This is a genomic window from Microtetraspora sp. NBRC 16547, assembly GCF_030268965.1.
GTDB lineage: Bacteria > Actinomycetota > Actinomycetes > Streptosporangiales > Streptosporangiaceae > Microtetraspora.
The window spans coordinates 1-54,727 of record NZ_BSSE01000033.1 but is presented as its reverse complement, the minus strand read 5'-3'; the positions used below and the strand labels follow the sequence as shown (position 1 = coordinate 54,727).

At 68.4% G+C, this 54,727-nt stretch carries 58 protein-coding genes, 2 tRNA genes and 4 pseudogenes (1 of these 64 cut by a window edge); 34 read left to right on the top strand and 30 right to left on the bottom strand.

Annotated features, from left to right (window positions below):
• Window positions 1-251 carry the 3' portion of a hypothetical protein gene (locus tag QSK17_RS31165; RefSeq protein WP_285709200.1) on the top strand. 133 nt of this gene lie to the left of the window's left edge, so the window shows 251 of its 384 coding nt (coding positions 134-384); its start codon lies beyond the left edge, outside the window; its stop codon occupies window positions 249-251.
• A gap of 2 nt (window positions 252-253) precedes the next feature.
• Window positions 254-865 carry a hypothetical protein gene (locus tag QSK17_RS31160; RefSeq protein ID WP_285709198.1) on the top strand — a complete coding sequence of 204 codons (612 nt, stop codon included), beginning with the start codon at window positions 254-256 and terminating at the stop codon, window positions 863-865.
• A 240-nt stretch (window positions 866-1,105) separates the two neighbouring features.
• Here the strand turns inward: QSK17_RS31160 and QSK17_RS31155 are convergent.
• Window positions 1,106-1,178: transfer RNA gene (locus tag QSK17_RS31155), tRNA-Arg, on the bottom strand.
• A 189-nt stretch (window positions 1,179-1,367) separates the two neighbouring features.
• Between QSK17_RS31155 and QSK17_RS31150 the strand changes: the two genes are divergently transcribed.
• The 4 genes from QSK17_RS31150 (at window position 1,368) to QSK17_RS31135 (ending at window position 4,726) form a co-directional block, all read left to right on the top strand.
• On the top strand, window positions 1,368-1,781 hold the full coding sequence (locus QSK17_RS31150) for a hypothetical protein (RefSeq protein WP_285709196.1): 414 nt from the start codon (window positions 1,368-1,370) through the stop codon (window positions 1,779-1,781).
• Window positions 1,782-1,870: 89 nt separating this feature from the next.
• Window positions 1,871-2,968: a D-alanyl-D-alanine carboxypeptidase family protein gene (locus tag QSK17_RS31145; protein ID WP_285709195.1), complete on the top strand. Its 1,098-nt coding sequence runs from the start codon at window positions 1,871-1,873 to the stop codon at window positions 2,966-2,968.
• 406 nt (window positions 2,969-3,374) lie between these two features.
• A complete protein-coding gene (locus QSK17_RS31140; protein WP_285709193.1) occupies window positions 3,375-3,911 on the top strand; it encodes a DUF2243 domain-containing protein in 537 nt (178 codons plus the stop codon).
• Complete coding sequence (locus QSK17_RS31135) at window positions 3,908-4,726, top strand: cytochrome c oxidase assembly protein (protein WP_285709191.1); 819 nt, start codon at window positions 3,908-3,910, stop codon at window positions 4,724-4,726. The genes QSK17_RS31140 and QSK17_RS31135 overlap by 4 nt, the downstream gene beginning before the upstream one ends.
• A 74-nt stretch (window positions 4,727-4,800) precedes the next feature.
• On the opposite strand, the gene QSK17_RS31130 is transcribed toward QSK17_RS31135, so the two are convergent.
• The 5 genes from QSK17_RS31130 to QSK17_RS31110 all read right to left on the bottom strand — a co-directional run bounded on the left by QSK17_RS31130 (window position 4,801) and on the right by QSK17_RS31110 (window position 9,161).
• The gene (locus QSK17_RS31130; RefSeq protein ID WP_285709189.1) at window positions 4,801-5,391 is read right to left on the bottom strand and encodes an SAF domain-containing protein; all 591 of its coding nucleotides are present in this window, start codon (window positions 5,389-5,391) and stop codon (window positions 4,801-4,803) included.
• 4 nt (window positions 5,392-5,395) lie between these two features.
• A complete protein-coding gene (locus QSK17_RS31125; RefSeq protein ID WP_285709186.1) occupies window positions 5,396-6,202 on the bottom strand; it encodes an S-methyl-5'-thioadenosine phosphorylase in 807 nt (268 codons plus the stop codon).
• A gap of 195 nt (window positions 6,203-6,397) precedes the next feature.
• On the bottom strand, window positions 6,398-6,712 hold the full coding sequence (locus tag QSK17_RS31120; RefSeq protein ID WP_285709184.1) for an FmdB family zinc ribbon protein: 315 nt from the start codon (window positions 6,710-6,712) through the stop codon (window positions 6,398-6,400).
• A 334-nt stretch (window positions 6,713-7,046) separates the two neighbouring features.
• A complete protein-coding gene (locus QSK17_RS31115) occupies window positions 7,047-8,555 on the bottom strand; it encodes a potassium/proton antiporter (protein ID WP_285709182.1) in 1,509 nt (502 codons plus the stop codon).
• Window positions 8,556-8,585: 30 nt separating this feature from the next.
• Window positions 8,586-9,161 (bottom strand): 5-formyltetrahydrofolate cyclo-ligase, encoded by a 576-nt coding sequence (locus QSK17_RS31110; RefSeq protein ID WP_285709180.1) that lies wholly within the window; start codon window positions 9,159-9,161, stop codon window positions 8,586-8,588.
• A 24-nt stretch (window positions 9,162-9,185) separates the two neighbouring features.
• Between QSK17_RS31110 and galU the strand changes: the two genes are divergently transcribed.
• From galU to QSK17_RS31070, 8 genes are all read left to right on the top strand, one after another.
• A complete protein-coding gene (gene galU, locus QSK17_RS31105) occupies window positions 9,186-10,091 on the top strand; it encodes a UTP--glucose-1-phosphate uridylyltransferase GalU (protein WP_285709178.1) in 906 nt (301 codons plus the stop codon).
• Between the two features lie 4 nt (window positions 10,092-10,095).
• The gene (gene glp / locus QSK17_RS31100) at window positions 10,096-11,280 is read left to right on the top strand and encodes a molybdotransferase-like divisome protein Glp (RefSeq protein ID WP_285709176.1); all 1,185 of its coding nucleotides are present in this window, start codon (window positions 10,096-10,098) and stop codon (window positions 11,278-11,280) included.
• 125 nt (window positions 11,281-11,405) lie between these two features.
• Window positions 11,406-11,876: a cyclic pyranopterin monophosphate synthase MoaC gene (gene moaC / locus QSK17_RS31095; protein WP_285709175.1), complete on the top strand. Its 471-nt coding sequence runs from the start codon at window positions 11,406-11,408 to the stop codon at window positions 11,874-11,876.
• Window positions 11,873-12,349 carry a MogA/MoaB family molybdenum cofactor biosynthesis protein gene (locus tag QSK17_RS31090; RefSeq protein WP_285709173.1) on the top strand — a complete coding sequence of 159 codons (477 nt, stop codon included), beginning with the start codon at window positions 11,873-11,875 and terminating at the stop codon, window positions 12,347-12,349. The genes moaC and QSK17_RS31090 overlap by 4 nt, the downstream gene beginning before the upstream one ends.
• Window positions 12,350-12,402: 53 nt before the next feature.
• Window positions 12,403-13,050 carry a GNAT family N-acetyltransferase gene (locus tag QSK17_RS31085; protein ID WP_285709170.1) on the top strand — a complete coding sequence of 216 codons (648 nt, stop codon included), beginning with the start codon at window positions 12,403-12,405 and terminating at the stop codon, window positions 13,048-13,050.
• Window positions 13,051-13,226: 176 nt separating this feature from the next.
• The gene (gene sepX, locus QSK17_RS31080; protein ID WP_285709169.1) at window positions 13,227-14,051 is read left to right on the top strand and encodes a divisome protein SepX/GlpR; all 825 of its coding nucleotides are present in this window, start codon (window positions 13,227-13,229) and stop codon (window positions 14,049-14,051) included.
• 49 nt (window positions 14,052-14,100) lie between these two features.
• A tRNA-Ala gene (locus QSK17_RS31075) sits at window positions 14,101-14,177 on the top strand.
• 233 nt (window positions 14,178-14,410) lie between these two features.
• Entirely contained in the window at window positions 14,411-14,947 is a 537-nt protein-coding gene (locus tag QSK17_RS31070) for an MFS transporter (RefSeq protein ID WP_285709167.1), read from the top strand.
• 245 nt (window positions 14,948-15,192) lie between these two features.
• Here QSK17_RS31070 and QSK17_RS31065 read toward each other — a convergent pair.
• The 9 genes and pseudogenes from QSK17_RS31065 to QSK17_RS31030 all read right to left on the bottom strand — a co-directional run bounded on the left by QSK17_RS31065 (window position 15,193) and on the right by QSK17_RS31030 (window position 25,009).
• Window positions 15,193-16,271, bottom strand: a pseudogene (locus QSK17_RS31065) (asparagine synthetase B family protein).
• 158 nt (window positions 16,272-16,429) lie between these two features.
• A pseudogene (locus QSK17_RS36490) lies at window positions 16,430-16,564 on the bottom strand (hypothetical protein); the annotation flags it as partial.
• 37 nt (window positions 16,565-16,601) lie between these two features.
• A complete protein-coding gene (locus tag QSK17_RS31060; protein WP_285709165.1) occupies window positions 16,602-16,931 on the bottom strand; it encodes a class II glutamine amidotransferase domain-containing protein in 330 nt (109 codons plus the stop codon).
• Window positions 16,932-17,645: 714 nt separating this feature from the next.
• Window positions 17,646-19,127, bottom strand: coding sequence for an energy-coupling factor ABC transporter ATP-binding protein (locus QSK17_RS31055; protein WP_285709164.1), 1,482 nt, complete (start codon window positions 19,125-19,127; stop codon window positions 17,646-17,648).
• Window positions 19,124-19,846, bottom strand: coding sequence for an energy-coupling factor transporter transmembrane component T (locus QSK17_RS31050; protein WP_285709162.1), 723 nt, complete (start codon window positions 19,844-19,846; stop codon window positions 19,124-19,126). The genes QSK17_RS31055 and QSK17_RS31050 overlap by 4 nt, the downstream gene beginning before the upstream one ends.
• A gap of 44 nt (window positions 19,847-19,890) precedes the next feature.
• Window positions 19,891-20,505 (bottom strand): MptD family putative ECF transporter S component, encoded by a 615-nt coding sequence (locus QSK17_RS31045; protein WP_285709160.1) that lies wholly within the window; start codon window positions 20,503-20,505, stop codon window positions 19,891-19,893.
• Window positions 20,502-21,452 (bottom strand): thioesterase II family protein, encoded by a 951-nt coding sequence (locus QSK17_RS31040; protein WP_285709157.1) that lies wholly within the window; start codon window positions 21,450-21,452, stop codon window positions 20,502-20,504. The genes QSK17_RS31045 and QSK17_RS31040 overlap by 4 nt, the downstream gene beginning before the upstream one ends.
• A gap of 6 nt (window positions 21,453-21,458) precedes the next feature.
• Window positions 21,459-23,174, bottom strand: coding sequence for an ABC transporter ATP-binding protein (locus QSK17_RS31035; protein WP_285709155.1), 1,716 nt, complete (start codon window positions 23,172-23,174; stop codon window positions 21,459-21,461).
• Complete coding sequence (locus QSK17_RS31030) at window positions 23,171-25,009, bottom strand: ABC transporter ATP-binding protein (protein ID WP_285709151.1); 1,839 nt, start codon at window positions 25,007-25,009, stop codon at window positions 23,171-23,173. The genes QSK17_RS31035 and QSK17_RS31030 overlap by 4 nt, the downstream gene beginning before the upstream one ends.
• A gap of 212 nt (window positions 25,010-25,221) precedes the next feature.
• Here QSK17_RS31030 and QSK17_RS31025 point away from each other — a divergent pair, with 212 nt between their 5' ends.
• The gene (locus QSK17_RS31025) at window positions 25,222-26,367 is read left to right on the top strand and encodes a sensor histidine kinase (protein ID WP_285709148.1); all 1,146 of its coding nucleotides are present in this window, start codon (window positions 25,222-25,224) and stop codon (window positions 26,365-26,367) included.
• Window positions 26,364-27,083, top strand: a complete 720-nt coding sequence (locus QSK17_RS31020; RefSeq protein WP_285709146.1) for a response regulator — start codon at window positions 26,364-26,366, stop codon at window positions 27,081-27,083. The genes QSK17_RS31025 and QSK17_RS31020 overlap by 4 nt, the downstream gene beginning before the upstream one ends.
• A 60-nt stretch (window positions 27,084-27,143) precedes the next feature.
• Here the strand turns inward: QSK17_RS31020 and QSK17_RS31015 are convergent.
• Window positions 27,144-27,377 (bottom strand): annotated as a pseudogene (locus tag QSK17_RS31015) (tyrosine-type recombinase/integrase); the annotation flags it as partial.
• A gap of 321 nt (window positions 27,378-27,698) precedes the next feature.
• On the opposite strand from QSK17_RS31015, the gene QSK17_RS31010 reads away from it, so the two are divergent.
• Window positions 27,699-28,238, top strand: coding sequence for a DUF1062 domain-containing protein (locus tag QSK17_RS31010; protein WP_285709143.1), 540 nt, complete (start codon window positions 27,699-27,701; stop codon window positions 28,236-28,238).
• A gap of 438 nt (window positions 28,239-28,676) precedes the next feature.
• Here the strand turns inward: QSK17_RS31010 and QSK17_RS31005 are convergent, their stop codons facing one another.
• The 3 genes from QSK17_RS31005 to QSK17_RS30995 all read right to left on the bottom strand — a co-directional run bounded on the left by QSK17_RS31005 (window position 28,677) and on the right by QSK17_RS30995 (window position 31,508).
• The gene (locus QSK17_RS31005; RefSeq protein ID WP_285709141.1) at window positions 28,677-29,945 is read right to left on the bottom strand and encodes an FAD-dependent monooxygenase; all 1,269 of its coding nucleotides are present in this window, start codon (window positions 29,943-29,945) and stop codon (window positions 28,677-28,679) included.
• A 597-nt stretch (window positions 29,946-30,542) separates the two neighbouring features.
• Complete coding sequence (locus QSK17_RS31000) at window positions 30,543-30,944, bottom strand: DUF7144 family membrane protein (RefSeq protein ID WP_285709139.1); 402 nt, start codon at window positions 30,942-30,944, stop codon at window positions 30,543-30,545.
• 117 nt (window positions 30,945-31,061) lie between these two features.
• On the bottom strand, window positions 31,062-31,508 hold the full coding sequence (locus tag QSK17_RS30995; protein ID WP_285709136.1) for a DUF6789 family protein: 447 nt from the start codon (window positions 31,506-31,508) through the stop codon (window positions 31,062-31,064).
• Window positions 31,509-31,622: 114 nt separating this feature from the next.
• Between QSK17_RS30995 and QSK17_RS30990 the strand changes: the two genes are divergently transcribed.
• The 3 genes and pseudogenes from QSK17_RS30990 to QSK17_RS30980 all read left to right on the top strand — a co-directional run bounded on the left by QSK17_RS30990 (window position 31,623) and on the right by QSK17_RS30980 (window position 34,210).
• Window positions 31,623-32,672, top strand: coding sequence for an NAD-dependent epimerase/dehydratase family protein (locus QSK17_RS30990; protein ID WP_285709133.1), 1,050 nt, complete (start codon window positions 31,623-31,625; stop codon window positions 32,670-32,672).
• 62 nt (window positions 32,673-32,734) lie between these two features.
• Window positions 32,735-33,163, top strand: a complete 429-nt coding sequence (locus QSK17_RS30985; RefSeq protein ID WP_285709130.1) for an MmcQ/YjbR family DNA-binding protein — start codon at window positions 32,735-32,737, stop codon at window positions 33,161-33,163.
• 176 nt (window positions 33,164-33,339) lie between these two features.
• Window positions 33,340-34,210, top strand: a pseudogene (locus QSK17_RS30980) (aldo/keto reductase).
• A gap of 60 nt (window positions 34,211-34,270) precedes the next feature.
• Here QSK17_RS30980 and QSK17_RS30975 read toward each other — a convergent pair.
• Complete coding sequence (locus QSK17_RS30975) at window positions 34,271-34,954, bottom strand: DsbA family protein (protein WP_285709128.1); 684 nt, start codon at window positions 34,952-34,954, stop codon at window positions 34,271-34,273.
• 134 nt (window positions 34,955-35,088) lie between these two features.
• On the opposite strand from QSK17_RS30975, the gene QSK17_RS36315 reads away from it, so the two are divergent.
• Together QSK17_RS36315 and QSK17_RS30965 are read left to right on the top strand one after the other, a co-directional pair.
• Window positions 35,089-35,283 (top strand): MFS transporter, encoded by a 195-nt coding sequence (locus QSK17_RS36315; RefSeq protein ID WP_352231873.1) that lies wholly within the window; start codon window positions 35,089-35,091, stop codon window positions 35,281-35,283.
• A gap of 283 nt (window positions 35,284-35,566) precedes the next feature.
• Complete coding sequence (locus QSK17_RS30965; protein WP_285709126.1) at window positions 35,567-35,800, top strand: cell division protein SepF; 234 nt, start codon at window positions 35,567-35,569, stop codon at window positions 35,798-35,800.
• Window positions 35,801-35,925: 125 nt separating this feature from the next.
• On the opposite strand, the gene QSK17_RS30960 is transcribed toward QSK17_RS30965, so the two are convergent.
• Window positions 35,926-36,480, bottom strand: coding sequence for a GNAT family N-acetyltransferase (locus QSK17_RS30960; RefSeq protein WP_285709125.1), 555 nt, complete (start codon window positions 36,478-36,480; stop codon window positions 35,926-35,928).
• Between the two features lie 154 nt (window positions 36,481-36,634).
• On the opposite strand from QSK17_RS30960, the gene QSK17_RS30955 reads away from it, so the two are divergent.
• From QSK17_RS30955 to QSK17_RS30940, 4 genes are all read left to right on the top strand, one after another.
• Window positions 36,635-36,937, top strand: coding sequence for a hypothetical protein (locus QSK17_RS30955; RefSeq protein WP_285709123.1), 303 nt, complete (start codon window positions 36,635-36,637; stop codon window positions 36,935-36,937).
• Window positions 36,938-36,942: 5 nt separating this feature from the next.
• Window positions 36,943-38,115 carry a C40 family peptidase gene (locus QSK17_RS30950; RefSeq protein WP_502889329.1) on the top strand — a complete coding sequence of 391 codons (1,173 nt, stop codon included), beginning with the start codon at window positions 36,943-36,945 and terminating at the stop codon, window positions 38,113-38,115.
• A 76-nt stretch (window positions 38,116-38,191) separates the two neighbouring features.
• Window positions 38,192-39,211, top strand: a complete 1,020-nt coding sequence (locus QSK17_RS30945; protein ID WP_285709119.1) for a DNA polymerase IV — start codon at window positions 38,192-38,194, stop codon at window positions 39,209-39,211.
• 128 nt (window positions 39,212-39,339) lie between these two features.
• Entirely contained in the window at window positions 39,340-41,628 is a 2,289-nt protein-coding gene (locus tag QSK17_RS30940; RefSeq protein ID WP_285709117.1) for a glycoside hydrolase family 6 protein, read from the top strand.
• Window positions 41,629-41,814: 186 nt separating this feature from the next.
• Here the strand turns inward: QSK17_RS30940 and QSK17_RS30935 are convergent, their stop codons facing one another.
• Window positions 41,815-43,872 (bottom strand): sensor histidine kinase, encoded by a 2,058-nt coding sequence (locus QSK17_RS30935; RefSeq protein WP_285709115.1) that lies wholly within the window; start codon window positions 43,870-43,872, stop codon window positions 41,815-41,817.
• Between the two features lie 22 nt (window positions 43,873-43,894).
• Entirely contained in the window at window positions 43,895-44,563 is a 669-nt protein-coding gene (locus QSK17_RS30930; RefSeq protein WP_285709113.1) for a response regulator transcription factor, read from the bottom strand.
• A gap of 177 nt (window positions 44,564-44,740) precedes the next feature.
• Here QSK17_RS30930 and QSK17_RS30925 point away from each other — a divergent pair, with 177 nt between their 5' ends.
• Together QSK17_RS30925 and QSK17_RS30920 are read left to right on the top strand one after the other, a co-directional pair.
• Window positions 44,741-45,115, top strand: a complete 375-nt coding sequence (locus QSK17_RS30925) for a hypothetical protein (RefSeq protein ID WP_285709112.1) — start codon at window positions 44,741-44,743, stop codon at window positions 45,113-45,115.
• Complete coding sequence (locus tag QSK17_RS30920) at window positions 45,112-45,843, top strand: hypothetical protein (protein ID WP_285709110.1); 732 nt, start codon at window positions 45,112-45,114, stop codon at window positions 45,841-45,843. Before QSK17_RS30925 ends, QSK17_RS30920 begins: the two co-directional genes overlap by 4 nt.
• Window positions 45,844-46,116: 273 nt before the next feature.
• Here QSK17_RS30920 and QSK17_RS30915 read toward each other — a convergent pair whose 3' ends face one another.
• The 3 genes from QSK17_RS30915 to QSK17_RS30905 all read right to left on the bottom strand — a co-directional run bounded on the left by QSK17_RS30915 (window position 46,117) and on the right by QSK17_RS30905 (window position 48,051).
• A complete protein-coding gene (locus tag QSK17_RS30915) occupies window positions 46,117-46,629 on the bottom strand; it encodes a hypothetical protein (RefSeq protein ID WP_285709108.1) in 513 nt (170 codons plus the stop codon).
• Window positions 46,630-46,744: 115 nt separating this feature from the next.
• Window positions 46,745-47,404, bottom strand: a complete 660-nt coding sequence (locus QSK17_RS30910) for an alpha/beta hydrolase (protein ID WP_285709105.1) — start codon at window positions 47,402-47,404, stop codon at window positions 46,745-46,747.
• A gap of 308 nt (window positions 47,405-47,712) precedes the next feature.
• Complete coding sequence (locus QSK17_RS30905; RefSeq protein ID WP_285709104.1) at window positions 47,713-48,051, bottom strand: universal stress protein; 339 nt, start codon at window positions 48,049-48,051, stop codon at window positions 47,713-47,715.
• A gap of 236 nt (window positions 48,052-48,287) precedes the next feature.
• Here QSK17_RS30905 and QSK17_RS30900 point away from each other — a divergent pair, with 236 nt between their 5' ends.
• Window positions 48,288-48,572: a HesB/IscA family protein gene (locus tag QSK17_RS30900; RefSeq protein ID WP_285709101.1), complete on the top strand. Its 285-nt coding sequence runs from the start codon at window positions 48,288-48,290 to the stop codon at window positions 48,570-48,572.
• 164 nt (window positions 48,573-48,736) lie between these two features.
• On the opposite strand, the gene QSK17_RS30895 is transcribed toward QSK17_RS30900, so the two are convergent.
• Complete coding sequence (locus QSK17_RS30895) at window positions 48,737-49,543, bottom strand: sigma 54 modulation/S30EA ribosomal C-terminal domain-containing protein (protein WP_285709099.1); 807 nt, start codon at window positions 49,541-49,543, stop codon at window positions 48,737-48,739.
• Window positions 49,540-49,791 carry a hypothetical protein gene (locus tag QSK17_RS30890; protein ID WP_285709098.1) on the bottom strand — a complete coding sequence of 84 codons (252 nt, stop codon included), beginning with the start codon at window positions 49,789-49,791 and terminating at the stop codon, window positions 49,540-49,542. The genes QSK17_RS30895 and QSK17_RS30890 overlap by 4 nt, the downstream gene beginning before the upstream one ends.
• A gap of 200 nt (window positions 49,792-49,991) precedes the next feature.
• On the opposite strand from QSK17_RS30890, the gene QSK17_RS30885 reads away from it, so the two are divergent.
• The 4 genes from QSK17_RS30885 to QSK17_RS30870 all read left to right on the top strand — a co-directional run bounded on the left by QSK17_RS30885 (window position 49,992) and on the right by QSK17_RS30870 (window position 52,474).
• Window positions 49,992-50,318 (top strand): tyrosine-type recombinase/integrase, encoded by a 327-nt coding sequence (locus QSK17_RS30885; RefSeq protein ID WP_285709097.1) that lies wholly within the window; start codon window positions 49,992-49,994, stop codon window positions 50,316-50,318.
• A gap of 215 nt (window positions 50,319-50,533) precedes the next feature.
• Window positions 50,534-51,067 carry a hypothetical protein gene (locus tag QSK17_RS30880; RefSeq protein ID WP_285709095.1) on the top strand — a complete coding sequence of 178 codons (534 nt, stop codon included), beginning with the start codon at window positions 50,534-50,536 and terminating at the stop codon, window positions 51,065-51,067.
• A gap of 159 nt (window positions 51,068-51,226) precedes the next feature.
• Window positions 51,227-51,511 (top strand): hypothetical protein, encoded by a 285-nt coding sequence (locus tag QSK17_RS30875; RefSeq protein ID WP_285709093.1) that lies wholly within the window; start codon window positions 51,227-51,229, stop codon window positions 51,509-51,511.
• A gap of 624 nt (window positions 51,512-52,135) precedes the next feature.
• Window positions 52,136-52,474, top strand: a complete 339-nt coding sequence (locus tag QSK17_RS30870; protein WP_285709091.1) for a PadR family transcriptional regulator — start codon at window positions 52,136-52,138, stop codon at window positions 52,472-52,474.
• A gap of 68 nt (window positions 52,475-52,542) precedes the next feature.
• On the opposite strand, the gene QSK17_RS30865 is transcribed toward QSK17_RS30870, so the two are convergent.
• Both QSK17_RS30865 and QSK17_RS30860 read right to left on the bottom strand, forming a co-directional pair.
• Window positions 52,543-52,893, bottom strand: coding sequence for a hypothetical protein (locus QSK17_RS30865; RefSeq protein WP_285709089.1), 351 nt, complete (start codon window positions 52,891-52,893; stop codon window positions 52,543-52,545).
• Between the two features lie 513 nt (window positions 52,894-53,406).
• A complete protein-coding gene (locus QSK17_RS30860; RefSeq protein ID WP_502889328.1) occupies window positions 53,407-53,667 on the bottom strand; it encodes an IS3 family transposase in 261 nt (86 codons plus the stop codon).
• A gap of 96 nt (window positions 53,668-53,763) precedes the next feature.
• On the opposite strand from QSK17_RS30860, the gene QSK17_RS30855 reads away from it, so the two are divergent.
• On the top strand, window positions 53,764-54,727 hold a 964-nt coding region (locus QSK17_RS30855), incomplete at its 3' end, for an IS30 family transposase (protein ID WP_502889327.1).

The following is a 54,727-nucleotide window of genomic DNA, read 5'->3' as shown; positions in this document are numbered from 1 at the left end:
CCGCAGAAGACGACTCGCTCGCCCTTGCTCGACGAGCCACTTCAGAGGCCGACGTAAGAGCTCGATGGGGTGTACACCTCGCAGCGTATCTGGCCGAGCACCCCGAGATCCGGGCCGACCTCGAGGCCATCGCACAGTCCGCGCCCACGGCGACGGAGACGATGAACGTCGGCGAGCAGCACAATCACGGTTCGGGTACCTTTATTGGCCGGGATAACTACGGTGGCATAACAACGCCCGGGGAATCCTGACGATGGTCGCACATCCAGAGGGCGAACCATCTCGCGTCGAACAACATAACCACGGCGCTGGGGCCTTCGTCGGCCGCGACAACTACGGCACTATCAACGCCATCGACAAGACGACGCAAGCGATACTTGAGAAGCTCTCTCAGGAGGCGCCGGCGCTTGCACGACTCCTACGGAAAGCTCTGCGGGATGGCGTGGTATCGCCCGATGTCGTCCATGCCCTCGAATACGCTGCCCGGAATATCAATGAGGATGTTGCAAATGCCCTCTTGTTCGCCGGTAAGAATATAAACGAGGATGTCGCCAGGAGGCTTCTGGATGCTGGCACTAAAATTAGTGAGGCGCGCGAATTTGCCGTGAGGGTGGAGCGGGCACTAGAAGGATTTGAGAGAATCTCCGGAACCCTCGGTAGCTTAACTCAATCGTACGGTCGAGATAGTCTAATAGACCAATTGAACGAGACGGTCGATAGTATCAGAATTCACGCCGATCGCGTTGAGGGGGTAGTTACGCCACCACCAGTACAGATAGTCGTCAATTGGAAGCCAACCTTCTATGCGTTCGTATTCGGATTTCTGGCCGGCATAGCTTTGTTCACTTATTTGATGCAGCGCTAGCCGCGATGGCTGCTCGCGAGACCATGTGGGTGAAAGGGCTCAGATCTTGCCGGCCTCTCCGCGCCGTAAGGCGAGCTTGGAAAGCGGTGCTGCGACCTGGTCGAACGACCTCAAGATCATCCCGTGCATATTCCGTGAACGGTGATCCGGGGCTGCCCTCGATGGCCTACGGCTGCATGGGCGGAAGCCGTACCCGGAGAGGATCTCCAGGTAAGACGGCAAGTTACAAGGTCAACTGTGTGCCCCCGGCAGGATTCGAACCTGCGGCACCCGCTTTAGGAGAGCGGTGCTCTATCCCCTGAGCTACGGAGGCGAGACATGCCCTGTAAGCCTAGCGAAAGGTTGGCACCACGCGCGCCGTTGGGGCGGATAAGTCGTCCGACTTCATGGTCATCGCTGCCCTGATGGGCGGTAAAGCCCTGGCAAGCGAACAACCCATCGCCAGCTTACCCGATTACCGTCACGCTTCGTGACCATACGGCGACGTGGACGAGCTCGGGGTATGCGCATGTTCGTCGCGGCGATGCTCGCACCGGCGTTGCTCGCCGTCGGCCTGCTCGTTGGCGAGCTCACTGGATACGGCGACTCACTCCGTGGCTCGCTCGCCGTGGCCGCACGGCAGCCGCCGCCACCACCGAAGTCGAACGATGACCACCCGGCGCGTCCGGATCTGCTCTATCAGGCGCTCGTGCCGCTGTATCAGGGAATCGTGCCGCCTCCGCTGATCCGGAAACCGCATCGCCCCCTCTCTCCGGAGCGGCCGGTCAAGCCGGTAAGGAAGGTGTCACCGAGGTCCCGGCATCAGCCGCCGACGCGACGGGCGGAGCCCAAGGCCCAGGAGTTCTCCTGCGCGCGGGAATGGCAGAACACCTGGCTGTGGGAGCTCTGCCAGGAGCGGATGCGCCGGACGACCTGACCGCGAGACGCCTCGGACCCGGCATTCATCCGGCTGTAGTAACGTGCGTCCCTGACCCAGGTCATGAATTCGCAATGGAGGAGTCGATCGTGCCATCTCCTCGATCGGCGGGTCTGATCGCGGTTGTCACGGCGATGACTTCGCTCGCCGGTGGGGCCACGGCCGGTGCCGCTCACGCGGGCAGCGCCCCTCGCAGCGCCGCCGCAGCAGCCGTCGTTCCGCTGAAGGACCCGGCCAATCTCACCGAACTGCGGCGTGAAGCACAGAAAGCGTTCAAGGGCATCGAGGACGCCAACAGAACGCTGAAGGCTCGGCAGAAGCAGTTCGACGCCGTGCAGAAGCAGGTCGCCACCAAGCTGACCCAGCTCCAGGTCGCCAACCAGCAGTTGGCCAAGGTGCGCAAGCCCTTGTCCGAGATCGTCGAGTTCATCTACCAGGACCCGACGGCCAACAGCATGGCGTTCTTTCCGAACGGCGACGGCACGCCCACCCTCCGCGCGCTCAGCGACGTGAACCACCTCGTCGCCGGACAGAACATCGTCGTGTCCGACGCGGGAAAGCTCTTCCAGGAACGCGAACGGCTGGCTACGGAGGCGCAGGAACTGCGCGCTGAGAACCTCCTGCAGGAAGCCCAGTTGGACGCCGAGATCGACGCTTTGCGTAAGCGCTCGTCCACTCTCGTCAAGTCGCTCACCCGCGCGCTGGTCAAGCTCGGCGTCAAGGTCAACGCGAACAATCGGGGTACAGACGCCTGCGACCCCACGCGGATCGATCTCGCGGCTCAGTACCCCAACGGTCTGCTGCCCAAGGAGTATCTCTGCCCGCTTCCCCAGAAGGGCGAGGAACTGCGCGCCGACGCGGCGATCGCTTTCGCGGATCTCAACGTCGCGTACAAGCAGCGTTTCGGCACACCCATATGCGTCTCCGACAGCTATCGCAGCCTCGCCGACCAGCAGGCCGTCTACTACCAGCGTCCCGGTCTCGCGGCCACGCCGGGCAAGAGCAACCACGGCCTGGGCATGGCCGTCGATCTCTGCGGTGGCGTGCAGATCTTCCGGTCCGCACAGTTCAACTGGCTTGAGGCCAACTCGAAGCGCTTCGGCTTCATCCACCCCGACTGGGCCTATCACAGCCCGTTCGAGCCGTGGCACTGGGAGTACGACCCCACGGTGGGCTCCCTCCTCTGATCCGGGGCTCTGGCCCTCGCATCTTCCCCTGTCCCCGTCCTTGATCCGGCTCCCTGCCGACCCCGCCCGACCCCGCTTCGGCTCAGTGCCGATCGTGACGCCCCACAGGCCCCGCCACACCCTCGACCGCTCTGTCGATCCCGTCCGCCGCCCTGGTGGCGGTGCGGGCGCCGGAACGGACAGGCGACGCAGGCAGACGGCGTTTCCTGCGCTCTGATCTGCGGTTTCCCGGCCTAGCATCGGATCTTGTCCGGGTGCCTTCCCGATCCGGTGGCCGTCCGGCCACCGCCGCGGTTTCTCGACCTGATGAGCAGGTCGACACCCCCGATGCCCGCGAGGACATGGAGGCCGGGACCCGTCGGACCCCGCGAGACGGGCACCGGTGTGACTACAGGAGAGTCTGAAGATGGCGACCAGAGCGGCTCAGTCCGGCACGACGCGGGACATCGCCCTGCCGGGGGTGATCCTCGGTGTAGGGCTCGGCGGTTTCGTCGACGGCATCATGCTCCATCAGGTCCTGCAGTGGCACCACATGCTGAGCGGCACGGACAGCGACAACATCGGGGTGCGTTACTACCCCACCGACACCGTCCCCGGGCTGCGGATGAACACCCTGTGGGACGGGTTCTTCCACGTGTTCACCTGGACGGCGGTGCTGGTGGGCCTGGCGATGCTGTATTCGCGGATGTCCCATCGCCGGAGGAATGTCTGGGCCTCGCGCGCGCTTTGGGGGTGGGCTCTGGTCGGCTGGGGGCTGTTCAACCTCGTCGAAGGCGTCATCGACCACCACATCCTGGCCATCCACCACGTGCGCCGCGGGCCGTACCAGACGTGGTGGGACGTGGGGTTCCTCGTGCTGGGCGCGCTGCTGGTCGCCGGAGGATGGCTGCTGCAGCGCGGGGCGGGCCGTCTGCATGCTGAGCCGAGCGGCTCCGCCGCATGACCCACCTCGCGCATGAGGGCCACGGTGGTGGGATCGCCGCGCTCCTGCAGTCGGCGGTCATCGCCCTCCTGGTCGCCGGCTATCTCGTGCTCGCCCGGCGCGTACGGCGTGAGCCGAGGGGCTGGAGCCGATGGCGTACGGCGAGCGTCGTCGCCGGGGGAACGCTGCTCATGGTGGCGATGCTCCCGCCGGTCGCCACCTTCGCCGAGGGCGACTTTCGTGGGCACATGCTGCAGCATCTCCTCATCGGGATGCTGGCCCCGACCGCTCTCGTGCTGGGAGCTCCGCTGACGCTGCTGTTGCGGTCTCTCCCACCGCCGCACAGGCGTCGTGTCGCGAGGGTTCTCCACAGCCGCGCGGTGCGCGCGATCACGAATCCGTGGCTCGCGCTGGTGCTCAACGTGGGCGGTATGGCCGCGCTGTACTTCACGCCGCTGTATCGGCTGGTGGCCGACGGTCAACTGTCGCATCACCTTGTGCACCTCCACTTCGTGATCGCGGGTTGCCTGTTCGCCTGGGTCGTCGCGGGACCGGACCCGGCACCCCGGCGCCCATCCGTCCGGATGCGGCTGGTCGTGCTGGGCATGGCTATCACCTCGCACGCCACGCTGGCCCAGCTGATGTACGCCGGGCTGTTCATCGACGTACGGGTGCCGGTGGTGGAACTGCACGGCGCCGCCGAGATCATGTACTACGGCGGGGACATCGCGGAACTGCTGCTCGCCATGGCCCTGCTGACGACCTGGCGTCCCATGCCGAGGAGGGCGCGGCAGCCCATGACAGTGACGACCACGGCCGCCGCGACGTCGTCGTAGTCACGCCGCCGCCGAACGGCCAGATCATCACCGGCCGGCGGGCCGGCAGCATGATTCACTGCCCCGGCGGGGCGCTATCGGGCGTGGACGGTCACGGAGAGGCGGCTGCTGGACTGCGCCCGGGCGAGGGCGATCGCCTGCTCGCTCGTGGTGGCGAGCACCAGGAGCGCGCCCTCGACGGATCCGGTCGCCGGTCTGGTCACGACCGTGACCTCCCGAGCGACGGTGATCGCCTGAGCGGCCTCCTGCCTGAAGGCGGCGAGGACATCGACCACGTCCCCCGGCGAGAGCAGGGTTGCCGCGTCGGCGTCGGCGATCCGCACCGGGGTCGCCACCAGACCGGAGCCCAGGGCCGACAGGAATCCCCGCCCGAGCAGCCGGACGTCGGTGAGGAGTTCCCCTCGGCGTACCGGCCCCGACAGGACTCTGCCGACGATGGAGGCCTTCTCGTTGAACGCGCCGTCGGGAACCGCGTCCGGCGGCAGCCGCACGACGGTGACGTCCGGCGCGGACACCCGCCCCCCGGGGAGGTCACGGGCCGCGGCGAGAACGGCGACGCCGGGCGGCTGCCGTACGGCCAGGAGCGCGCACGCCACGGAGGCGGCGGCGAGCAATGCGGCGATGAGACGGCGGTGGCGGGCCAGCGGACGGCTCAGGGCACGCATGCGGTCAAGGCAGCACGAACGGGAGCGGGATGCCATCGAGAGCGCTGCCGCAAGGGCAGGAGCGCTCCTCCGGAAGGGCTGCCACGACCTGCCCGATGAGGGAGCGCATCCGTTCGACGTTGGCGGCGAAGACAGCCAGGACCTCTTCGTGGGTGACGCCCTCGCCCGCCATCACCCCGGCGTCGTGGTCGGTCACCAGGGAGATCTGCGTGTAGCAAAGGGCCAGCTCGCGGGCGAGCACGGCCTCGGGCATCGCCGTCATGCCGATGATCGACCAACCGGCTCCGGCGTACCACTGCGACTCCGCCCTGGTGGAGAACCGGGGCCCCTCGATCACCACGAGCGCGCCGCCGTCGACGGGGGACCACCCGCCCTCGCGGGCGGCGCTCAGCGCGACATCGCGCCCGGTGGGGCAGTAGGGATCCGAGAAGGAGACGTGAACGGCACAGCCGGAGTCGTAGTAGGACTGCTCCCTGCTGGTCGTCCGATCCACGAGTTGGTCGGGGATCACCAGGGTGCCGGGGCCGTACTCCGCGCGGAGAGAGCCGACGGCACACGGAGCGATGACCTGGCGGACGCCGAGCGAACGCAGCGCCCACATGTTGGCGCGATAAGGGATGGTGTGGGGCGGATGCACGTGACCACGCCCGTGCCGGGGGAGGAACGCCACGGAGCGACCACCGATGCGGCCGAGCGTGATCGTGTCGCTGGGCGGGCCGTACGGCGTGCCGACCTGGACCTCTTTGGCGTCGTCGAGCAGTGAGTAGAACCCGGAACCGCCGATGACACCGATGTCTGCGCGAGTGACCATGGGCAGACCCTAGCGAAAGGGCGTCGGGGTGGATTCGGGCCCTGTGGATAACTTTTCTCGCCCAGAAGCGGTGGCCTGAGCCCGGTCCGCGACTTGCCCGATCCGCGAATTGCCCGATCCGCGTTGGCCCGCCTCAGGGCCGATGAAGTTCTCGCCCGGATGAAGTCCTGGCCCGGATGAGCCGGGCCGGGAAGGCTACGCCGCGGAGGTGCTCGACGCGGGCGTCGAGGTCGCCGCCGGAGCGGGGGTGGACTCGGTCTTGGCCGGAGCAGAGGTGGACTCCGTCTTGGACGAGTCGCCTGACGTCGAGGTCGTCGACTTCGACGAGCTGGAGGACCGGTTGTCGGTGCGGTAGAAGCCGGACCCCTTGAACACGATGCCGACTGCGGAGAACACCTTGCGCAGCTTGCCGGTGCATTGCGGACAGTCGGTGAGCGGGGCGTCAGAGAACTTCTGGACGGCCTCCAGCTGCTCACCGCAAGCGGTACAGGCGTACTGGTAGGTGGGCACGCGCTCCTCCTGAAACTGGCACTCAACCGGTGCGACTGCTAATGGTACGCAGCCGAGAAGCATAAACGCTACTCAGGCCCCATTTATTGCGTACCCGCGACTGAGGCGCCCGCCCGACCTGCCGGAATGCCCGCGCCACAGGCGCGAATGCCCTGTGCTCACACGCCTGGACGTCATCCGTATGTGATCACGGGTGTCACTCCGCAGGAGACGGTGTCACCACATCCCGGAACACCGCATGTCCACATGATGGGACGGCGACGCGTGACACGCCTTCGGCGCGCCATCCGGAACGCCCGCGTCGGAGGCCGGCGCCGTTCACTCATGTGAACGTTCACGTTGTGCCGCGTTCGCCGTACCAGCCGGCCAGTTTGCCCTTGCGGCTCACGGCGCGCAGTCGCTGTTCGACGACCTGCCGCTGCGCGGCCGTGGTGACCACGAGGAGCTGGTCCTCGGCCTGCAACTTGGTGGTCTCCGACGGGACGAAGGAACGTCCCTCGCGCACGATCATCGTCACCGCCGCGTTCGCGGGGAGCCTCAGCTCGAAGATCTCCACGCCCTGCATCATGGAGCCGGGAGGGATCCGCACCTGCAGCAGATCCGCCTTCAGCTCCTCAAGCGGCGCGGCCTCCACGTCGAGGTCGCGGGCCTCTCCCTCGGCGCTGATGCCGAGCCGCCGGGCCAGGAACGGCAAGGTCGGGCCCTGCACCAGCGTGAAGACGACCACGATGATGAAGACCTCGTTGAACAGCCCTTTGGCGCCGATCATGCCGTCCGCCCATGGGATCGTGGCCAGGACGATGGGCACCGCGCCGCGCAGACCGGCCCAGGAGAGGAACACCTGTTCTCTCCAGGAGATCCGGTCGATGCGCGCGAGCCACACGAGAAGCGCGCAGACGGCGACGGAGAGCGGGCGGGCGAGCAGCACGAGGGCCACACCCGCCAGCAGGCCGGGGACGATCGTCTTCGGCAGCTCCGAAGGGCTGGCGAGCATGCCGAGCATGACGAAGAGGCCGATCTGGGCCAGCCACGCGGCGCCCTCCGCGAACCCGCGGGTGGCTGATCGGTGCGGCAGGCGGCTGTTCCCGATGATCAGCGTCGCGACGTAGACGGCGAGGAAGCCGCTCGCGTGGAGCTGCACGGCCCCCGCGTACGCGAGGAACGCGACGGCCATGACGGCGATCGGGTAGAGGCCGGAGGCGGGCAGCGCCACCCGGCGCAACAGGTACGACGCCAGGGGGCCGATCGCCAGCCCCACCGCGGCCCCCACCGCCAGCTCGTACGCGGCGTTGACCAGGATGTCCCACGTTGACGGCATGGGCGCGGAGGGCAGGCTGAGCATCGTCACGACGATCACGGTCGGCGCGTCGTTGAAACCGGACTCCGCCTCCAGCACGCCCGCGATCCGCGGAGGCAGGGGAAGCCGCCGCAGCACGGAGAACACGGCCGCCGCGTCGGTTGAGGCGAGCACCGCGCCGAACAGCAGCGACATCCGCCAGCTCATGCCGAGGAGGCCCTGTACGGCCACCGCGAACGCGACGATGCTGACCGCGACGCCGACCGTGGCCAGGACCAGGGCCGTGGGCACGGCACGTCGTACGCTCTGCCAGTTGGTCGTCAGACCGCCTTCCGCGAGGATGACGGCGAGTGCGACGAGACCGAGCTGCTGGGCGAGCGCCGCGTTCTCGAAGTGGATGTGCGCGAATCCCGATTCCCCGACCAGCATGCCGAGGCCGAGATAGATCAACAGGCTGGGCAGGCCCGTGCGGTGGGCGATGCGGACCGAGATGATTGCCGTGATGACGACGATGGCGGACAGGAGCAGCCATACGTTCAGCCCCACCTGCCCCCCCTTCGAGCTACGGCAGCCTCGTCACATTTGTCGCAAATGAACAATACCGGTCGGTAATGCCCCAAATGCGACGGGCTGATCGTGTGATTCGGCGGGAATCCCCTCGATCAGCTCCCCTTCATGCAGCAGCGCCACGGTCGGGACGTTGGGTCCCACTCTGGCCAGTGCGCGGTCGTAGGACCCGCCGCCACGCCCGAGCCGGATCCCCGTCGACCTGTCCACCGCGAGCGCGGGGACGATGACCAGCGCGGCTGTCCTGATCGCGTCCACGCCGCGCCGCGTGTCCACCGGCTCCATGATCCCGTACGGACCGGGAGCGAGGGAGTCCGGACCGTCGTACACCGCCCAGTCGAGATCGCGGTCCGGCCGGAGCACCGGCAGCATGACCGTCGCCCCGTGCTTCCACAGTGCGAAGACCAGGCCGTGGGTTGACGGCTCGGACCCGATCGACCAGTAACACGCGACCAGCCCGGCCATCTGAACCCAGGGTTGCTCCAGCAGGTGCTCCCTGATCGCGGCGGACGACTCACGCAGGACCTTCTCATCCAGCCCTGACCGTGTGTTAAGAATCCATCGCCGTAGGTTCATCTTGTCCATAGCCTGCTCCATTAGTGTTCCACCATGGCTGACTTTGAGAACGTAACGAAAGCCGTTGTGCCGGCGGCGGGCCTCGGCACCCGATTCCTGCCCGCGACCAAGGCGACTCCCAAGGAGATGCTGCCCATCGTCGACAAGCCGGCCATTCAGTATGTCGTCGAGGAGGCGGTTTCCGCCGGTCTGCTCGACGTTCTGATGGTGACCGGCCGCCACAAGCGCTCGATCGAGGACCACTTCGACGTCGCCTACGAACTCGAGGACGCGCTCCGCGCCAAGGGCGACGAGGAGCGCCTCTCGCAGGTCCAGGAGCTTGTCGACCTCGCCACCATGCACTACGTGCGCCAGGGCGAGCCCAAGGGCCTCGGCCACGCCGTCCTGTGCGCCAAGCAGCACGTCGGCGACGAGCCTTTCGCCTGTCTGCTCGGTGACGACCTGATCGACCCCCGTGACCCGTTGCTGCAGCGCATGATCGAGGTTCGCGCCACCTACGGCGGCAGCGTCATCGCCCTGATGGAGGTGCCGCGCGAGCAGATCTCCTTGTACGGCGCGGCCGCCATCGAGGTGACCGACCAGGACGACGTCGTCCGTGTGACCGACCTGGTGGAGAAGCCGCCGGCCGACGAGGCGCCGTCCAACTGGGCGATCATCGGCCGTTACGTGATCGACCCGGCCGTGTTCGAGGTGCTGGAGCACACCCCGCCCGGTCGCGGCGGCGAGATCCAGCTCACCGATGCCCTGCGCACGCTGGCCTCCCGCGGCACGGAAGAGGGTGGCCCGGTCCACGGCGTGCTGTTCCGCGGCCGCCGCTACGACACGGGCAACAAGCTCGACTACCTGCGCACGGTCGTCCAGTTCGCGGCCGACCGCGAGGACCTGGCGCCGGAGTTCATCCCGTGGCTGCGCGAGTTCCTCGACCAGGCGGGATCCTAGAGGCATGAAATCGGTCGATCGGCACCTGGCCGACATCTTCGCGACCGTACGGCCGCTGGCGCCCCTCGAGGTCGACCTCGAACGGGCCCACGGCACCGTGCTCGCGGAGGACGTCGCGTCGCCTGTGGCACTTCCCCCCTTCGACAACTCGGCCATGGACGGCTATGCCGTACGCGCCGCGGACGTGGCCGGCGCGCCGGTCGTGCTCCCGGTGATCGAGGACGTGGCCGCGGGGGACAGCGAGCTGCGCGCGATGGGGCCGGGCATGGTCACGCGCATCATGACCGGCGCGCCCGTGCCCGCCGGTGCCGACGCCGTCGTGCCGGTGGAGTGGACCGACGGCGGCACGGCCCGTGTCACCGTCCACCGGCCGGTTCCCGCGGGCAATGCCATCCGGCGCTCCGGCGAGGACGTACGCGCGGGCGAGATCGTGCTCCGTGCGGGGAGCGTGATCGGGCCCGCGCAGCTCGGCATCCTGGCCGGGGTCGGCCGTCGCCGCGTGCTGATACGGCCCCGGCCCCGGGTCGTGGTGATCTCCACCGGAGCCGAGCTCGCCGAGCCGGGCACGCCGCTGGGACACGGCCAGATCTGGGAGTCCAACAGCTTCATGATCGCGGCGGCCGTCCAGGAGGCCGGGGGAGAGGTCTTCCGCGCCGGAGCCGTGACGGACGACCCGCAGCGGTTCCTCGACGCGCTTGAGGCCCAGCTCGTCCGGGCCGATGCCGTGGTCACCAGTGGCGGCGTCTCCATGGGCGCGTACGAACCGGTCAAGGAGGCGCTGGCCCCGCTCGGCAAGGTCGTCTTCGAGAAGGTCGCCATGCAGCCGGGGATGCCCCAGGGCTTCGGCGTGGTCGGCGACGACGACGTGCCGATCTTCACGCTGCCCGGCAACCCCGTCTCGTCCTTCGTGTCGTTCGTGCTCTTCGTCGAGCCGGCCCTGCGCAAGATGCGCGGCCTGCCCGAGGGCCCGCCGTTGACGATCAGGGCGACCACCACGGCCTACCTGCGGTCGCCCGCGGGGAAGCGGTCCTACCTGCGCGCCGTGCTGTCGGGGGAGAAGGTGGCGCCGGTCGTCGGGCAGGGCTCGCACCAGCTCGCCGCGCTCGCGTCCGCCAACGCCCTCGTCGTCGTGCCCGAAGACGTGACAGAGCTCCCCGAGGGAGCCGAAGTGGAGGTGATCCCGCTGTGAGCGGGCGCAGCGAGCGAATCCACAGTGCGATGCACCGCGCGATTCACGGCGCGATCCACCGTGCGATGCACAGCACGATTCACGGCGCGATTCGCGGACACGACTCCGAGTAGGCGAGGAGAGACATGACCGATCTGACGCACATCGACGAAACCGGCGCCGCCCGCATGGTGGACGTCTCGGAGAAGGACGTCAGCGTCCGTACGGCCACCGCCACCGGGCGCGTCCTGCTCGCCGCTCCCGCCGTGGCCGCCCTCCGCGCGGGCGACGTCCCCAAGGGCGACGCCCTCGGCGTGGCCAGGATCGCCGGGATCATGGGGGCCAAGCGCACGCCCGACCTCATCCCGCTCTGCCACCCGATCGCCGTGCAGGGCGTCGAAGTCGTGCTCGACGTCGTCGACACCGGGGTGGAGATCACCGCCCGGGTCAAGACCGCCGACCGCACCGGCGTCGAGATGGAGGCGCTGACCGCCGTCACCGTGGCGGCCCTGGCCCTGATCGACATGGTCAAGGCCGTCGACCCCGCGGCCGTCATCACTGGCGTGCGCGTCGAGGAGAAGACCGGCGGCAAGACCGGTGTCTGGACGCGACCGTGAGAGCACTTGTGATCACGGTGTCGAACCGCGCGTCCGCCGGGGTCTACGAGGACACCTCGGGGCCGCTGCTGGCGAGGCTGCTCGCGGAGACGGGCTGCGACACCGTGGACGGACCGAAGGTGGTCCCCGACGGCGAGCCGGTCGAGACGGCCCTCCGGCAGGGCGTCGACGACCGCTACGACGTCATCGTGACGACCGGCGGCACCGGCCTCACGCCCCTGGATCTCACGCCCGAGATGACGCGCCGCGTCCTCGACCGCGAGATCCCCGGCATCGCGGAGGCCGTACGACACGTGAACCGGGAGAAGGTGCCCACCTCGATCCTGTCCCGCGGCCTCGCCGGGCAGGCCGGGTCCACGCTGATCGTCAACCTGCCCGGCTCCTCGGGCGGCGTACGCGACGGGATGGCGGTCCTCGCCCCCATCCTGGGCCACGCCGTCGACCAGATCAGGGGTGGCGACCACCGCAGATGACCGGTTCGGGCACCGGCGTGGCGCCTCCGTGGCCTTCGGGGGATGATTGACCCGTGGATCGACTTCGCGGCTGGCCTGCGGCCCTGACCGAGGGGCCCGTCGGCCTCCGGCCCCTGCGGCTGCGTGACGTCCGGATCTGGCGTGAGACCCGGCTGCGTAACGCCGACTGGCTGCGGCCCTGGGAGCCGAGCAATCCCGAGACGCCGCTGTTTCGGACCGGCCTCGGGCCGTACGTCTCGATGGTGGGTACGTTGCGGCGCGAGGCGAGGCAGGGGCTCGCCATGCCCTGGGTGGTCACCTACCAGGGGGAGTTCGCCGGGCAGCTCACCGTGGGCGCCATCGTCTGGGGGTCCGCCCGCTCGGCCCAGGTCGGATACTGGGTGGACGGCGCGCTCGCCGGGCGCGGCATCATCCCGACCGCCCTGGCCATGGCCATCGACCACTGCTTCTTCACCACGGGGTTGCACCGCCTGGAGGCGAACATCCGACCGGAGAACCACGCGAGCCGCAGGGTGGTCGAGAAACTCGGCTTCCGGGAGGAAGGCGTTCGCAGGCGCCAGCTCCACATCGACGGCGCCTGGCGGGACCACATCTGCTACGCGCTGACGGTCGAGGACGTCCCGCGCGGCCTCCTGGTCCAGTGGCGGCGCGCCCGCGAAGCGGCGGCGTCCGGCCGCACGGAGACGACCCCGGGACAGTGAGCGGCTCCCGGCGAGCGCACGCCGGGATCGAATTACATGAACAGCTTTGACGATCTCGCGACACACCGCATCGAATGCTCGTCAATCAGTGACACGCAGTCTTACGGTGCGTGACGTGAGCACATCTCCGACGCCCAGAGTCCGCAGGTGTGCTCGGCATCTCTGGAGGTGGTCGCATGGGTAGCGTCCTCCTTTACCTCGCCATCGTCGTCATGTGGCTCGGTGTCCTGCTTCCCATGTGGCTGCGCAGGGACAAGCACGCCATCGACGACCTTTACGAGGACGAGCCCGCCGAGCCCGCGGCCGACGCGGACACGGTCATCGAGAGCCCGCGCGCGGAGCCCTCCGAGGGTTCCTCCGGCACGGGTTCCGCCTCTGTTCCGCTCTCGGCTCCGGTCGCGGAGGCCGAGGGGTCCGGCACCATCGTCGCCCCGATCAGCGAAGTGATCTCGGGTGGCGCGTCGGGCGGTGGCTCTCCGGGTGACGGTGTCGCGAGCGACGGCGCCTCGGCCAAGCGGGACGCCACCTTCGAGACGGACGCCACCGAGACGGACGGCGCCACGGCCACGTCGCCGGCCACCGGGGAAGCCTCCCCGTCCCCCGCGGACCGGGCGACCCGGGCTCGCCGTGCCGGGCGGAGGCGCAGGGCGATCATCATCGCCCGCCGCCGCCGGAGGCTGCTCTGGAGCATCCTGCTCGTCATCGCCTCCACCGTCACCGCAGCGGTCAGGGTCGCGCCCTGGTGGGCCGTCGCGCCGTCGACCGTCCTGCTCGTCGCGTACCTCGCCGTGCTGCGCGTCGCCGTACGGGTGGACGCGGAGCGGCGTGAGCTGGCCGCCAAGGCACGGGCGGAGCGGCTCGCGAAGCAGCGCGAGCGCAGGCGCGCGCTCGAGGCCATGGCCCGCGAGGCGGAGGTCATCATGCTCGAGGCGCGCAAGCGGGTCCAGGTCTTCGACCAGTACTCCAATCCGTACACCGACAGGCGGGCGGTCGGAGATTGATCGGATGGCGCGAACAGCTCCGAATGTTTGCTAATCTAGTCGAGGCATTGGGGCTATAGCGCAGTCCGGTAGCGCACTTCGTTCGCATCGAAGGGGTCTGGGGTTCAAATCCCCATAGCTCCACCAATGTCAGAGGCCGGTTCCGCCCAGCGGGACCGGCCTTTCTGATCTTCCGAGTGACTCAGTGAGTGACTACGGCTCTTTGAAGATTTCGTCCATCGCCTCGGCGTCGCCTCGATGGCCAGGTGCGGCAGGCGGCGGTCCAGCCAGAAGGCGGTTGTTTACCGTCCCGGTATGTGGGCGGGGTGAACGGTCCGCCTACCCAGGAGTCTCACGTCTGCGCTGGCAGGCATTGGGGCATGCCGGACGTGGGGAAGCAGATGCGCTGCGCTACGTCGTTACTGAGCGCTGGGTACGGAACTAGTGAAGCTGAGCACCGTGTTCCGCTCCGCACCCTGCTGATCGTCGGCGGGCTGGTGACCGCGGCCGGGTTCGCCTGGTTCGGGATGATGAGCGCCGACGGCTCCTTCCTCACCGACGTCCTGGGCCCGTCGCTCGTCACCAGCATCGGATTCGGGCTCTGCCTCGGACCGGTCGTCTCCACCGCCACCGTGGGAGTCGCGCCACACGAGACGGGCGCCGCCTCCGGCCTGCTCTCCAGTTCGCGCCAGATCGGCGCCTCACTCGGACTGGCCGCCCTCGGCACCGCCGCCCATGAGCACACCGGCCAGAACACCACACTCGAGGGCCTCACCGATGGATACGGACTCAGCATGACACTCGGCGCCGTGCTCCTGGTCGGTGCCGCCGTGATCGCCTTCACCGTCGTACCACGCATAAGAACAGCGACACCGGCAGAGCACGGCAACCGTGACCTGCTCCCAGAACCGGAGTAACGGGCCATGCCGCAACAATGGGTGCCCACTGACGTAACCTCTGCGCGGCGCGGTACATACCGTGAGTCGGCGACCACCCGCCTGACCCATGCGCATCGCGGGGATCAGCCGCACGATCTCGCGGTTGCCGCGCCGCCGGAAACTCGGTCGCCGGTGTCGGTGACGGGCGCGGAGCCCTGTGTGGCCTCGCAAAGGCGGTCGCTGCCACTCGCAGCGACCGCCATCGGGTGTACGAACGGGGCTGATCAGTCCAGCTGCAGTTCGGGCGAATGCAGCTCCAGCCAGACGTTCAGGTCGAGCGTGCGCTCGAGGCTGGCCCGTACGCCCATCGGCATGCGCGCCGGATCCTGCGCCACGATTTGCTGCGCCCAGTTCCTGTCGACCAGGGCGAACACCTGCGCGTCCGGGTCGGCGACAAGCTCTTTCACCTGCTGCTGCAGATTTGCCGTGTACCCGGGGTTCTGGGGCGACGGGTACGGGCTCTTGACCCGTTCCAGCACCGACCGCGGCAGCACAGGCGCCACCGCCTGTCGCAGCAGGCTCTTCTCCCGGCCGTCGAAGGTCTTCAGCGACCATGGCGTGTTGTAGACGTACTCGACGAGCCGGTGGTTGCAGAAGGGCACCCGCACCTCAAGGCCGACCGCCATCGACAGCCGGTCCTTGCGGTCCAGCAGTGTGCGTACGAAACGCGTCAGATGCATGTGGCATGTGATGCGCATGAGCCGGTCCTGCTCGATTCCCCGTCGAGGTACTCGACCTCGGCGAGGGCCGTGGCGTACTGGTCGGCGGTGTAGGTCTGCACGTCGAGCCGCTTGCGCAGGCCGGGTTCGATGTGATCGGTCCGTGACGCGAGGCTCATCGGGGGAATGAACATCATCCACGGGAAGGTGTCGCCGCGGAGCGCCGCCGGGTTGTGGAACCAGGGATATCCGCCGAACACCTCGTCGGCCGACTCCCCCGACAGCGCCACTGTCGAATGTTCCCGAATAGCCTTGAACAGCAGGTAAAGCGAGCTGTCGAGATCACCGAACCCGTTCGGGATGTCCCGGGCGGCGACGGTCGCGCGCCGCACCGAAGGATCCGAGAGCTGGGAGGGCTCGAGCACCACATCCCGGTGCGCGGACCGCACGTGCGCCGCGACATCGCGCACGAACGGCGAGTTGGGGGTCTCGCGCATCTCGTCGGGGACGAAGTTCTCCTCCTGGCCGACGAAGTCCACCGAGAAACTGCGCACCTGCTCGCCCCGCAGGCCCAGCCGCTCCGCGGCCAAACAGGTGATCGCGCTGGAATCCAGACCGCCCGAGAGCAGGACGCACTGCGGCACATCCGAATCAGCTGCCGGTCGACGATGTCGGTGAGCAGTTCGCGCACCCGTGCCACGGTGTCGCCACGACTGTCGGTGTGCTCGATCGCGCGCAGGTGCCAGTAGGTCCGCTGCCGCATCCCGCCGCGGTCCACGGTGATCAGCGTGCCGGGCACCAACTCGTGCATGCCCTTCCACAGCGCCCAGCCCGGGGTCTTGGTCTGCGCGAACAGCTCCCGAAGTCCGTCCCTGTCGACCACCTTGCGTACCAGCGGGTTCGCCAGGATCGCCTTGGGCTCGGAGCCGAACAGCACGCCGTCCGGTGTCGCGCACGAGAAGCAGCTTCTGGTCTCAGTCGTCCCAGATCGCGAACGCGTACATGCCGTCGAGGTAGTCGACGAAGCTCTCGCCCCACTCCAGGTAACTGCCGAGCACAACCTCGGTGTCGCTGTCGGTCCGGAACGCGTGCCCCAGTGTCTTGAGCCGATCACGCAGTTCCTGGAAGCTGTAGACCTCCCCGGAGTACACCAGGGCGATGTCGCCGGCCGGTGTGCTCACACTCATCGGCTGCGCTCCGCCGGGCAGGTCGATGACGGCAAGGCGCCGATGCCCCAGCCCGACATGGGTGCGCACGTACGTGCCCCGGCCGTCCGGCCCACGACAGGCCATCGTCTCGGTCATTCGAGCACGTCACCCCGGTGCGTCAGATCGGCGTCGTACGACACCCAGCCAGCAATCCCGCACATCTCACGACCTCATTTCCACTACGTTTCCGTGCATTTCTCATACAGCCAGATCCGCAACTGTGGGCGGCTCTTCCGATATCGGGGCGGAGGGGTCCACCCCAGCACCTCGGTGAGTTCGTGCCGATACGGCGCGACCGTGGGCGACCGGGCGTCACCACGCCCCGTCCGGTGCGCGCCTCCGGCGTCCCATGCGTTGACCATTCGCAGGACGCTGATCGTGTTGATGCGGTGCTCGATTGGATCAAGGGACCATGATTCCCCGGACAAAGTCACCGCACGCTCTTGCCGTAAACCGCCGACCATCGCGCCGTGAAGCTGGGCAGACGTTTCCAGGACCCCGCCCTCTTCGGGCGGCGCGAAAATCCTCGGACCGGCACCGCGACTCAATCGCGGCGCTCCACCAGGCTGCGAAGAGCGGCACGCACCCCTGGCTTGCGGCGGTCGCCGGTCGCTGGGCGAGCTCAACGCCCGTGACACGCATCGAGAGGGACTGACGGCGATCATCGACGGATTGCTGCGTTCCGCCCCGCTGCCCGACGAGGCGGCGGGAGGCCAGTAGCCCGGTAACCCCTCCGTCGAGGAGGATCGCGGGGCCGTACACCGCCGCGAACGGATTCCGGCCGTGTTCCGCTGTGCACCGGCTGGGCGGTCACCGGAGCGGGCACAGGCGTAGTTCCTGGTCCGCGGCGAGGGCGAGCAGGTCGGCGTCATGGCTGATCAGGACCACCACGGCCCCGTTCGCGGCGACGTCGCGCATGGTTCGCGTCATCGATTGCAGGTGACGGCGATCGACACCGGAGCTGGGCTCGTCGAAGATGACGATGCTGCTGCCGCTCAGGCGGGCCGTGGCGACGACCAGGCGCTGCTGCTGGCCGCCGGACAGCGACAGCGGGTGCCGGTCGCCGAGACCGTCCAGGCCGAGATCGGCGACCACGGCGGCGGCGTGTTCCGCGTGATCCGGAGTCGTACCGAGCCGCAGTTCGGCGGTGACGCTGTCTGTGAACAGTTGCCGTTGCACATCCTGCATGACGATCGCGCACGCGCGCTGCCGCCGCGAGCGGGACAGCGGGCGGCCGTCGAGGAGCACCTGGCCGGCGTGGCGTTGCAGCCCGGCGAGGATCCGGGCCAGGGTCGTCTTGCCTGCGCCATTGGGGCCGGTGACAGCGGTGATGACGCCGGCAGGCAGGTGTGCTTCCGCGATGTCGAGCACGGGGCGTCCGCCGAATGCGCAACGGATGCCTCTCAGAGCGACACCGGCACCGCCCGCGCCCGGTCCGGGTGCCGTCGCGACGCCAGCCCTTTCGCCGGCCTCGCCCGCCGGCGCCGTCTCCCGAGGCCGGCTTTCTCCCGGCTCGACGCTGGGTCCGTACGCGAAAGCCGGCGCCACCCCGGCTCTTCCGGGCGCGTCGAGACCGCGTAACCCCTCCTCGCGCAGCATCTCATCGGTCAGCCCGGCGAATTCGGCCCTGGTCCATTCCCTGCCGACGCGGCCGTCCTGGAGCACCACGATCCGGTCGGCGAGTTCGCGCAGATAGTGCAGACGGTGTTCGGCGATGACGAGGGTCACGCCCTGCTCGCGGAGGTGACGCAGGATCGCGGTGAGATCTGCGATGCCGCGCGGGGACAGGTTGGAGGTGGGTTCGTCGAGAAGCAGCAGCGGTGGCCCATGCGTGATGGCCGCCGCACAGGCCACCCGCTGCTGCTGACCGCCTGACAGCTCCCGCAACCGACCGGTGAGATCGGCCAGCCCGAGCTCGGCGATGACCTCGCCGACCCGGTCGCGGATGCGCTGCGGCGGCGTACCGAAATTCTCGAGCGCGAAAGCCAGTTCGGTGTCGATGGCGTCGGTGAAGAACTGGCGGCGCGGATGCTGCAGCACCGTCCCCGTCACCCGCCCGACCTGTGCGAGATCGGTGATCGGCTCCCCGCGGACGCGGACCTCCCCGTCGAGGGTCCCCTCATGGAAGAAGGGAATGAGGCCGTTCATGAGCCGCAGCGCCGTGCTCTTGCCCGATCCGCTCGGCCCGCACAACACCACCGTCTCGCCACGCCGGATGTACAGGTCCAACCCGTGGAGTACGGCGGTGTCGGCCCCCTGATACACCCACCGGATGTCCTTCAGCAAGATCACTGCCCGGACCTCCACAGCAGCGTCGCCGCCGCAAGGATCACCGCCACAACCGCGGCCACCGCGTCGGCGGGGCCGAACCGCGGCGGATGCATCGACGTCGGCCGCGCTTCCGAGCCCAGCCCGCGCAGCAGCGACGACGCCGACAGATCCCCTGCCGCACGCAGACTCGACGCCATGAGCGGCACCATGAAGTATTCGATACTGCGGACGGGATGCCGCAACATCGCCCACCAGCCGCCGAGCCCGCGCAGCCGCATGGCGTCATAGACTGCCCGCGTCTCGGCGACGATAGTGGGCACGAACCGCAGCAGCACCGCGCCGGACACGGTGAATGCCATCGGCACCCGCGCCGACCGCAGCGCGGCGATCAAGCGGGTCGGCGGGATGGTCCGGACCAGGTGTGCGGCAATGCCGCCCACGGCTACCAGCCGCAGCGCGAACCCGGCCAGGACCCCGACAAGGCCGAATACCGGCGATGGGACGGCCATCGGCAGCAGGTAGGTCAGCGCGGCGGCCGCCCCTGCGGCCAGCGGCAATCCGATCGCGCGCCGCCAGGCACGTTCGAGAATCGCCAGCAGCACACCGGCGACCAGTGCCGCCGGCACGAACCATATCCCGTCGGGCGCCATGATGGTGACGCTCGCGGCAAGCAGGAGCACCACCGCGGTGCGTGGGTCCAGCACCCATCGGGTGGCGGTCCCCTCCGGTGTGGCGGGCATGGTCCCAGCCAGTGTGGCCGGGCCTAGTTGCGGGGTGGTGCCGGTCACACCAAACCGGCTTTCCGGAAGTGCTTGTCCAGCAGGCGAAGTCCCAGCACACCGCCGATCAGACCGAACACCAGCGTGGACAGGTCGAATATGATCAGCACGGCCGGCGACAACAAGGTGTCCAGCTGCTGGACGTACTCCGCACCCATCTCCTTCATGTACGGGCTGGACAGGAATTCGGCGCGAGCATAGAACAGCGGGTAGAACATCCCCATGAACCAGGCGCTGAACACGGAATAGGCGAGCACGCTCATCTGCCGCGATCGATACCGGCCCAGCCAGAGCAGCACCTCGGCGACCAGCGCCGCCGCCACCCCGATGACGAGACCGATCGGCGGGCTACCGATGAGCAGCATGAAACCGTTCACGATGACGGCGAACACGGTGACCATGCCGGCGTGCCGCACCCGGGTGAGGAACAGCATGAACGGAATGCCCGCCGCGACGATGCCGACCAGGACCCCGACCAGCGTCGCCACCGGATTGATGAATTCGAGGAGGTTGAATATCCCCACGGTCACGAGGTAGAGCGCGCCGAAGATTCCGATATTGATGAGATCCTTCGGGGTCATCCGGAAATCGATGCGGTGCTCGGTGGTTTCGACGGTCACGGTATCACTGTCCTCAACTCGGATGCGGGAATGTCTTCGTGCTGCCGGCCGCAGACGCGGCCGAGGCGCCGAGCGAGCCCTGCTCCGCCGGCCGGGCGACGCGTGGCCCCGCGTGCCGTGGTGCCCTCTTGTCCGGTCGGCGGGCGGTCACGGGGTGGACGGCCATGGGTCGCCGATGTTTCGGACGCCGCGCGTGCCTGAGCCGTCAGGAGTGCGATGACCGAGTCACGGTGCTCGTCGAGATAGAAATGACCGCCCTCGAAGACGCGCAATTCGCACGGGCTGTCGGTGACCTCGCGCCACCCGTCGGCTTCCGACGAGTTGATCTCAGGATCCCGATCGCCGTACAGCACCGTGACCGGAGTCCGCAGCCGCGCACCAGGCAGGGGCCGATAGGTTTCGCTCAACCGGTAGTCGCTCCTGATCACGGGCAGGAACGCCTGGATGAACGAGGCGTTGTCAAGGAGGTCGCGGTGTGTCGCGTCGGTGCGGCGCAACTCCTCGATGAGCTCCGCGTCGCTGCCGAGATGGACCCGGCCCGGCCGGGTCAACGCCGGGGCGGGGTGGCCGGACACGACCAGTCCCGTCGGAGGTTCGCCCAGAGCCGTGAGGTGGCGGGCTATCTCATAGCTGACGATGGCGCCCATACTGTGCCCGAACAGGATCGTCGGAAGCGGCGGCCCGTCGAGCGGCAGATCGGCCGCCAGCACAGCGGCGAGGCGTTGCATGTCCGCCGGCACCGGTTCGGTGTACCGATCCTCCCGGCCCGGATATTGAACGGCGAGGAATTCGATGTCCCAGGGCGCCGCCGCGGCCCACGGCCGGTAATAACTCGCGCTGCCGCCGCCGTGCGGAAACAACAGGACTCGGGCTCGGGCATAGGGGCGGGGCGCGAGCCGGCGAAATGCGCCGGCTCGACGGTCCCGCGACAAAGCGTCAGTCAGCATACCGACTCATTCACTCGCTACCGGTGCCATGGAGATGTTCCAGAAGTCGGCGTAGCGGCCGCCGCGGCGCAGCAGCTCGTCGTGGGTGCCTTCCTCCACGATCCGGCCGCCGTCCATGAACACGATGTGGTCGGCGCGTTGGACGGTCCGCAGCCGATGCGCCGCCATCACCACCATCCGGCCTGCCATCAGGCGCTCGATGCCCTCGTGGACGGCCGCCTCGTTCACCGGGTCCAGCGCGGAGGTCACCTCGTCCAGCAGCACGATGGGCGCGTTCTTCAGCAGCGCCCGCGCGATCGAGACGCGCTGGCGCTCACCGCCCGACAGCAGCGCGCCGCCCTCGCCGACGTTCGTCTCCCATCCGCCGGGCAGCCGCGCGATCACCTCGTCCACCCGCGCCGCGGTCGCGGCCGCCCGCACCTCGGCTTCGCTGGCGTCGGGACGGCCGAGACGGACGTTCTCCTCGATCGTGCCGTCGAAGAGATAGACGTCCTGGAAGACGATGGCGATCTTCGCCATCAACTCCTCGGTGCCGATCGAGCGCACGTCCACACCACCCACGCGCACCGCGCCCTGGTCCAGGTCGTAGAACCGGGCGAGCAGCTGCAGCAACGTGCTCTTGCCGGCACCCGACGGTCCGACGACGGCGAGCCGCTGTCCCTGTGGCACGGACAACGACAGGTCGTCGATCACCGTGCGGTCGCCGTGCCGGAAGGTCACCGACTGGAATTCGAGGTCATGGCGTTCGGGCTGGATCGGCTCGTGGGCTTCCGGCAGCGGCTCGGTGCTCAGGACCGTGTCGAGCCTGGCCAGCTCGGCCCGTGCGCCGCGGAGCTTGCCGCCGATGTCCGCCAGCGACAGCAGCGGATCAACGCAGCGAGCGCCCAGCACCAGGATCGTCAGGACCTCTGCCGCGCCGATGTTCCCGCCGAGCGCGAGGTAGGTGCCCAGGACCAGCAGCACGGTGAAGATCGCCTGCACCGTGAGCGTCAGGCCCACGGTGCCGGGCAGCGTCCCCAGCACGGTACGGCGGGACGCGCGCTGGACCTCCTGCAGCGAGTCGTCGAGCAGCTTGAAGCGCTCGCCGGTCCGGCCGCCGGCGCGCAGCACCGGCTGTGCCTGGAGGAATTCGATGACTCGCCCGGTGGCCTCCTTGTCGCGTTCGTGGCGCTCGGCATCGATGGCGGCCATCGAGCGGGCCGTCCAGGCCTGGATCGCCGCCACGATGGGCGCGGCGATCAACGCGGCCAGCCCCAGCTGCCAGTTGAAGGCGATCATCACGACGACGATCGTCAGGGGGGTGACCAGGGCGGAGATGAACGGTGCCAGCAGATGCGCCGCCACGCCCATCGCCTGCAGGAGGCCGCGGCTGGCCATGACGGACACCTCGCCGACCCGCCCGGCGTTGTACCAGCCGATGGGCAGCCGGGCCAGATGCTCGCCGAGCCGGTAGTACATGCCACGCAACATCATGGTCCCGACGCGCATGCCCGACAGGTCACTGCGATAGCGCAGCACGGCGTAGACCGCGACCGCGGCCCCGAACGCGATCAGCCACGGCCCGGCATCGCCGGGCTTGCCCCCGAGCAGCGCCTGCAGCACCGGAACCAGCAGCGCGTAGGACAAACCCTCGGCTATCGCGGTTACCGTCATCATGGCCACGGTGCGACGCATCGCCTGGGCGTACTCGTATCCCAGTACGCGCAGCAGCATTCGGATCATCGAGACTCGTCTCCTTGCAGTACGCCACCGCGGGTTTCGATCTCGTCGGCGATCGCCGATCGGTGGGATTGCCAGAACGCGGCGAACTTTCCGTCCTGTGCCAGCAGCTCGGCGGGCCTGCCGCGTTCGACGATCTGGCCGTCCTCCAGAACCACGACGGTGTCGGCGTCGGCGACCGTCTCCAGACGGTGGGCGATGACCAGAATCGTCCGATCGCCCGCCAGCGTCGCCAAGGCATGGCGCACCGCCTGTTCGGTCTGCGGGTCGGCGAAGGCGGTCGCCTCGTCGAGCACCAGAACGGGCGCGTCGGCGAGCAGCGCGCGTGCGAGCGAGATCCGCTGTGCCTCGCCGCCCGACAGTTTGGCCTCCTCGCCGATCACCGTGTCGTATCCGCGAGGCAGCTCGAGGATCCGGTCGTGAATGTTCGCCAGCCGGGCGGCGCGGATCACGTCCTCGCGGTCGGCGTGCGGCACCGCCAGCGCGATGTTGTCCGCGACCGACGCGCGCAGCAGGCGAACGTCCTGAAAGACGAAGGAGACCAGCCGGTACAGCTGCCGGCTGCCGATCTCGCGCAGATCGACGCCGCCCAGGGTAACCGAGCCGTGGGTCGGATCGAAGAAGCGCGGCAGCAGCTGGACCAGCGTGGACTTCCCGCTGCCGGACGGCCCGACGACCGCGGTGACCGTCCCGGGCTCGAGCACCAGGTCGATCCCCCGCAGCACCTCGCGATCGTCCTCGTAACCGAATCGAACGTCACGCAGCTCGACCCGGTGCCCCTGCGGCGCGACCGGCTGCGCGGGCTCCGGCAGCGACCGTGCCTCGAGCACTTCCTTGATCCGGCCAACCGCGCGGCCGGCGGCCTGCATGTCGTCGAAGCCGTGGCCGAGTGCCGCCACCGGAGCGGTCAGCCCCAGACCGAGCAGCAGGAAGGGCAGCAGGTCGGCCGGGGCCAGACTGCCGGACGTGATCAGAGCCGTGCCGCCGATCAGCACGACCAGCAGCACGAACGGCGGCGACAGCGCCAGCTGCATCCCCGCGGCAACGAGGGACATGCCGCGCACCCACCGGAAGAAGGTGCTGACGAAATCGTCCACGGCCGTGAGGAATTTGCGGTGGGCGCGCTCGCCTCCGCCGAACGCCTTGACCACCGAGATCCCTTGCACGAACTCGACGACGGAGCTGGCGATCCGCCCCATCGCCGCGTCGAACTCCTCCTGCTCGCGCGTCCGGGCAGGGAGCATCAGCAGCGGGACCAGCGCTATGGCCATCACCACCGGGATCAGCGTGATCAGCGTGAGCCGCCAGTCGATGGTGAGCAAGTAGATCAGCGACACCAGCGGCACCACGAACGCGGCGACCAATTCGCCGGGGGCGTGGGCGATGAACGGGTGCACGGCACTCACGTCCTCCCCGACCACCTTCGCCAGCTCGCCGGTCCTGCGCCGGGAGAACCAGCCGATCGGCACGCGCCCCAGCCGCGCGGCCAGTTGCCGGTGGAACGTCAGCTGCACCTGGCCGTCGAGAACATGCCCGGTTCCGTACGAAGCGCCCGTGAACACCAGCCGGATGAATAAGCCGACCGCACCCGCGATGACCACGGTCCAGACATGGCCGTGATCGATCGGGCCGGGCGACAACAGGCTTCGACCCAATTCGACGACCGCCAGCAGCGGCGCCAGACCCGCGATGGCGCCGATCACCTGCAGGACCACAACCGCGGCGAAGCTCCAGACATGAGGGCGCAGCAGTTTCGCCATGCTCTGCTCCGATGCGGAATCGGCATCCGCTAACGGCTTGTACCGCTGGCCCGCCTCCGCAGAGTCGATCGCGTTCATTGCCCTCCCACCCGTTCCTTTCGGTTCGGCTCCCCATCGTCGGGGTCTCAGCCGCCCTGGTCGTCGGCCAGCCGCAGCGACTACGCAGGGCGTTACCGCGCCATCCGGTGCGGCCTTCGGCTTCGCCTACTGCATCGGCAGTAGTTCAGTCGCGGATGGCGAGGGCGATTGCTTACAGTCCTGGTATGTGGGCGAGTGTGTGGAGCAGGCTGATGTCCAGGCAGCAGCTGCTCCTGTTTTCGGCGATCATGTCGATGGTGCTGTTCGCGGTGGTGACGATCCCCGCCGACGTCCGGCATGCGCTGAGTTCTCACCAGCCGCTCAACTGGGCGGTGTCCGTCGTGGTCTACGCGGTCTTGGTGGCGTGCCGGCGGTTCCCGATCGCCATCGTGGCGGTCGCCGTCATCGGGTCGGTTGTGCTGATGGCGGACGGTATGGCCTACCCGCTGACCTTGCCAGCGGTCTTCTACGCGCTGTACTCGATTGCGCTGGGTTCCGGTCAGGTGCGGACGCTCGCGGTCGGCGTCGCCGTCAAGGTGGTCCTGGTCACCGCCTCGCTGATCACCCATCCCGGCATCACGGGCTTCGTCGTGCTGCTGTGGGCGTCCCTGGCGGTGACCACCGGCTTCGCCGCCCGTAGCCACCATGCCTACGTTGCCGAAGCCGACGAGCGCGCCAGGCGCGCCGAGCAGGCCAGGGAGGACGAGGCGAAGCGCCGCGTTGCCGAGGAACGGCTGCGGATCGCCCGGGAACTGCACGACGCCGTCGGGCATCATGTCGCCCTGATCAACGTGCAGGCCGGCGCGCTGGCCTGCCTGCTCGACGACGAGGACCGGTCGCAGGCCAGGGAGTCGGTCGCGCACATCCAGCGGGCCAGCGAAGAAGCCCTCGAGGACCTGCGGCTGACCGTCGGGCTGCTGCGCGAGCCCGGCCTGGAGCCGGCGGAGCCGGTGCAGGGACTTGACCAGCTCGAGGAGCTGATCTGCTCATTCGCCGGCGCGGGCCTGCGGGTCACCCGCGAGGTGACCGGCCAGGCCAGGCCGTTACCCGAGGCGGTGGAGCTGACCGCCTACCGGGTCATACAGGAGTCGCTGACCAACACCCGCAAGCACGCGGACTGCGATACTGCGGTGGTGCGGCTCGGGTACGCGCCTGGGGCGCTCAGGCTGGCAGTCGAGGACGAGGGCAAGGCGGTCACCCAGGGCGGCCGGCGCATGCCCGAAGGGCACGGCATCGTGGGCATGCGAGAGCGGGTGGGCGCCCTGGGCGGACGGCTGTCGGCAGGGCCGAGGCTCGAGGGAGGCTACCGCGTCTTCGCCGAGCTTCCGCTGCGCGCGGCCGGGATCGAGGGCTCGTGACTGGGACCGCGCCCGCCTCGCCGGCGTCCGCCGCCACGGCGCCGACCCGAGTGGTCCTCGCCGACGACCAGGAACTTATCCGCGCGGGCCTGCGGCTGGTGATCGACCGTGCGCCAGGGCTGACGGTGGTGGGCGAAGCGGCCACCGGCCACGACGCGGTCCGGGTCGCCCGCGAGGCACGTGCCGACGTCGTCTTGATGGACATCCAGATGCCGGGCCTTGACGGGCTGGCCGCTACCCGGCGGATCGCCGCTGACGACAGCCTCGCTGGGGTACGGGTGCTGATCCTGACGACGTTCGAGATCGACGAGTACGTCTTCGAGGCGCTGCGGTCGGGGGCCAGCGGGTTTCTTGGCAAGGGCGCGCGCCCGGACGCCCTGATCGACGCGATCCGCACGGTCGCCCGCGGCGACAAGCTGCTTTCGCCGTCCGCCACCCGGGGCCTCATCGCCAGGTTCCTCACGCTGCACGACAGAGAGCCGGTCCGCCCTTCGCCGTTGCTTGCCACCCTCACCGACCGCGAGCGCGAGGTGGTAGCCCTGGTCGCCGACGGGATGTCCAACACGGACATCGCCCGCCAGCTCACGCTCAGCCCGCTCACCGTCAAGACCCACGCCAACCACGCCATGACCAAGCTTGGCGCACGCGACCGCGCGCAGCTCGTCGTGCTCGCCTACCAGACCGGCCTGGCGCGCGCGCCACGTCCCCGGCCGTGAACTACCGCGCCGCCGAGGACGACCTTCGAGGAGCATCGGGCGGAGCTGCTTGCGGTAGACGGTCTCGGTCACCTTCGTGTTGCTGCGGCCGACCAGGCGCGAGATGTTCTCGATGGGGACACCACCGTCCGACAGCAGTGAGACGAAGCTGTGCCGCATCTCACGGGGCGTCCACTCCTTCTCGCTCAGCCCCGCCTTCTTGAGGACCTTACGGAAGGCTCGCCGTACGTTGTGGGAGTCGAGCTCGGTGCCGACCGTTGATGCGAAGACGAGGTCGTGATCCTGCCTGCGGGCGCCGGCGTGCTCGGGCCATCCGGTTGCGGACTTGCGGGGGTGAGCTCAAGCGACAGGGACCACCGCCGCCGGAAAACCGTTTGAGCCTTCCTTCCGCGTTCCCGTAGGTTGCCTGTGGCCCCGTCGCAGTGAGGACAGAGGAAAAAACCGCGTGACCCCGCCTGCTCTTTAGACCTGACACCTTCTTCCGCTCACCTGTAGCCGACCCTCCCGTCGGTTCTGCCGGGCTGCCCTTGTGCACCCGGTCATACAGCGTTTGAGGTCGCGCGTAATCGGCCTCGTGTCAGGTCTAGAGAGATCATGTCTTCACAACCTCATACTGTGCTGCCCTGGGTCGTTCGTCGGACCAGGCTGCCTCTGCTGTCGTTGCGGTGCGTGGACTGCCGGTCGGAGTCGGCCACCACCGGCGAGGGCAGGTTCCGCGTCAACGCCAACGGCAAGCTGCTGGACGTGTGGCTGCTGGTCCGCTGCGTGTCCTGCGATCGGACGAGCAAGCTCACCGTGCACGAGCGAGCGCCGGTCAGATCCTTCGATCCGGCCGAGCTCGACGGCTACCGCGTCAACGATCCGGAGCTGGTGGCGTCCAGGCTGTTGGATCCGCTGCTCGCCCGGCGCAACCGCTTCACCCTGGACTGGACGGGGGCCGGGCGGCTGGACACCCCGTCGGCATGGCTCGACGAGGCGTGGCCGGTCCAGGTGGAGGTCGTCTTCGAGGATCCGGTGCCGGTGCGCCCGGAGCGGCTCATCGCGCAGGGGCTCGGCCTCAGCAGGAACGAGGTGCTGCGCCGGATCAAGTGCGACATTCCGCTGCGCCGTCCGACGAGCGCCGGGTTCACCTTTACCGTGATGGCCGGGGACTAGCGGGGATGTAGCCGCGGCGCGCAATCCCCTCAAGCATCCGTGCGCGAATCAGCGAGAAGTCAGCGAACCTGCTGCCACGGGACGGCTACGCGGCCCACAGGAAGGCATCCACCCTGTACGGGACGGCACTGGTTGGCATACGTCGACCTGCCCCAGCACCGGTACCCAGGGTTCGCAATCGAAGGGGTCTGGGGTTCAAATCCCCATAGCTCCACCAATGTCAGAGGCCGGTTCCGCCCAGCGGGACCGGCCTCTTTCATCTTCTGAGTGACTACGGCTTGAAGATGCCGTCCATCGCTTCGGCACCTTCCAGGAGCATCGGCCGCAGCTGCTTGCGATACACCGTCTCCGTGACCTTCACTCCCGTGCACCGCCCCCCTCCGCCTCGGCGTACGTGGTGCGGCGGCGCCGGTGGTCGCGTTTTCGTCCCGGGGCGGGTCAGCGCGGGATCATCTCGTCCGGTTGTTCCGGCGTGTGTGGTTCGTGTGGTCCGGGGTCGGGCCGGCGTCCGCGGTTGCGTAGCGACCTGAACTGATCGGCCGCCTGGCCGAGCCGGTAGTACAACTGGTCGGCCGCCTGGCCGAGCCGGTAGTACAGCCGTGGTGGGATGTGCGGGAGGAGCGGGGAGCGCCGCTGGCCGAGCAGTTCGAACAGTTGCTCCGGTGGAAGGCCGACGTAGCGCGGGAGGTTCTCGTACCATCGGGCGCTGTAGCGGGCGGCTCTCAGGGAGAGGCGGATCGCGGCTTGGCGTTCCCGGTCGTAGCGGGCGAGGGCGGTCTGGAGTTGTGTCTCCCCGTGTAGTGCGTTGACCAGGTAGGCGGTGTCTTCCAGTGCGAGGGCGGTGCCGGCGCCGATGGAGTAGTGGGTGGTGTGCGCGGCGTCTCCGAGCAGGACGAGGTTGTCGTGGTACCACGTCCGGTTGGTCAAAGTGCGGAAGTTCAGCCAGTGTGTGCCGTCTTCGGTGCGCGCCTGGGCGATCAGTGGGTGTCCGTCCAGGGTGTCGGCGAAGAGTTTCTCCAGGAGGGCCAGGCTGTCGGCTTCGTTCGCCTGGTGGAGTCCGAGTCCTTTCCAGGTGGTGGGGGAGCATTCGATGACGCAGGTGCTGTGGTCCTTGCTGAATCCGTAGCCGTAGCACCAGATCCAGCCGTGCGCGGTCTCCACGAAGGTGAAGGTGAAGGAGCGGAAGACCTTGGTGGTGCCGAGCCAGGCGTAGACGTTGCGTCCGACCGTGATCTCGGAGCCGAAGTGATCGGTGTGGCGTTTGCGCAGCAGGCTGTTGACGCCGTCGCCGGCGACGACGAGGTCGGCGTCGGCGAGTTCGTCCCTGTCGGTGATCTCGTGTTCGAACTCGATGTGCACGCCGAGGGAGCGGGCGCGTTCGGTGAGGATGTCGAGCAGTTGCTGCCGGCCGATGCCGAAGCCTTCGCCCCAGTCTTCCCCTGTCACCGTCGCCACCGTGGCGCGGTCGTGGACGTGCATCTCCCATCTGTTCCAGCGGACTGAGTTCTCCTCGATGGTGCGTGCGGATTCGGGGTCGGCGCCGTGGAGGTAGTTGAGTAGTTCGTCCCAGTAGGTCACGCCCCAGCCGTATGTCGAACCGGCTGGGTTCCGCTCGTGGACGGTGATGTCGTGGGATGGGTCCACCCGTTTCATCAGGATCGAGAAGTACAGGCTGGCTGGTCCGCCGCCGACGCAGGCGATCTTCACAATAGCCCCCGTTGTTACTTAGAGTAATCAATTAGCATCATAGGGTAGCAGAGGGTAGTGTCTGCCCAGGTCATCCGGCCAGGCGCCGAGCCGCCAGGGCCCGTGCGCGTCCCGGTGGTCGCGGAACTCCGGCACGAGCGGCACGAGCGGCTCGTCCGGCCTGATGTGTTCCGGGAAGATCCGGACCTCCCGTACGGAGATCGGTGCCGGGCCGAAACGCTTCACCCGAAAGTGGTACGGCTCCCGCCCTCAAATCCCCATAGCTCCACCAATGTCAGAGGCCGTTCCCTCCGAGGAGCGGCCTCTTTGTTTTCGCGCGGAGTTCGCCTCGGGCCCTCACGCGGCGTCGGAGCCGCGGTAAGCCTTGACCGAGCGCAATCTGACTAGGTCGTGTTTCGTGGATCTTTTTGGCCTACTGCGGTCGGCCAGATGGCGCCTCGCGGCGTTGTCGCCCCACCCACGAAAACTCCTCGCAAGCTCGGACTTTCCGCGGGGCCCGGGAGTGTCGGCCGGAGGCTCCGCTCCGACCTCCTTCTCCGCCTTGCGACGCATCCATCTGGCCGATCCTCGCTACGGCAAAGATCCACGAAACACTCCCTAGCCGTGGGCCCGCCGGGCCTCCTCGCCGTGCACGACCAACGCGTACAGGATGAAGATGTCGATGGCGATCATGGTGATCGACCACCAGGGGTAGGCGGGCAGCGTCATCATGTGCGCGACGGCGTTCACCGCGACCAGGATGACCGCCACCAGTCGTGCCCACACCTGCCCGGCGATCAGCGCCGCGCCGACGGCGAGCAGAGTGATCCCGATGATCAGGTGGAACCACCCCATGCCGGTGAGGGGGATCAGCACCACGTCCCTTCCCGAGCGGATGAAGAAGTTGCGGTTGAAGATGGCGACCAGGCCGGTGATCGCGTTGAAGACGCCGTCCATGATCATCAGGGTTCCGGCGAACCAGATCCAGCCGACCCATGCTGTGACTTTGCCGTTGACCATCGCAGCCCCCTTGGACAGTCGGTGGCGTTCCCGCGCGTGTCGCCGCTATGTGGGGATGAATGCAAACTTCCCGGCAGGTCCGTGGCCCCCGTGGACGACGGTGCGGCTCGGTAGTGGTCACACCGTGGGAGGCGTCCGGCCGAGAAGGCGGTTCATGGTGGCCACGAGGACCATGCCGTAGACCACGTGTCCGGCGGCCGCCACGGCGGTGCGGCAGGAGTCGTCCCGGGTCTCCGGCGGGAGGATGCCGATGCGCGGCACCCAGCCGTTCTGGCTCGCGATCCAGGCCGCCAGGGCGTACCCGACGCCCAGTGGCAGCCGGGCCCGCCGCCCTCGCGAGAGGGCACAGAACACGACACCGGACGCCACGCCGAAACCGAAGTGGGCGAGCGCCTCCCCGCGCGGGGCTCGGCGGCTCACGCGCCGGAGAGGAGGGCCGGGGGTGACCTGTCTGGACGGCTGGTCGCGCATCAGCCCGGCCTGGTCTCCCGCCAGCGACACCGCGGTCAGCGCCACGGTGGCGAGGGCACCGCTGGCGGCGCCGTGCAGCAGCTTCGTCAACATGATCACCCTTCTTCCCCGAGAGATCCCCTCATGCCCGTCCGCGGCTCGGGCGAAACGGGCGAACCCGCAGGCAGGACGTGTTTTGACGGTCGTCACCCGGGCAGCGGACGCCGCATGCGAGTAGTCGTGGTCGGAGCGACCGGCAACGTCGGAACGAGCCTGGTCTCCGCGCTGGAATCGGATCCCGACGTCACCTCGATCGTGGGGGTCGCGAGGCGGTTCCCCGGGTGGCGGCCCGGCAAGACGGAGTGGCGGGCGGCCGACGTCAGCACGGCGGACCTGGCGCAGATCTTCACGGGCGCCGACGCCGTGGTCCATCTGGCCTGGCTGTTCCAGCCGACCCATGACCCGGTGACGACCTGGCGGACCAACGTGACGGGCAGCCAGCGGGTGTTCGACGCGGCCGCGAAGGCGGGCGCGGCCACGCTGGTCTACGCCTCGTCGGTCGGCGCGTACTCACCCGGGCCGAGGGACCAGGCCGTCGACGAGACGTGGCCGACCCACGGCTGGCCGAAGGCCGCGTACGGGCGGGAGAAGGCCTACGTCGAGCGGCTGCTGGACATCTTCGAGCGGGATCACCCCGCTGTCCGCGTCGTCCGGATGCGGCCGGGCTTCATCTTCAAGCGCGAGGCCGCTACCGAGCAGCGGCGCATATTCGCGGGCCCGTTCCTGCCGAGGCGGCTGGTGCGTCCCGGGCTGGTGCCGTTCGTGCCGGACATCCCGGGGCTGCGGTTGCAGGCCCTGCACGCCGAGGACGCCGCGGAGGCCTACCGGCTCGCGGTGACCCGTCCCGTCGTCGGCGCCTTCAACATCGCCGCCGACCCGGTCATCACGCCGGACGTGCTGGCGGAGATCCTCGGCGCGCGTACGGTGAGGACGCCGGCCGTGTTCGCGAAGGCGGCGGTGGCGGCCGGCTGGCACCTGCGCCTGGTGCCCGCGTCGCCCGAACTCCTGGAGATGGCGCTGAAGATCCCTCTGATGGACGTCTCCCGGGCCCATGACGAGCTGGGCTGGCACCCCCGCCGCACCGGGCGGCAGGCGCTGGAGGAGTTCTTCGAAGGCCTGTACGGCGGGGAAGGGATGGACACACCTCCGCTGGCGACGGAAGCCGGAGTGAAGGGCCGCATCAAGGAGCTCGCCACGGCCGTGGGTCAGCGCGCCTGACCTCGCGCGATCGCCGCCGCGGGCCCGGGAGAATGTCGGTCCCGGCTGGTAGACCTGCTCGCATGGGTAATCTCCATGATCAAGCGGCCGGTGTCGAGGAGTTCCTGCGGATCGTGCGGACGCTTCCGGAGGCCGAGGTCGGCACCCCGGCGAAGCACATCGGGATCAAGGTGCGCGGCAAGGGCTTCGCCTACCTTCAGGAGGACGCCGGCCTCGCCCTGGTGAAGGTGACCGTGGAGGAGCGGGAGGCGCTCGTCGGGCAGGACCCGGAGGTCTTCGCGAATTCCTACACCTCGGGCCGCTTCGGCTGGGTGCAGATCCGGCTGGACAAGGTGCGGCCGGACGAGCTGGCCGAGCTGCTCACCGAGGCGTGGTGCCTCACGGCTCCCCGCCGGATGGTCGAGGCGTACGAAGCGGCGGCCGGGAGACCCGCTCCGCTCCTCGTGCCCGACGTCCCCGACGACTCTGACGACTCTGACGACCTGTTCTGATCCGGTGCCTCGTGCCCGATGACCTGGTTCCGCCCCGATTGGGCGCGTCCTGATCAGTCACGGCCGGCGTGTGTGACGCGTCCGCTGGAGTGACGCTTCGGCTGGGGCTCCATCTTGCTCGATTCCGGGACCACGGAGACTGGTGGGAAACGTCTTTCGACCTTCTGGAGGTAGACATGGCTGGACAGGCGGAGCACCTTCCGGCACAGCGGAGCGGCACCTTCCTTCTCGGCGGAGATCTGCCGGTTGTTCGGCTCGGTTACGGCGCGATGCAGCTCACCGGGCCGGGCATCTGGGGCGAGCCGCGCGACCGGGGCGAGGCGCGCGGTGCTGCGTCGGGCCGTGGAGCTCGGGGTGAACTTCATCGACACCGCCGACTCCTATGGCCCCTACGTCAGCGAGGAGATCATCGCCGAGGCGCTGTACCCGTACGGCGACTCGCTGGTCATCGGGACCAAGGCGGGCCTGGTCCGCACCGGCCCTGGGGAGTGGCACCCGGTCGGCCGCCCGGAGTACCTCCGCCAGGAGGTCGAGATGTCGCTCCGTCGGCTGCGACTCGACCGGATCGACCTGCTGCAGCTGCACCGGATCGACCCGCAGGTGCCGCTGGCCGACCAGCTCGGCGTGCTCGCCGACCTGAAGGCCGAGGGCAAGATCCGGCACATCGGGTTGTCTGAGGTCTCCGTGGAGGAGATCGAGCAGGCCAGGGCGATCACCGAGATCATCTCCGTGCAGAACCTGTACAACCTGGTGAACCGCCAGTCGGAGGCGGTGCTGGACTACGCGGAGCGGGAGGGGCTGGGCTTCATCCCCTGGTTCCCGATCGTGACCGGTGAGCTGGCCAAGCCGGGCGGTCCGCTGGCGAGCGCGGCGAAGGACCACGGCGTCACCCCGGCCCAGCTCGCGCTGGCCTGGCTGCTGCGCCGCTCTCCTGTGATGCTGCCGATCCCCGGCACGTCACGGGTCGCGCACCTGGAGGAGAACGTCACCGCGGCGGCCGTCGAGCTGACCGACGACGAGTTCGAGGCCCTCACAAAGGCCGTCTGAATCCCTCTCAGGGGCCTTCGGGCATGAGCGACGCTCTCGCTCTCCGGGTGCCCCTGAGGCTCAAACCTGTTGTGCGGGCGTGGCCCACGGCCGACTCCAGTCGACGTCACGCCCGTCCAGACGGATGGTCGGCGTGCCCTGGACACCGCGGTCGAGGGCGAGCCTCGACAACGCGTCAGCGCGGTCGGAGGTCTCCCGGGAGTTCAGGCACGCGGTGAACCCGGCCTCGGCGATGCCGATCCCCTTCGCGTACCGCACCAGTTCCTCGACGGGGAAGCCGCCCTCCAGCGTCTCTTCGGGCTGGTGGGCGTACAGCTCGTCGTGGTAGGCCAGCCACTTGCGGGGATCGGTGACGCACAGGGACGCCGTCAGCGCGCGGCGCGAATTGTCGTGCGTCACCCCGGCGTTCTCGCTGAAGACCGTGAATGGGTGGATGATCAACGCGACCTTGCCCTGCACCGCCCATTCCCTGGCGACGCCGCCGTTGAGCCGCTCGAAATCCCGGCAGTACGGGCACTGGTAGTCCTCGTACACCTCCAGGACGGGGGCGGTCACTCCGGGGCGCGCCATCAGGACGGTTCCGTCGGGACGGAACGAGACGAGGTCCGACGCGGAGACGGCGGCCTGCTCCCGCTGCCCGCTCGGCGCCAGCGAGAGGACGGCCAGCACGATGAGGGCGACGGCGGCGACGGCCAGCTTGACCACGCGCGTGCGGATCGATTGGAAGCGGGAGGTGCCCACCATCAGACTGCCCCTAAGAATGGCGCGAGGTTCCGCGGTTGATCGTATCCGGACCTTTCTCCCACGCAGACCCTCGTGCTCCCGCTGGTGTCCGAGCTGCCCGTCCTGCTGCGTACCACCGCTCCGACGCGTCCTGGGTGTTCACCTCGACGCTGCTGGCCGGCGCGGTCGCGACTCCCGTCGTCAGCAGGCTCGCCGACATGTACGGCAAGCGGCGGATGCTGCTGTTCAGCCTGGTGCTGCTGATCGCGGGCTCCCTGGTGTGCGCGTTGAGCGACTCGCTCGTTCCCATGGTGGTTGGCGAATCCTGCGGGGGGCCGGCGTCGGGGTGATCCCGCTCGGCATCAGCATTGTGCGCGACGAGCTGCCACCCGCGAGGCTCGGCGCGGCGATGGCGCTGATGAGCGGACGGCCGCCCGCCGCCAGGTCCTGATGACCAACCTCGCGTCGTGGCGGGAGTACTCGCCACTGGGAACGCGACCGGTTGATCAGCACTCTCGCCCCCGCATGATCGCAGCCGCTCCGGACATGCGGCGAGAGGTCGGCGGGCGGCGTTCCTCGCGCGCACGCGTCCGCTCCCTTGGCGGTTCGCCACAGCCGGTGCAGACTGGACCGATGATCAAAACGCTGCGGCCGAGTGACTACAGCGAGGCGCTGTACGTGGGGCATTTCTTCCGTACGGGTGTCCCGGTGGTGATGGATCTGACGGGTCTGCCCGACAGCGAGGCCAAGCAGTTCGTGGACTTCGCCGCCGGGCTCGTCTTCGGGCGGCAGGGCAGGATGGATCGTCTGGAGAAGAAGGTCTTCCTGCTGCTGCCCGCCGGGATGGCGGGACCGGTGGACCGGTGACGCCCCCCTCGTCCCGGGTGGGGTCCGTCCCGGAATGAGCGGGCCGCTCGATTACTCGCTCGGGCCGGGTCGGCCCCTGTGTCCCGCAGGACCGCCGCCGATGTCCCGTCCTGTACGGCGGGCGCCTACGGGGTGACCGGATCGGGAGCGAGGACGCTGCTCACAGCGGCCGGATCCCAGGTGTACTCCACAACGTCGACGTCGAACCCCGCGGGAAAGCGTTCCACGAACTCCCTGGTCAGCCGGCCGCCCATGCGCAGGTAGAAGGCGCGCGCCGAGTCGTTGTCCCGGAGCACCTCCAGGTAGATGTCCCGGCCGGGGTGGTTCGCGGACGCCCAGCCGAAGGCGCGGTGCATGAGACGGCGTCCGATGCCCGAACGCTTCAGTTCCGGGCTGACGTGGAGATTGTCCAACAGGATCCGGCCGTCGTCCTGGAGGAAGAGGTAGACGAATCCGCTGACGGCATCGCCGTCCTCGGCGATCAGCAGGCACGAGGCGGTGTCGCCGCCCGGTCGCGGTTCGGCGGTCAGGCGGCCACGCCACAGGTTCGCGCGCTCGTCCAGCAGCGGCCCGTTGAGATAGCTGTCCGGCATGAGCCCGGCGTAGGCGGTCCGCCAGCTCATGGTGTGCAGCGCCGCGACCGTTTCGATGTCATTTGTCATGCCTTGTCGGATCTTCATGCACGGAGATTACCGACCTCGCCGGACCCGGCCTCTGTGGCCGTTCGTGAATACGGCCGGGCCGTGGGACGTGGGAGGATCTCCGGCTTGATCACTGAAATGGTAAAATTTCCGACACGGCTGATGTCAGTGGAGCGCTTGAGGCGGAGCTTTCATGGCGGGGTTCGAGGTCTACTTCGAGGCGCTGGAGGAGTGCGCGGGCAAGGCCAAGGGCATCGGCAACCAGTTCAAGGCCGACGCCGACGAGGGATCCGTGAGCGTCGCCCGCGACTGCTTCGGGAAAATCGAGGGTACGTCCGGCCCTCTCGCCGACGCGATCGGCAAGCTCCAGGAGAAGATCGTCTCGGAGATCCGGTACGTCGAGCAGAACCTGACCAAGGTCGAGACTTCCCTGTACCAGGTCGCCACGAACCTCCGCAATGCGGACCCGCCGAAGCCGCGGGAGGCGGGGGCGTGACGGACATGTGGGACACCTATCTCCACCCCATCCAGCGCATCATCGACGAACTGTCGGCTGACGAGTCGGGGATAACCACGCTCCTGGCCCACCTGCGAAAAGTCGCCGGCGACATCACCACGCACACCGGTGCCCTCACGCGCGCGGTGAACTCGGTGAACGACGCGTGGAACGGCGAGGCCGCCGACGCCTTCGCCGCGTACATGGCGAGGTATCCCAAGGCCGCCGCCGATATGAGCGGCGCCGTGAAGGGCTGCGCCGGCCTCCTCCAAACCGCGGAAACGGCGCTGAGCACCGCCAAGGGCGAGGTCCAGACGATCTACAACGAGAAACGCGCCTGGCTGGACGAGCAGCGGCGGAACACCAGCAGCAGCACGATCTCGATGACGCACATCAGATCCCAGGTGGAGAAGGGAGTGGCGGCGGCCGCGGGACCGAAACAGCGGGCCGTCGAGGCCGTAAAGAACGCGACCGGCGAGATCAACAAGCGTCTCGGCGACTTCGCCTTCTTCTCGTCCATCCCCGCCCCCGGCGACCAGGACTTCGTCCCGGGCAACAACCCTGCGATGCGCTGGATCCCCGACCCCGCGTTCCAGCACGGGGGGACCGTGCTGGCGGGCTATGACGGCACCGGCGCGGCTCCTGGTGCGGACTCCGGCGCCGGTTCGGGCGCCGCACCTGCTTCTCGCTCCGGTTCCGGCGCACAGGCCACGGGTGCCCATGGGTACGGATCGGGGGGAGTCACCTACCGGTCGCAGGACGTCAGGGTTCCGCCGAACGCCCACAGCCTGGCGAACAACCCGCGCGCCGGGGCCGTCGTCGACTACGCGCTCAAGCAGCTCGGCGATCCTTACGTCTGGGGCGCGACCGGGCCGAACTCCTTCGACTGCTCCGGGCTGACGCTGCGCGCGTACGAGGCGGCCGGGATCAGCATCCCGCGCGTCGCCGCCGACCAGTGGTTCCGGGGCCCTCGCATCCCCGACGGCACAGAGCAGGCGGGGGACCTCATCTTCTTCGACAACAACGGGGACGGCAGTCCCGATCACGTGGGAATCGTGCTCGACCCCGAGAAGCACACGATGATCCATGCGCCGAACTCGCGCTCAGTGGTCCGCATCGAGAACTACGCCAACTATTCGACCCCCCGAGTCGGTTTCACCCGTCCAGGGAACCAGTGACAAGAACCGCTGACCGCCTGTCGCAGGTGTACGACGTCGGCGACCGGCCGGCGTGGGACGGGGAACACAATGAGATGTGACCCGTTGGGTGCTGCACGTCGACCTCGACCAGTTCGTCGCCGCCGTCGAGCTGCTGCGCCGGCCGGAACTGCGTGGGCGTCCGGTGGTCGTCGGCGGCGACGGGGATCCGACGAAGCGCGGCGTGGTCAGCACCGCCTCCTACGAGGCGCGCCCGTACGGCGTGCACTCCGGCCTTCCGCTGCGCACGGCGGCGCGGCGATGTCCGGACGCCGTGTTCCTGCCCGTCGACCGGGAGGCGTACGAAGCGGCGTCGTCCCAGGTGATGGCGACGCTGCGGGAGATCGACGCCGTGGTGGAGGTGGTCGGCTGGGACGAGGCGTTCCTCGCGGTCGACGACGATCCCGAGGAGACGGCCCGCCTGATCCAAAGGCGTGTGCGCGAGTCCACCGACCTCGAGTGCACCGTCGGCATCGGGCGGAACAAGCTGCAGGCCAAGCTGGCGACCGGCTTCGGCAAGCCCGCCGGTGTCTTCAGGCTGACCGACGAGACATGGTTCGAGGTGCTCGGCGACCGGCCGACGGACGCGCTGTGGGGCGTGGGGGCCAAGACCGCCAAGCGGCTCGCCGCGATGGGCATCGGTACCGTCTCCGAGCTCGCGGTCACCGATCCGCGTGCCCTCGCCGAGCGGTTCGGCCCCACGATCGGGCCGTGGCTGGTCCGGCTCGCCCTCGGCCAGGACACGTCGCCGGTGGTCGGCACGCCGTACGTCCCGCGCTCGCGCAGCCGTGAGACCACCTTCCAGCATGATCTCGACGACTGGGACGAGGTTCGGCACGAGATCGTACGGCTGGCCCGGCGGGTGGCGTACGACGTGGCCGCCGAGCGGCGACCGGCCACTCGCGTCGTGGTCAAGGTGCGCTACGCACCCTTCCTGACTCACACCCATGGCTACGCCCTGGCGACGCCGACCACCGAGGTGTCGGCGATCGAGGAGGCCGCCCTCGCCGCCCTGGACCGGTTCGCCGAACGGCGGCCGGTGCGGCTGCTGGGTGTCAGAGCCGAATTCCCCAGCTAGCTGGCCGGGGTGGACGGTCGAGCCGACCCCGGTGGACGGAGATCGCGCGATGGCGGCGAACGTCTCCCCTGGTAGTGCCGGGATCGCCCGGTTAGGATCACGCCGTAAAGCCGGCGATCGGGGGAACCATGACGAGCGGTGCGGAGGGCCGCAGCCCGCGGGACGGGGACCCTGGACAGGTTGGGCCGTTTCGCATCCTCGGCAGACTCGGTCAGGGCGGCATGGGCACCGTGTTCCTCGGCCGGGACCAGGAGGGCCGCCAGGTCGCGGTCAAGGTGATCCACCCGCAGTGGGCGGCCGATCCGGATTTCCGGCGCCGCTTCGAACGCGAGGTGGCCGCCGCACAGCGCGTCGCCCGCTTCTGCACCGCAGCGGTACTCGGTGCCGATGTGGACGGCGACGTCGCCTACCTGGCAACGGAGTACGTCCCCGGCCCCACGCTGCAGGAGGCTGTGCGAACCCAGGGGCCGCTCTCCGGGTCGAACCTGGAGGCGGTCGCGGTGAACGTCGCCGTCGCGCTGCAGGCGATCCACAGCGCGGGGGTGGTCCACCGGGATCTCAAGCCGGCGAACGTGCTGCTGTCACCTGTCGGCCCCAAGGTCATCGACTTCGGCATCGCCCAGGTCACCGAGAACGCCGCCCATGTCAGCAACATCATCGCGGGGACGCCGTCCTTCATGTCGCCTGAGCAGGTGACCGGCGAGCGCCTGACCTCGGCGTCGGACATCTTCTCCTGGGGTGCTCTGGTGACGTATGCCGCATCAGGCCAGGCGCCGTTCGGTGGGGAATCCATCTCCAACATCTTCTATCGCGTGCTTCATGACGATCCCGATATTTCGCAGCTCGAACCCGGGCTGCGGGCGATCGTCGCATGGGCCCTGGCGAAGGATCCCGCCCAGCGTCCCACGGCGCAGCAGCTCCTCGACGTGCTCACCGGCCGCACTCCGATCGGTGAAATACCAGACGCGCCGCGGGCAGATGCGGCGCAGCCGGGCATGACGCCGTCGGGTACGGCGAGGCCGGGCGCTCTGACCCTCCCCACGGCCGGGAGGGCGCACGGCGGCGTCCCAGAAGAAGAGGCCCTGGCCCCCGAAGGCGCCGGGGGCGCCGGAGGTGACGTGGCCGGCGGCATGGCCCTGACCCGCGTGAGCTCGCCGGGCATCGCACCCCGAAGCCGCCGGACCCGCCTCTTCGCGGGAGTCGCCACCGCTGCCGCCGCGGTCGCCACGGCCGGGGTCGTCATCGCCGTCCAGACGGCATCGGAGGGAAGTCACCGACAGGCGTCCTCCACTTCGCCGTCGGAGCCGTCCGCCGCATCAGCGGGTGGAACCCCCGGCTCCACCGGGAAGACCTCGGGAGACACCGGCCCCGATGACAATCCGCTGCACGGTCCGGCCGTACGGTTCTACGTGAGCCCCAGCAGTGACGCGACCCGTCAGGCGTCCACCTGGGAAGCGTCGGGGCGAGCCGGGGACGCGGCGCTGATGCGGACACTGGCCCAGATTCCCCAGGCCGCGTGGCTGGGGGAGATGACCGCCTCTGAGGCCGCCCGCGCCACGAGCGCGACGCTGGACGCTGCGACGCAGCAGGGTGCGGTGCCGGTCTTCGTCACGGACAACATCCCCTTGCGCGCGTGCAACGCGAACGGCGCGGCGAATTCCGAGGAGTACCTCGCCTGGATCGACGCGATCGCGCGGGCGGTCGGCGACCGTACGGCGGTGTTCGTGCTGGAACCCGACAGCCTCGCCGAGCTCCCAAGCTCCGAGGACTGCGCCCTCGGCGACGAGAAGGACCAGCGGGCCAGGATCGACGCACTCGCTTCGGCCGTCGAGCGCCTGGGCGCGCTGCCGCACACCGCCGTCTATCTCGATGGCAGCATGGACGGCTGGCCGTCCCTCGACGTCAGCGCGGCACGGCTGATCGAGGCAGGAGTCGGGAAGGCCGACGGCTTCTTTCTCAACGCGGCGGGCTACCAGCCGACCGATCGGCTGATCGCCTACGGCACCCGACTCGCCAAGTGCGTCAAGATCATGTCCTCCGGACTCAAGCGGAACTGCCCTGACGAGGAGATCGACGCCATCCCCGACAGCACCGCAGGACTGCCCCACTTCGTGATCGACACGAGCAGGAACGGCAAGGGCGACTGGAACCCGCCGTCGGGCAAGTACAGGGACCCGCAGATCTGGTGCAATCCTCCCGGACGCGGCGCCGGTGTCCGACCGACCACCCGGACCGGCAGTGGACTCGCCGACGCATTACTGTGGCTCCGGCCTGTCGGTATGTCGGACGACCAGTGCACCCGCGGCACGACCGGATCCACGGACCCCGTCTACGGGATCGTCACCCCCCAAGGCGGCGCCTGGTGGCCGGAACTCGCCCTTCAGCGCGCGAAGGACGCCGTCCCGCCTCTGCGATGACCGCTCGCCGAGCGTGGGTCGGACTTAGTGCCCCTCCCGTCAATCTTTGCCCCGTCGCGTCGCCCAGGGCGGCACCTCGCTGCGTTGTCGTCGTCGGCCGTAGGCTCCGCTACGACCTCCTCCTCCGCCTTGCGATGCACCACCCTGGACACCGCTCCTTCCGGGCAAACCTTGCCGGTCACGGCACTAGGTCCGATCGGGGTGGAGCGGGAGTCGGGCGTGGACCTCCCAGCCTCGAGCGGAAGGCCCGGCGGTGGCGGATCCGCCGAGTTCTTCGGCACGGTCCGAGATCGAACGCAGGCCGACTCCCGGACGCCAGGAAGCCGGTGGTGTGCCGTCGTCGCCGACGCTGATCAGGAGCTCGCCGTCGAGGGAAATGGTGATCACGCAGCGGCGGGCGTCGGAGTGCCGTAGGACGTTCGTCAGCGCCTCGTTCATGATGCGGTAGGCGGCCAACTCGACCGCGGGTGACAGCGCGGGGAGCTGCGCGGGCATGTCCAGTTCCACCGTTATCCCACCGCGTGCCTCGTCGGAGAGGCCCGTCACCTTCTGGGCCAGCGCCCCCAGCAGCCCCAGATCGTCGAGTTCGATGGTGCCCGCCTCGCCGACGCGGCGAACGGAGTCGAGCGCGGCGCGCAGATCGGCTCGTACCTCGCCGAGCAGGCGTTCGGCTTCACCGTGGTCAGAGCTGATCAGGTTGGAGGCCGCGTCGGCGAGGAAGGTGATACTGCTGAGCGTGGGTCCGAGACCGTCGTGAAGCTCGCGCTGTAATCGCACACGCTCCGCCGCGGCGGCTTCCACGATCGCGGTGCGCGCCTGCTGGACCTGCTCGCTCAACCCGGTGGCGTGCAACGCGACCGCGAGCGGGGTCGCGATGAGTTCGAGTGTGCGCCGGTCGGCGTCGTGCAGGTGTGATTCGCCGCGGCGCAGTCCTACGGCGAGGGTTCCGACCACGTCGCCGCGATAGCCGAGCGGCAACTCGATGGTCGCCGAGTCCTGTGGCGTGCCGGTCGCTGCGAGTTCGGTTCCGCCGGGTTCCCGGCGCAGGGCGATCCAGGGAAGACGTAGCGCGACGCGCGTTCGATCAAGCACGCCGGCCAGGTCGTCGTCGTGTCGCAGTCGCTCGCCGACGCGCCACGCCGTTTGTGCCGGATCGGAACGGGTGCCGTAGAAGGCGCGGTCGAGCAGCCATTGCAGCAGCAGTCGCAACGGCGTGAAGCAGATCGCCACGACGATCGCCGCGACGATCGACACGCCGCGCTCGGCGTCCTCCGGAACGAGCAGTGAGAATCCGGCCACCAGCCCCGCGTACGCCGCGATGATCACAGACAGGGTCAGGCCGTACAGCAACGCCCTGGACAGCACGAGCCGGATGTCGAACAACTCATGCCGCACGATCGCGATCCCGATCGCGATCGGGAAGAGCACGAACGACAGCAGGAGCAGGATCGGCCCGTCACCTGTGAGCCAGCGCTGCGAGTTGAGCAGGAGCGCCGCCAGCACGGCGAGGATCAGCCACAGCAGTTGCCGCCGGGTGCGTTCGTCGCCGCGCCGGTAGCGGAACACGAGGGAGGCGACCACCAGCACCTCGACCACCGCGTTGACGCCGCCCGCCACGGAATTGATCGAGTCGGGTACGGCCAGCCCGACGGAGATGATCGACACGGTCTTCGTGGTACTCCCGAGCACCGAGCCGTTCGAGAGCACACCCGTCACCAGCTGGTAGGCGCCGCTGACCATGACGAGCCAGCCGACCGGCAGCCAGCGCCGGCTCGGCAGGCGCCCGTCGGGGAAGACCAAGAGGGCGAGACTGAACAGCCAGGTGATGCCGAGTTGCCACGCCCCGGTCGACAAGGTCGACAGTGTCCGGGTGGCCGGGGTCGGCCAGTCCGCGTTGAGGCCGAACAGCATGGCCATCGTCGTGGCCGCGGTCGTCAGATGTCCGAGTCCGCATATCAGGAACAGGGAGCCGATGAGGTTGCGCGGGCGGAACCATGCGATCGTCGTGCCGGCGGCGAGAAAGCCGAGCCCTATGACGAGGTTGGTCAGGGTGTAGGAGTCGACGAAGATCTGCCACTCGGCTCCGGCGGTGACGGCGAATGCGATCGCTGAGATGGCGAGGACGGTTCCGGCTGCCGCGGTTGCGCCCACCCGGGTACGGACGGGGGAAGTGGTTTCTTCCGAACCGGGCACGGGCTCGACGGCATCAGGCTCGACGGCATCAGGTACGGCGGGGTCAGGCATGGCGGCATCGGGTACGGCGGGATCAGGCATGGCGGCCGAGCCCGGCATCCCTGGCCATCACGATGGCCTCACCTCGGCTGGCCACGCCCAGCTTGAGGAAGATCGCTGAAATGTGGTTGCGGACGGTTTTCTGGGTGACCCCCAGCCGATGGGCGATCGACGTATTCGTCGCTCCCGCCGCGATCAGGTCGAGCACCTGGCGCTCGCGTGGTGACAGCTGAGGCAGCGCCGGGGCAGCCCGGTCCACCGTGATCCGCCCGAGCACCCGCCCCGCGACGGCGCTGCTGAAGATCGCATCTCCCGCGGCGACGGCACGGATCGCGCGCTCGATCTCGTCCTGCTCCGCCACCTTCAGCAGATAGCCGCGGGCACCGGCGCGGAGCGCCTCGGCGACGAGGGTGTCTTCGTGGAACATCGTGAGCACGAGGACGGCGGTGGCGGGGTAGTCCCGGACGATTCGGCGGGTCGCCTCCACCCCGTCCATGGTCGGCATGCGCAGGTCCATGACGACGATGTCGGGCCGGTTCAGCGCGACCTCGCGCAACGCCTCCTCACCGTTGCCCGCCTGTGCGACGACCTGGATTCCGGGGAGGGTCGCGAGCAGGGCGGCGAGTCCGCGCCGGACGACTGGATGATCATCGGCCAAGAGCACCCGGATGGGCGCACGATCATCGGTCTGCTGGGGGAGCATGGCTCGATTATGGTGTCGGCCCGGCGGTCTGGCTGGGGCCGTGGCCCTACTCTCGCCGGGAAATCTCCCGGCGAGAGCGCGCCGGGAAAGGGCAGTCGCCTCATGCGACCCCGGCGCCGGACTCCGAAAGTGGCAGGTAACCCTACCGGCGGCATCTGCCAGCAGAGGAGAACCGACATGTCCACCGATCTTCCCGGCGCGACCACACGCCGCGCCCCCCTCCCCGCCCGTATCGGCCTCGTCCTCGCGGTCGTGCTCGCCATCCTCAGCATCATCACGTGGGTGCCGCAGTTCTCCGACGGCCCCGTCCTCGCGGCCGTGGTCCTCGCGGTCGACCTCACCACGCTCGTGGCCCTCCCGTTCGCCTGGCGCGGCGCGCTGGGGGCGCGGGTCGTCGTGATCGTGACGCGGGTGCTCTCCGCGCTGACCGGACTGCCGGTGTTCTTCATCCCCGACATCCCCGCCCAGGCGGTCATGATGGTCTCGGCGGGGATCCTGCTGTCCCTCCTCGTGGCCGTGCTTCTGCTCATCGGGCCGAGGCCGGCTCGATGAGCGACCTGGCGCTTCCCGACGCGCCCGCCCGCGCCCGGCGTGACCTGCGCACGCTGGGCCGGGTGACGGCGGCGATCCTCATGCCCATCGGCCCGGCCTGCGTGGCCGTGATCCGGTTCGTCATCCCGGGTTGGTCCGGCGACGTGGGAGCCGATGTCGCCGCCCACGCCGACGCACAGCGGTTCGTGCTGCTCCTCGGTATTCCGGCACTGTTCACCCTCTTGCCCGGGGCGTACGCGGCCGTGCGCCTGGGGCGCCGCCACCGGCCCGTCCTGACCGCGTGGACCGCCGCCTTTCTCATCCCGGGTTATCTCGGTATGACCGTCCTCGGAGCGAACGACTACGGAGTGTTGGCCGCGACCGACATCGGCCTGGACCCGCCGACCGTGACCCGGCTGAGCGACGAGATCTTCGGCCTGACCGCTGTCCCGGGCCTCGTCTTCGTGGTGGGGCACATCGTCGGCACGCTGCTGCTCGGCATCCTCGCCTTCCGGGCCAGGCTCGCCCCACGGCCGGTGTCGATCGCATTGGCGATCTCGCAACCGCTGCATCTGACGGCCGTCATCCTCAACTACTCCTGGCTGGACCTCACCGGCTGGGGGTTCACCGCGGTGGGCATGGGATTCCTCGGCGTTCGGGTCCTGCGCACCCCCAACGATGAGTGGGATCTGCCGGCACTCGCGGTCTCCGCATCACGCTCTGACAGCGTGCCGACGTCCAAGGGCTGAGAACCTGATCGCGAAAGCAAGGCGGCCGCTACGGCGACTGTGGTCGTCGCAGCGGTTGCCGTAGCGATCGGCGCCACTTTCCTCGTCGTCGTTGAGCTGCTGACGGCGGCCATCACCCTGGTGACGGCGGCCGTCACCGGGGTGACCACCCTGCCTGATCGGTGCTGCCCCAGGCGTGCGGTGCGGTCCCGGAACCGGCGGCCTCGGGACCGAAGGAACAGGCCATCGACGCAGCCGTGCGGAGAGGCCCGGCTCAGCAGGTCGCGGAGAGATCTACTGGTAGTAGGTGTACAGCGGCTTCCAGACACCGCCGTAGAGGCAGTTGACGGACGGCTTGGACGCCTTCGCCTCGGCGCAGACCTTGAGCTCGACCTCGCCGACGTTCTTGGCGTCGAACGCGAACTTCTGCGTCGTGCCGTACGAGCAGCTGCGGTAGTTGCGGTACGCCAGGTGTGGCTGGTTGGCGGAGTCGAAGTAGCTGACGCGGAAGAGGGCCCACCCGCAGGTCGAAGACTGGCGAGTCAGGCTGACGACGCTGCCGGTGACCTTGACGTAGGGGGCGGGCTGGCTGGGGTCGTCCTTCGGCGCCGCCGTCAGCGAGCCGAGCGTCTTGGCCTTCTTCCCGGAGGCGTAGTAGGGCCCCCACTGGCCAGGGGCCGCGGCCTGTGCGCCCGACGCGCCGGCGGTGGAGCCGGTGGCCGCCTGGGCGGCGGTCGACACGGTGATCGGGGTGAGGGCGAGAATTCCGGTTGCGACGGCGATGCCTGCCAAAGAGCGGGTGATCATGGTGAGGGTCCCTTCAGCTGCTGTTGGCCGCAGGCTGCCATCAGACGCTTTCAACCCTCTTGACGAGCGCTGAAGGGGGATCGCAACGCCCCATGGTCGCCTTGAAGATCCTGGCCTAGTTCGAAAAACACTCGCGGACGGCGTTCTGGATGAGGTTTCTCACGTCTGGGTGATTTTGCACAAGACCAAGGCTATGGTCGGTGCCGGGAATCAGCAGGAAGTGCTCTTTCTTATCCGACCCCAGTTTGGAGAAGAGCGCCCGCGCGTTGCCGACGATATCGGACCTTCCTTCTTCTGCGGCGATCCATAATCTCGGAGCGAACGAACTGATTTTGAGCGGCTGGATGGAGCCAGTGCCCTCTTCGATCGATCGCGCTGGAGATATGGCCACCACCGCGCACGCAGGCGGCTTCAGCGGCCCCGGTGCCGAGTCCTTGGGAGAGACTCCTTCACCCGTGCCCTGCCCTGCGGTCACCGCGATCGGAGCGCCGTACGACGATCCGATCAGCACGATCTGTGACGTGCCGTGAGCCTGTAGCCACAGTGCCGCTTCGACCATGTCGGCGGAGTATTTCGCTGCATCGGGGGTTCCTTCGCTGGATCCCACCCCTCTGCGATCCGGAATGAGGATCCGCACCTGGGCGCCTGAGACGATGCGGTCGGCCTCTGTGAGCCAGTCACACAGGGTTTGGCTCGCTCCGTGAGCAAGCACGACGCCGACAGTGGCCTGGGTCGGTCCCAGCGCCGCCGCGCCCAGTCGGACTCCGTCCCGCATTCGCAAAATGACTCGGCGTGCTCCCGAGGGGGCCACGGAGCACTGGCCATCCAGGGAACTGTTCGCAGGAAATCGCCGAGGCTCACCGGACGCGCATCCGGTGAGCCCCAATAAGCAAAGCGCTACCAGCCAAGTCCTGGCCGTGCTCACGTCGTTACCTTTCCAGCTCGAACCTTGGCAAGAGCCGTCTCTTGAAAGGATTTATGCTTCTCCATCACTGTGTGACGCTCCTTTATTGTTTCAGAGACGAGTCTGCCGTAAACATATGTCCAACACCGACATCTTTCCTTCGGTCAGGTGTCCGAAGATCACCCCGCCCGTTGTGCGGGCACCACCGCCACGGGGCAGGGTGCCTCGTACAGCGCGGCCTGGGTCACAGGTCCGAGAAGCATCTTGGGTGCAGAACCGATCCCGCGGTTGCCGACCACGAGCAGGGCCGCGTCCTCCGCGGCCTTGACCAGGGCGCGCCGTGGGGTCTCAATGACGAACTTCGTCTCGACAGGAACTTTGGGGTGCTGGGCTAGGGACGAAAGTCCTTCTTTCCCATGACAACAGGAGCGCCCGGCCAGATCTCGGTACGAGCCAACCGAAGGTACTGGTGATACGCGCGAGGCTTCTGTGACCAAGAGATGGACGAAGGTCCTCACTCGACAGGGAACTGCGCCCCTTCAACGAGCGGCCGGGTCGACGTGGGCTGGGAGCGAAGGGGATCGGCGTGTCCGTTGACACCGCGGACGTCCGCCTACGGGGAGGGCGTCCCTGCCCGCCAGCAGTGGGAGGGGCACAGGCGTGTGGTCTGCTCTGGGGTCGAGAGGCCCAGATCCGCTGGTCGGGTTGGCGCCGGAGGAGACAGGCCAGCCGCATCAGAATTGAGGAGCCTGCCGTGCTGACGATGACCGACAAGGCTGTGAGGGCGATCCGCGACCTGATGGTGGGCGAGTACCTGCCGCACCGGGCGGGCCTGCGGATCGCCGTGAAGCCGGGCGAAGCGGGTGCACTTGAGTTCTCACTGGCGAGCGATGCATGGTCCGGAGACCAAGTGATCGAAAAGGAGGACGTGCGCGTCTTCATCGACCCGGATGCCGTCACGCTTCTGGACGACAAGACTCTGGATGCCGAGAGCGATGCGCACGGTCGGCCGGTCTTCCGTCTGACGCCCAGTTGTTAGCGCCTGATTCTCATAATTTGATCTTCGCAGTCAGGCGCTACCGCCCGTCTGGCGTCGCGGCCGGCTGATCTCCTGGGCCGGCCGCGCTTGCCCCGCACGGGCGGGATGGCAAACCAGGTGGAGCCCTCCACCCTTCCCGTACGCAGGGGAATCAGGCACCGAACTCATCGGCTGGGCGTGATGAGCCCGTAGTGCCCGTCGTATCGGTGGTAGAGGAGGTTGCCCCGGCCGGTCTCCGCGTCGGCGAAGAAGACGAAGGGCAGTCCGGCCGCCTCCAGCCGTTCCCTCGCCTCCTCCACGGTGAGGACGGCGGCCGGTGTGGTGCTGATCGTGAGCGGTACGGACACCGGGCCGAGCCGATCGGGCCGGGGCACGACCTGGGCCAGCCGGTAGCCCGCTTCCTCGCGGTAGATCACGCTGTCCTGGCCGGTATCCACCTCGGTGAAGAGGTGGTAGTCGTAGTCGAGCTGCTCCATGTCGAAGGCTGCCTCGTCAGGCGTCGCCCAGGCCAGCTCGTACGTCTTGCGGCGTGCGATCCGGCGTTCTTCGGCGGGGCGCGGGAAGAAGGGCAGGGAGCGCCGGGGAGGGCTGTCGTGCCGCCACTCCTGGTCGACGTTCTGCGGCGAGCGTCCGCGTAGGTCCTCCCAGTCTCGGGAGGTACGGCGCAGCCGGGTCCTGAGCCGGTCACCGAGCAGACGGATGGCCTGGTGCATGGATTCGGCGACCGCTTGGGCGCGGATGATCCGGCCGTTGACGTCGAGGTTGGCCTGCGCGGCGCAAGGGCGCGCCACGGCCGGGTTCGCGGAGGTGCTGAGCTTCACCCGGGCGTACAGCACGGGCTCGTGGGAGACCCCGGCCGACGCCGCAACCGTCTCGCGGGCCTCATCGATCGCGCCGGTCGGCACCGCGCCGCGCGTCTCGGTCTGTATGTCGGCCGGATCCAGCGCGATGGGCGTGTCTCGGCGGTTCATGCCGACTCACCTGCCGTGAACACGAGGCCGGCGGCGAGCAGCAGTTCGTGGGCGAGCCGGGCGGTGTGCTCGGGGCGCGCCTGGCCGGGTTCTTCCAGGGGGCCCGCCTCCATGCCGTGTGCGAGAGCCAGGGTCGCCTCGGCCAGGGCCCGGACCTGCTTCTCGAGGCCGCTGACCTGAGCCTTGAGAAGGTCCATTTCGATCTCCACTCCGGTCGCGGGCCCGGTTCCGGACTCGTGATGCGTCATCGGATCCCACCCCCTATGGGACGTGTCCTACTTTCCAGCCTCCCGGGGCGCGGGCCATCGGCCCAGGGACTTCTGTCCATCCGGCGTGGGACCTTACGCCGTTTCCGCAGGTCGGCGGGTCGGCCGCTCCCGGCGGATCCGGATCTGGTCTGGACCGATGCACGCCGATCCGTGGCCGATCCGGGCCATAGGCGACCCGATTGGACCTGGGACCCGCGAGGCCGGACTACCTGACCTACCGGTTCCATAGGCTGGTGCTGCAGAGGAGCGGGCTGCCGCCGGTGCGGTTACACGATCTACGGCATGGCGCGGTCACGATCGCGCTGGCCGCGCACGTGGATCTACCGGTGGTGCAGGACCAGGTCGGGCACGCCAGCATCGCGTTGACCGCCGACACCTACACCTCGGTGCTGCCGGAGCTGCATCACCGGGCGGCCAGGGCGACGGCACGCCTGGTGCTGTCGGCGGCGCGCGGAACCGCCCGGAAGGTTCGCAGAGGGCGATGCGGCTGGATGACCCAGGTGTGACCCATCCATGTCCCAGGCCATGATCGGGTGATCTCCCGTTGGGGAGAACACCCAGGTCAGCGTGGTGGGGCGCCAGGGATTCGAACCCTGAACCTACGGATTAAAAGTGGAAATGCAACTGGGCGGGCTCTGGCTCAGCGTTTTCTGACCTTGATCAATCCCGCTACACTCCGGCCGGCCGAAATTGTCGGTGACGGACTCTATGCTTCCCACCCATGAGCAGAGACGAGTCTTCTGTCGTGCACACGAAGCGGATGGATGTGGAGGTGGAGGACTGTGGTCAGGTCTATTTCCTGGATCGGGGGGACTACGAGGCCACCGACAGGCCAGATGACTCACCGACTCACTCCGTTGGGCTCATCAAAGTGGAGGGGAGAGGCGTCGCCATCCTGGACATCGCCACACAGTGGGGAATGATTCCCTTCACGGTGGCTGTCGCCGACCGGGATCCGGGTGCTGACCTTGACGGCTATGAGGACATCGTGGAGATCGGTTTCGAGTCCCCGTCGGGCGAGGTCTTCTTAGTGGGATGGCTCATGGAGTGGGACGACGAAAAGGCGCACAACCTTTCGCCGCTGCTTTCTGGTCCCGGTACCTACCGCTTGCGTTATCACGTCCGAGGAATGGATGAAGAGCGCTGCGCGGTAGATGACCACTACCTTCAGATATGGCCTGCGCCACAGCATGATTCGGCCGTGCTGAAAACTACGAGTGCAACCTTCCAGTGCTTTCTGAAGCCTGAAGCCTGACTTGAATCGAACTCGCTCCGTCAGGTTGGGAATTGCATGGGTCACGGCCCGTACGGGCACTGACCTGGGCGTAGGGCCGGTCATGAGTGACCGTGGTTGCCCCCTCGTTACCCTCCTTAATGGCACGCTAATGGCACGACGGAGGGCGGCTCTGCGGGGATGAACGAGCAGGTGGCAGCCGAGATCGCAGAGGAGTATCTGTCACGATGGCGTCGTGTCGCTGTCTATGACGAACTCGCGCTCATGGAGGAGAACGGCGATAAGGACTGGGCGAACGTCACCGGAAAGGACGGGGGCGGCTACAAGGTCCTGGCTTACGTGCTTCCCGAGGCCGATCGGGCACTCCGATTGGTCATCGCGGTGAACGATCGTGTGCCCCGCGCAACCGTCGCTCCCGTGACGCAGACTGCGGTCATACGCCCGGATGGCACGTACACGGAGTAGACGGAGAGCGGCGCGCCTTCGCACGCACACCTTCGCGTGTCTGGCGGCGGAGGGCCGTCGGATTATGAGTGGAATTGATCTTGTTGGGGGAGTGGGCTCCTGACCTGCGGCCCGGCGTTGCGTCGATCATCTTCCAACAGCGGTGTTCCGCGTATGTGCCGGATCTTGAAATGCGCGCCCGCGCACGTCTCTCCCGGCTGATCTTCCCGTTTGCCTCGACCCACCGCGAAGCGGCAGCGGGCCGGCGACGGAGGGGCAAGCCCGTCTTCGCGTGCACGTCAGCCGGTCGCCGTTCCTCGATCATCGGACGCCAACGGTCACGGACGGGCTTGAGCCGTAGGAGATGGTCTGCTGGGCTTGCCTGGGTCGTGGCGAGCGGGACGATCAGGCTCCCCACCTCAGCCAGCTACGGACTCCGGCTCTCGCCCGTGGCGATCATCCCGGAGCCGAAGCCCCGCCAGAGGCTTGGGTTCGTTCGTGTGCGGCTCGGACCGGGTGATGCCGCAGCGGTGCTGGTAGACCGCAGCGTCACTCTCCCTGGAACGAAGGGTCGTTGGTGACAACCATCACGATGACGACGAAATCGGTATAGACCCTCATTGAGGGGCTAGGTAGAGTTAAATCATGACCCGGTCCCCCCGGATGACCTTGCCGACACAACTGGTGCTGCGGGCTATGCTCGACGATCCAGCCCGCGAAATGTACGGCCTGGAGATCTGCGCCGCTGCGGGCTTGCCCAGTGGCACGATTCACCCGATCCTTGCCCGCCTAGAGGGCATCGGCTGGCTGGAATCGAGATGGGAGGATGCAGATCCTCACGAGCAGGGGCGACCGCGCCGCCGCTACTATCGGTTCGCCCCGGACGGCATGGAGCATGCACGTATTGCGCTGGCCCAAGCTCACACCAAGGTGAGCGGGCTACTGCCTGGCCTGCGGCGCAGGCTCGCCGGCGGTGGCATATGAAGGACACGCCCTCCATGATCAGCAAGCTTGATCTTGCCCGCGACGTCGATCGCGTCCTTGATCTTGTCCTAGTCCTCGCCCGTGCCCATGACCATGCACGCGCCCATGCCCACGCCGACCAGCCGGGAATCACCGCCTGCACTCTTGTCCACGCTCTCGCCAACGAGCTTGCTCGTGCCCGCCTCCTCACTCTCGGCCATGACAGCGCTCACACCCACGATGGCCATGTCCGCGAACTTGTCCGCGAACTCGACCACGCTGGCGATCTTGTCCTCGATCACGTCCACGGCCATGAGCTCAACCACGCCCACGCCCGCGAACTCGCCCACGAACTTAATCTTGCCCGCGATCTTGCCCGCGACCTCGCTGGTATCAGCAAGCTGGCACCCACAGCGGATCTGGCCGAGGCGCCCATCCATGTGACTATTGCACCGTCAGCGCGACGAATGGTTGATGTCGCGATGCGGGTCCTGCCGACAGCGCATCGGGGGCGCTACGCGGAGGAACTATGCGCAGAGCTGTGGAACTTGGCCGCGGCGAGAGCGACACCGTCCATGCAGGTTCTGTACGCCCTTCACCAGTTCGCCCGCGTGTGGCAATTGCGCCGTGAGCTGCAAGCCCCGGGGCGACGCAGGATCGAGGTGCTGCGCCGGTGGGCATGCTGGGTGCTGGCGTCGGAGGCACGCACTTGGATACCGCTAGGGGCCGTGACCATTGCGGCTTTCCACAATGTCGCAGTGGAGCAGGGGTGGGGGTCGGCCCTGTTGGCGGCGCCCACCATCTGTTTGTTCTACGGCGGGGTGCAGTGGCTGCGCAAACGCTGGGGAGTGACGGTCAAAGACCGTAATAGGGACTGAAGTAGATCACGCACGTCGAGCACGCCCATTGGCGGTGGAGTTGCCCCGGTTCGGTAGACACTTCACGAATTGGGACTATGCGGCATCGTAGTGGACATTTCCTCTGATCAATTCGTGGTAGCGGCGCTCGTACTCGGCGGGGCTGAGCTGGCCGTTGGCCGAATGCCGACGGCGTGGGTTGTAGAAGCCCTCGATGTAGCCGAAGACGGCCCGCTCGGCCTCTGACCTGGTCCGGAAGGTCCGCCGGTCGATCAGCTCACACTCCAGCGAGGCGAAGAAGCTCTCGGTGATCGCGTTGTCGAAGCACGTCCCGGTTCTCCCCGTTGATGGGCGAATCCCGGCCTGCTCACACCGCTGGCCGAAGGTGATCGAGGTGTACTCTGGGTGGATTCAACTGGTCGTCGCAACACCTCGATCGTCGAGGAGGATGTTGTGGCGCAGGGAAGGGCGCGTGCAGCGATCCTCGCTGGTCGTCCGCCGCTTCGGTCACCGGGACGGCCCCCGGTCAATCGGCGCGAGGAGCGGCGGCGTTTCTGGCGGTTGATCGCTGAGGGGCTGTCGAGCGAGGAGGCCGCTGTCGCGTGCGGCGTGTCGACGCCGTTGGGGTCGCGGTGGTTCCGTGAAGGTGGCGGGATGCCGCCGATCAGCCTGGATCCGCCGTCGGGCCGCTATCTGTCGTTCACCGAGCGCGAGGAGATCGCCGTGCTGCGCGCCAAGGAGTGCGGGGTGCGGGAGATCGCCCGCCGTCTGGGACGGGCTCCGTCGACGATCTCGCGGGAGCTGCGGCGCAACGCGGCGACCCGTGGCGGCCGTCTGGATTACCGGGCCTCGGTCGCGCAGTGGCATGCCGACCGGCAAGCGCGCCGGCCCAAGGTGTGCAAGCTCGCCGCCAACGACCGGCTGCGGCAGTATGTGCAGGATCGGCTGGCCGGCATGGTCTGCGCCCCGGACGGCAGTGAGGTTGAAGGACCGCAGGTCCGCTGGATCGGGCGACGTCACGGGCGCCGTCAGGACCGGCGTTGGGCGACGTCATGGAGTCCGGAGCAGATTGCGGGCCGGCTCCCGGTCGATTTTCCTGAGGATGAGACGATGCGGATCTCGCATGAGGCCATCTACCAGGCCCTGTATATCCAGGGCCGCGGGGCGCTGCGCCGCGAGTTGACGGCCTGCCTGCGCACCGGCCGTGCGCTGCGGGTGCCCCGGGCCCGGACCCGGGGCCGCGGGAAGAAGTTCGTCAGCGAGGAAGTGATGATCAGTCAGCGGCCCGCCGAGGCCGCCGACCGGGCCGTGCCCGGGCACTGGGAAGGCGACCTCATTATCGGCTTGGGCAGTTCCGCGATCGGCACGCTGGTCGAGCGCACCACCCGGTTCACGATGTTGCTGCATTTGCCCCGGA

Excerpts from the sequence above, each read along its gene's own strand:
- QSK17_RS31130 (WP_285709189.1), bottom strand. The coding sequence starts at position 5,391 with ATGCGTGCCCTGAGCCGTCCGCTGGCCCGCCACCGCCGTCTCATCGCC.
- QSK17_RS30990 (WP_285709133.1), top strand. The coding sequence starts at position 31,623 with ATGCGAGTAGTCGTGGTCGGAGCGACCGGCAACGTCGGAACGAGCCTG.
- QSK17_RS30930 (WP_285709113.1), bottom strand. The coding sequence starts at position 44,563 with ATGCTCCCCCAGCAGACCGATGATCGTGCGCCCATCCGGGTGCTCTTG.
- QSK17_RS30925 (WP_285709112.1), top strand. The coding sequence starts at position 44,741 with ATGTCCACCGATCTTCCCGGCGCGACCACACGCCGCGCCCCCCTCCCC.
- QSK17_RS31050 (WP_285709162.1), bottom strand. The coding sequence starts at position 19,846 with ATGCCCGCCACACCGGAGGGGACCGCCACCCGATGGGTGCTGGACCCA.
- glp (WP_285709176.1), top strand. The coding sequence starts at position 10,096 with ATGAAATCGGTCGATCGGCACCTGGCCGACATCTTCGCGACCGTACGG.
- galU (WP_285709178.1), top strand. The coding sequence starts at position 9,186 with ATGGCTGACTTTGAGAACGTAACGAAAGCCGTTGTGCCGGCGGCGGGC.
- QSK17_RS31110 (WP_285709180.1), bottom strand. The coding sequence starts at position 9,161 with ATGGACAAGATGAACCTACGGCGATGGATTCTTAACACACGGTCAGGG.
- QSK17_RS30995 (WP_285709136.1), bottom strand. The coding sequence starts at position 31,508 with ATGTTGACGAAGCTGCTGCACGGCGCCGCCAGCGGTGCCCTCGCCACC.
- QSK17_RS31160 (WP_285709198.1), top strand. The coding sequence starts at position 254 with ATGGTCGCACATCCAGAGGGCGAACCATCTCGCGTCGAACAACATAAC.
- QSK17_RS30955 (WP_285709123.1), top strand. The coding sequence starts at position 36,635 with ATGGCGGGGTTCGAGGTCTACTTCGAGGCGCTGGAGGAGTGCGCGGGC.
- QSK17_RS31125 (WP_285709186.1), bottom strand. The coding sequence starts at position 6,202 with ATGGTCACTCGCGCAGACATCGGTGTCATCGGCGGTTCCGGGTTCTAC.
- QSK17_RS30935 (WP_285709115.1), bottom strand. The coding sequence starts at position 43,872 with ATGCCTGACCCCGCCGTACCTGATGCCGTCGAGCCTGATGCCGTCGAG.
- QSK17_RS31025 (WP_285709148.1), top strand. The coding sequence starts at position 25,222 with ATGTCCAGGCAGCAGCTGCTCCTGTTTTCGGCGATCATGTCGATGGTG.
- QSK17_RS31030 (WP_285709151.1), bottom strand. The coding sequence starts at position 25,009 with ATGAACGCGATCGACTCTGCGGAGGCGGGCCAGCGGTACAAGCCGTTA.
- QSK17_RS30950 (WP_502889329.1), top strand. The coding sequence starts at position 36,943 with ATGTGGGACACCTATCTCCACCCCATCCAGCGCATCATCGACGAACTG.
- QSK17_RS30915 (WP_285709108.1), bottom strand. The coding sequence starts at position 46,629 with ATGATCACCCGCTCTTTGGCAGGCATCGCCGTCGCAACCGGAATTCTC.
- QSK17_RS30940 (WP_285709117.1), top strand. The coding sequence starts at position 39,340 with ATGACGAGCGGTGCGGAGGGCCGCAGCCCGCGGGACGGGGACCCTGGA.
- QSK17_RS30960 (WP_285709125.1), bottom strand. The coding sequence starts at position 36,480 with ATGAAGATCCGACAAGGCATGACAAATGACATCGAAACGGTCGCGGCG.
- QSK17_RS31070 (WP_285709167.1), top strand. The coding sequence starts at position 14,411 with ATGCCGGACGTGGGGAAGCAGATGCGCTGCGCTACGTCGTTACTGAGC.
- QSK17_RS31035 (WP_285709155.1), bottom strand. The coding sequence starts at position 23,174 with ATGATCCGAATGCTGCTGCGCGTACTGGGATACGAGTACGCCCAGGCG.
- QSK17_RS30965 (WP_285709126.1), top strand. The coding sequence starts at position 35,567 with ATGATCAAAACGCTGCGGCCGAGTGACTACAGCGAGGCGCTGTACGTG.
- QSK17_RS30975 (WP_285709128.1), bottom strand. The coding sequence starts at position 34,954 with ATGGTGGGCACCTCCCGCTTCCAATCGATCCGCACGCGCGTGGTCAAG.
- QSK17_RS30880 (WP_285709095.1), top strand. The coding sequence starts at position 50,534 with ATGAGCAGAGACGAGTCTTCTGTCGTGCACACGAAGCGGATGGATGTG.
- QSK17_RS30895 (WP_285709099.1), bottom strand. The coding sequence starts at position 49,543 with ATGAACCGCCGAGACACGCCCATCGCGCTGGATCCGGCCGACATACAG.
- QSK17_RS31140 (WP_285709193.1), top strand. The coding sequence starts at position 3,375 with ATGGCGACCAGAGCGGCTCAGTCCGGCACGACGCGGGACATCGCCCTG.
- QSK17_RS30890 (WP_285709098.1), bottom strand. The coding sequence starts at position 49,791 with ATGACGCATCACGAGTCCGGAACCGGGCCCGCGACCGGAGTGGAGATC.
- sepX (WP_285709169.1), top strand. The coding sequence starts at position 13,227 with ATGGGTAGCGTCCTCCTTTACCTCGCCATCGTCGTCATGTGGCTCGGT.
- QSK17_RS30865 (WP_285709089.1), bottom strand. The coding sequence starts at position 52,893 with ATGGATGGGCGCCTCGGCCAGATCCGCTGTGGGTGCCAGCTTGCTGAT.
- QSK17_RS30910 (WP_285709105.1), bottom strand. The coding sequence starts at position 47,404 with ATGCGGGACGGAGTCCGACTGGGCGCGGCGGCGCTGGGACCGACCCAG.
- QSK17_RS31000 (WP_285709139.1), bottom strand. The coding sequence starts at position 30,944 with ATGGTCAACGGCAAAGTCACAGCATGGGTCGGCTGGATCTGGTTCGCC.
- QSK17_RS30875 (WP_285709093.1), top strand. The coding sequence starts at position 51,227 with ATGAACGAGCAGGTGGCAGCCGAGATCGCAGAGGAGTATCTGTCACGA.
- QSK17_RS31040 (WP_285709157.1), bottom strand. The coding sequence starts at position 21,452 with ATGCTGACTGACGCTTTGTCGCGGGACCGTCGAGCCGGCGCATTTCGC.
- QSK17_RS30920 (WP_285709110.1), top strand. The coding sequence starts at position 45,112 with ATGAGCGACCTGGCGCTTCCCGACGCGCCCGCCCGCGCCCGGCGTGAC.
- QSK17_RS31150 (WP_285709196.1), top strand. The coding sequence starts at position 1,368 with ATGCGCATGTTCGTCGCGGCGATGCTCGCACCGGCGTTGCTCGCCGTC.
- moaC (WP_285709175.1), top strand. The coding sequence starts at position 11,406 with ATGACCGATCTGACGCACATCGACGAAACCGGCGCCGCCCGCATGGTG.
- QSK17_RS31135 (WP_285709191.1), top strand. The coding sequence starts at position 3,908 with ATGACCCACCTCGCGCATGAGGGCCACGGTGGTGGGATCGCCGCGCTC.
- QSK17_RS31060 (WP_285709165.1), bottom strand. The coding sequence starts at position 16,931 with ATGACCGAGACGATGGCCTGTCGTGGGCCGGACGGCCGGGGCACGTAC.
- QSK17_RS30870 (WP_285709091.1), top strand. The coding sequence starts at position 52,136 with ATGACCCGGTCCCCCCGGATGACCTTGCCGACACAACTGGTGCTGCGG.
- QSK17_RS30985 (WP_285709130.1), top strand. The coding sequence starts at position 32,735 with ATGGGTAATCTCCATGATCAAGCGGCCGGTGTCGAGGAGTTCCTGCGG.